The organism is Pseudomonas sp. USTB-Z, from assembly GCF_019691255.1.
Lineage (GTDB): Bacteria > Pseudomonadota > Gammaproteobacteria > Pseudomonadales > Pseudomonadaceae > Aquipseudomonas > Aquipseudomonas alloputida.
Map to the genome: position 1 here is coordinate 113,597 of NZ_JAECZP010000012.1, position 55,825 is coordinate 169,421.

A 55,825-nucleotide genomic window follows, 5' to 3' on the forward strand; every position below is an offset into this window, starting at 1 on the left:
GGTGATGGCGGCGGCCAGTGCACACAATCCCAGGTTCACGCGGACCTTGTAGGTATCAGAGATCATTGTCCGTCCCTCACAGGCCACGGGCCACGGCTTTGTCGATCAGCCAGTTCAGCGAGGGGCCACGGTCGCTGTTGACCGAGGCCGGGCGGCCGGCCAGTTCGGCGGGCAGGCCGCTGTCTGGCTTGATCTGCACGCGGATGTCGGAGGACAGGTCTTCGCTGTTGAGGCTGGCGCTGCTGACGATCTGACCGGTGCGCACTTCGTCTTCGCCGGCCACCTGGAAATTGACCCGGGTACCTGGCTTGACCTCGTCGAACTGGCGGTAGCTGAAGCGCGCCTCGACCATCGGGTTGGTGGTGCGTGGGATCAGCTGAAAGATCGGCTGGCCCTTGGCGGCGTACTGGCCGTCGTCCACCAACTGGCGCGCGACCACGCAATCGCAGGGGCTGGTGAGGGTGCCGGACAGTTGCTTGCCGAACAGCTCCTCGATCTTCGCCGGCTCCAGCTGTGCGTCTTCAAGGTTGCCCTTGAGCATGTCCAGCATGCTGGTGGTGAAGCTGGCCAGTGGCGCGCCCTTGGCGATCTGCCCACCGCTTTCGACCAGGCTGCTCACGGTACCGTCGCGCGGCATGGTGACGTTGGTGGTCGGCACTGCGACCACACCGGCTTCGGCATGGCTGACGAAATACATGCCATACAACGATTTGGCGACGAAGCCGAAGGCCGCAACGCCGACCACGAACACGCCCAGTGTGACGGTGACTGCCTTGAAACGGCCGAAGGCGCTCAGGCCCGACCCGCCGTCCTTCTGCTTGCGCGCCTTGGTGAAGTTGTCGCGCTGCAGGGTGCTGAGTACGTCGCCGATGCTGATCAGCTCACCCGACAGGTGGCTGGTGATGATGTGCCGCAACGTGGCGATGTCGCGAGGTTCAAGGTTCTGGAACTGCGCACCGATACGGCCATTGTCCGGGTTGTACGAGCGCACCTGGAACTCGATGTCCATCGACAGGCCCAGGTTGTCGACCACGAACTGCAGGCGCCCGCGCAGCACATCGCCCACCGACTGCGGTTGCTTGGTGTGGAAGCTCAGGCCGCCGGCAGAAAGGTCTTCGACCTTGACTTCGTGGACCTGGCGCTGGGCGTCCAGGAACCGCAGCTTGGCGGGAATGCGTACCCGGGCGTGTTGGCGCTGGGCTTCGGACTCATGCACGACATTGACGTTCACGGCGGTATTCATGGTGGTTTGTTCCTGTTAGATCCGATCCGGGTTGGGCTCACACGACCATGAACAGCACAGCAACGAAGATGCTGGCAGCCGAGAAGGTCATGGTCCGCGAGGACCAGGTGTTGAACCATTGTTGAAAGCTGGCGAGGTCACGCTTGAGGGCAGTGGGCTGACGCGTCCACGACTGCTTGTCGAGGCGGAAGAACACGTAGATCTTCATCAGCGCGCCGATGATCTGGTTGTAATAGAGAATCAGCGGGTAGGCTGGGCCTACGTTGTGGCCTGAGCACAGCAGCATGATGGTGAGGATCAGGCGCGTGATGCCGATCCACAGCAGGTACACCAGCAAGAAGGCCATGCCGAACTTGAGGCTGGCGATCACCGCCACGGTCAGGCCCAGCAGGCTGGTCCACATCGACACGCGCTGGTCGAACAACACGATGCTGGTGAACAGCCCCAGGCGGCGCAGGCCAAGGCCCAGTGCCCGTGAGTTCTGCCGCAGGTTGTTGCCGTACCAGCGGTACATCAGCTTGCGGCTGGCCTTGAGGAAGCTTTTTTCCGGCGGATGCTCGACCGTGTTGATGGCGGCGTCCGGCACGTAGAAGGTGTCGTAGCCCAGGCGCATCAGGCTGAACCAGCTGGACTTGTCGTCCCCGGTAAGGAACTTGAAGCGGCCCAGGCGCCAGTGCATCAGCGAGTCGCTTTCGACGTCGGCGATGAACTCGGGGTTGGTCACCACACTGGCGCGGAACATCGACATGCGCCCGGTCATGGTAAGCACGCGCTTGGACAGGGCCATCGAGCACATGTTGATGTGGCGCTGGGCGAAGCGCAGCTTGTGCCACTCGCTCATGATGTAGCCGCCACGCACTTCGCAGAATTCATTGGTGGTCAGGCCGCCCACATTGGGGAACAGCTTGAACCACGGCACGGTCTTGCGTACCACGCCGTCGGCCAGCACGGTGTCACCGTCGATTACCGCCACCACGGCGTTCTCGTCCGGCAGCATGCGCGAGATGGCGCGGAAGCCGTAGGCCAGGCCATCGCGCTTGCCGGTACCGGCGATACGCACGATGTCCAGCTTCACGTGGGCCGGCGGGTTGTACTTGGCCCACAGGCTCTTCACCAGCAGTTCATCGGACATTTCCACCAGCGAGCAGACCACGGTGGTGGGGAAGCCGCAGTTGATCGCCTCGCGGATCACCGAGCTGTACACCTGGGCGGTGGTCAGCGCTTCGATACGGAAGCTGGTGACCATCAGGTAGACATGCGACGGGTCGGTGGCGTTACCCATTTTCTGCACCTTGCGGCGCAGGTACGGGTACACGCCGTAGAGGAAGATCATGCCGCGGATGAAATGGGTGGCGCCCATGGAGTAGCGCCAGATGCCGACTGCGCCGACCAGGAAGATGAAGTGCTTCGACTGCGAGTCGAAGATATCAGCTGGCAGGGCCAGGGCGATCAGCATGAGCAGGCTCATGTAGAGCAGCCACCCGGCGCACTGCAACAGCACTGTCTGGAGCCTTTGCATGTTCAGCATCCGTCGAGAATTCGGGAAAGGGTGGGCAGCGAGGAGGCGGCTCTTGTCGAGTGCCTCATCGCTGCCCGGCCGGGCACTTACCAGCAGATGCCTTCGGTACGGGCGGTAGTGCTGGTCGGTTTGTTCATGAAGCCGACCAGGTCGATCACCTGCTTGCCGGCTGGCGCTTGCAAGGCCAGCGCACGGAACTGCTCGTCACGGTTGCCGAGGACGATGATGTCGGCGTTGTCGATCACCTGCTGCAAGTTGGCGTTGAGCAGCGACGACACGTGCGGGATCTTCGACTCGATGTAGTCCTTGTTGGCGCCGTGAACACGGGCGTACTGGACGTTCTCGTCGTAGATGTCCAGCTGGTAGCCCTTGCCGATCAGGCGCTCGGCCAGTTCCACCAGCGGGCTTTCGCGCAGGTCGTCGGTGCCGGCCTTGAAGCTCAGGCCCAGCAGGGCGACCTTGCGCTTGTCGTGGGCTTCGATCAGCTCGAAGGCGTTCTGCACCTGAGATTCGTTGCTGCGCATCAGCGAGTCGAGCAGCGGTGCACGGACATCGAGGCTGGCGGCGCGGTAGGTGAGGGCGCGTACGTCCTTGGGCAGGCAAGAGCCGCCGAAGGCAAAACCTGGGCGCATGTAGTACTGGGACAGGTTGAGGACCTTGTCCTGGCAGACCACGTCCATCACCTCGCGGCCATCGACGCCCACCGCCTTGGCGATGTTGCCGATTTCGTTGGCGAAGGTGACCTTGGTGGCGTGCCATACGTTGCAGGTGTACTTGATCATCTCGGCCACTTCGATCGGCTTGCGGATGACCGGGGCGTCGAGTTCTTCGTACAGGGCCTGGAGGATGTCACCGCTGGCGCTGTCCAGTTCGCCGATGACCGTCATCGGTGGCTGGTCGTAGTCCTTGATGGCGGTGCTTTCACGCAGGAATTCCGGGTTGACCGCCACACCGAAGTCGACACCGGCCTTCTTGCCCGAGCAATCTTCCAGGATCGGGATGACCACGTTCTTGACGGTGCCAGGCAGCACGGTGCTGCGCACCACGATGGTGTGACGGCGGGTGGTGTCACGCAGCACGTAGCCGATTTCGCGGCACACGGACTCGATGTACTCCAGGCCCAGGTCGCCGTTTTTCTTGCTGGGGGTGCCCACGCAGATCATCGACACATCGCTGGCACGGATGGCTTCGGCGAAGTCGGTAGTGCCGCGCAGGCGGCCATTGGCGATGCCCTGTTGCAGCAGTGCTTCCAGGCCAGGTTCGACGATGGGCGACTTGCCCTGGTTGATCAGGTCGATCTTGGTGCTGGACACGTCCACACCGATCACTTCATGGCCACGCGCCGTCAGGCAGCCTGCACAGACTGCACCCACATAACCCAAACCAAAGATGCTGATACGCATCGCTATCACCTCATGTGTTTATCACGCCGACGCCTCCGCAGAGAGCCGGGCTGGGTTGATTAACAACAGTTTTCGGGCGCACGGATCCATGGCGAATGCACACTTCGCCGAGCGCAGGCAAAATAAATCCGGAACGCAAAAAGTTATGCGCTCAAAGTTGGCACTCAATAGCCATTCATTAAAAAACGTGCCCTGAAATGCAGCCGTCTTTATTGCAATGCGCTACTTGGCGCGTTGCTGTGCTTGTTTTTTCAAGTGAATAAATCCTTTGAAATCAACCACTAGGACGATTTGTAAGGGACGCGTCTCTCCTGCATGGACAAGGTCTTCGGAGGGTTCCGTGATACCTGTCGAATTTCTTATGGCGGGCAGTGGATACCCGCCGTTGTCATCTGTAAGTCATCTCTCACAGCCCGTAGGCAGGACAATCGTTACGGCACTATGAGCGATTGGCTTTGGTAGAAGTTCCGGAGCCGGTTTCGCTCGAATGAAAGATTTCTAAATATTTATTCAGTTGCGGACAGTTTCAAATTGATAGCACGCGGGTGTTTCGCCCCCGTGTATCAAGGGCGTAACTGTTGCGAGATATTTTTATGCCAGCATCTGAAAAATTTTTTCAGAATTCGTCAAAAAAGGTATGAACGGTCTTATGTCGTTTGGCGATAAAGGTGGGTGTGCTGGATTTTTGGCGTCGGATTAATGGCGTTATGGCGGTTTGCAGCGTGCCCTGTTGCAGGGCGGAGAGGGGGTGTGGGCTGCTGGCCCCTTCGCGGGTGAACCCGCTCCTACGGGTAGCGCATTACCTGTAAGAGCGGGTTTGGCCGTGAAGGGGGTGTTACAGGGTCACTCCGAGGGGTGATCGCGCAGGAACACCAAATGGTCCGGCTTGGACTGCTCGGCACTGTAGTAGTACCCCTGAGCATCAAACTGCTTGAGCTGATCCGGGGTGCTGATGCGCTGCTGGATGACGAAGCGGCTCATCATGCCGCGGGCTTTCTTGGCGTAGAAGCTGATGATCTTGTACTGGCCGTTTTTCTGGTCCTTGAAGTCGACGTTGATCACCCGGGCCTTCAGTGCACTGCGTTTCACTGCACTGAAATACTCGTTACTGGCCAGGTTCAACAGCACGTCATCGCCTTGGTCGGCCAGGGCCTGGTTCAGCCATTCGCTGATGCGCGTGCCCCAGAAGGCGTACAGGTCCTTGCCGCGGGCGTTGGCCAGCTTGGTGCCCATCTCCAGGCGGTAGGGCTGCATCAGGTCGAGCGGGCGCAGCAGGCCATATAGGCCCGAGAGCATGCGCAGGTGGTCCTGAGCGTAGCTGAAGTCGTCTTCACTCAGGCTCTGGGCATCGAGGCCGGTGTACACGTCACCCTTGAACGCCAGCAACGCCTGCTTGGCATTGGCCGGGGTGAAGTCTGGGGTCCAGCTGCCAAAGCGCGCCGCATTCAGGCCGGCGAGCTTGTCGGACAGGTGCATCAGCTCGCTGATCTGCGCCGGCGACAGTTCGCGCAGTTGCTGGATCAGGGCCTGGGATTCATCCAGGTACTGGGGCAGGGTGAAACGCTCGGTCACTGGCGGGGTGTCGTAGTCGAGGGTCTTGGCGGGGGAAATCACCGTCAGCATCGGGTCGGCTCCTGGCATCGTTGGCCGAGGATTCTACGGGGTGGGCGGTACAAGTCCAAACTATGGCGACGATAGTCACAGCCCATGGTCGGTGCAGGCGCTATAGTTCGCGTTTTGCCGTTGCGGAGCCTTCCACTGTGCGCATTGCTTCTGCCTTGCTGGCCGGGCTGCTGAGCCTGGCCGTGCAAGCCGCCCCTTCACCTCAGGTCAGCCTGGACCGCAGCCTGTGGCCCGAACAGCTGGACAGCCCGGCGCTGTTCGATGTGGCCTCTCGGGCAGAAATCCTGTCGTTCGCCCAAGTGCTGCACGAAAGCGAGTTGCTGGATGACGCAAGCCTGGCGGCCCGGCTGGGGCTGCGGCAGATCAACCTGCAGAAGGTGCGCCAGGTTCGGGCGCGCATGTGGCAGCGGTTGTGGGAGGGTTATCAACAGGCGCAGCGCAGTTGTGAGCAGGATGCATCATTCTGCTACCCGGTTACGTCCATGGCGGAGTTGCGTACACAAGCGGCGACGTTCGCTGCCGATGTCGGTGCGTTCTATACCGGCTGGATCGAACCGAGCCACCAGTTCCATGTCCGCTACCTGGACGAGCAACTGCGCAAGGCGGCGTTGCTGCCGCAGACCAGCAGCGAAATCGAGCGGTTGTCTTCGCGTGAGCGCAAGGGTGACGAACTGAACGACCGCATGTTCCTGCTGACCTTTGTCGGCGGGCCTGGGCCCGAGGGGGGCAGTACGGATCTACTCACCGATTACCTGCGCCGGCAAAAGCTCGAAGGCACGTTCTTCACGCTCGGTAACCGTTTGCAGCAACGCCGTGATGGCGCGGCGGCAAATGCCTTGCGCCAGCTCTATGGCGGGCAGTGCGTGGGTATCCAGGGGTGGGAATACCGCTCCCATGCGCAGTGGACCGACTGGCAGGATTCGCTGCGGCGCAGCCAGGCGCGGGTGCAGGCTGATCTGCCCGAGCAGTATGTGCCGCTGTTCCGCCCTCCTTATGGCCAGCGCCGGGCTGACGGCGAAGCGTTCATGGCCCGCCAGCAGTTGCGGGTATCGTTGTGGGACATCGATGCCCAGGATGACGGTGCATTGAGCGCAGAGGCGTCCGCACAGCGCGTATTGACCCTGATGCTGTTGTGGCGCAAGGGCGTGATCCAGTTTCATGACAGCCTTCCCAAGGCGCAGCCGGCGGTGGAATGGTTGCTGCGCAATACCGCGCAAAGCGGCATCGGCTGGGAGGATTGCCGGGAATATGGATACCGCGAATAGAGGGTATGACTTTTGAGCGTAGTCCCCTCTGACGCTGGCGCCAAGGCCTCTTCGTCAATCGGAAAAATAAACTTCAAAAATGCGTAAAAATGCTTTTTACGGTCATGGTTTTTGCGGTATGAAGAAACCAGACAGCCGATTCCTGCAGCACAGGTGGCGTCATCCAGGCCCACCTAGCCAGGTTCGCTTCCCGCCCGTAACAACGCGGATACGGGAACAGCGGCAGTCACTCTGCGGCGTAACAGACCACGCCGTGTGGCTTCGACATAAGGTGACCGAGTATGGATGACCAAGGACGCAACCCTTCCTCCAGCAAGCCAATCCTGTATGTGCTCGATACCAACGTCCTGATTCACGACCCTAACGCGTTACTGAACTTCGAGGAGCACCATGTCGCCATCCCGATGACGGTGCTGGAGGAACTCGACAAGCTCAAGACCGGCAAACAGAGCATCGCCGCCGAATGCCGGCAAGCCATCCGCCTGATAGACCAGACCCTCGGTGACGCTTCGCCCAGCGATGTCGAGCAGGGCGTACCGATCCAGCGCAACAAGAGTGGCCCCAAGGGGTTCCTGTCCATCCTGATGACCCCGCGCAACGAGCCGAACAAGCTGCTGCCGGAAAACCTCAACGACAACATCATCATCAACCAGTTGCTCGAAGTCCGGGCCCGGCGCACCGACCTGGATGTCGTGCTGGTCACCAAAGACATCAACATGCGCCTGAAGGCGCGCGCTTGCGGTATAGCGGCTGAGGACTACAGCACCGACCAACTGGTCGATGACGTGTCCTTGTTGTCCAAGGGCTACCATTCGGTCACCGGCTCGTTCTGGGACCGCGTGAGCAAGGTCGATACCCGCCAGGAGCGCGGCCGCACCTGGCATCGGGTGCAGATGATCGACAACCTGCCAGCTGTGCACGTCAATGAGTTCATCATCGATGAGCAGGGCTTCGTCGGGTGGATCAAGGGCATTCGTGACGACGAACTGCTGCTGCTCGACCTGCACCAGGAGCCGTTGCTGCACCAGGAAGCCTGGGGCCTGAAACCACGCGACATTCACCAAAGCCTGGCGCTGTTTGCCCTGCTGGACCCGGATATCCACCTGGTGAACCTGACCGGCGCCGCCGGCTCCGGTAAAACCATCCTGGCACTGGCTGCGGCCATCGAGCAAACCATGGTCAGCAAGCGCTACCGGCGCATCATCGCCACCCGCAGCGTGCAGGGGCTGGACCAAGAGATTGGCTTCCTGCCGGGTACCGAAGCAGAGAAGATGGAGCCGTGGCTGGGCGCCATCACTGACAACCTCGAAGCTTTGCACATGGATGACGAAAGCACCCATGGCAGCGTCGAATACATCCTTGAGCGCGTGCCGCTGCAGTTCAAGTCGCTGAACTACATCCGTGGCCGCAGCTTCCAGCAGAGCCTGATCCTGATTGACGAGTGCCAGAACCTGACGCCGCACCAGATGAAAACCATCATCACCCGTGCCGGCTCCGGGTCCAAGGTGGTCTGCCTGGGCAACCTGGCGCAGATCGACACCCCCTACCTGTCCGCGACCAGCTCGGGCCTGACCTACCTGACCGAGCGCTTCAAGGACTTCCCCCACGGCGTGCACATCACCCTGCAGGGCGTGCCTCGCTCGGTGCTGGCCGAGTACGCCGAGTCGCATTTGTAAACCCTGGAGCCGGGCAGATTACTGCCCGGCCTCTTCGTGGACACGCCCGTTCACAGGATCTCCACTTGATTCGAGGCCGTGGAGCTCCTGTGGGAGTGGGCGTGCCCGCGAAGAGGCCAAACCTGCCGACACATACCTCTGCTCAAACCTGACCCACAGGTTTACACTGCGAAATCCCTTTACAGGAGCAGAGCAGTGCTGACACATCTTGATTCCCAGGGGCGGGCCAACATGGTCGACGTCACTGAAAAGGCCGTGACCGAGCGCGAGGCTACCGCCGAGGCGCGGGTGCGCATGTTGCCGCAGACCTTGCAGATGATCGTCGACGGTGAACACCCCAAGGGTGACGTGTTCGCCGTGGCGCGCATTGCCGGGATACAGGCGGCGAAAAAAACCAGCGACCTGATCCCGTTGTGCCACCCGCTGATGCTCACCAGCGTCAAGGTCGAGCTCAGCGCCGAGGGGCAGGATGCCGTGCGCATCGTCGCCCGCTGCAAGCTGGCCGGGCAGACCGGTGTGGAGATGGAGGCGCTGACCGCCGCCAGCGTGGCCGCGCTGACGATCTATGACATGTGCAAGGCTGTGGATAAAGGTATGGTCATCGAGCAGGTGCGCCTGCTGGAAAAACTCGGTGGCAAGAGTGGCCATTACAAGGTGGAGGCGTGATGAAGGTCAAGGTGATGTACTTCGCCCGTTACCGCGAACTGTTGGGCGTGGATGCCGAGCGGGTGGAGGGTGCGTTCAAGGTGCTCGATGATGTGCGCCAGGCCTTGGTTGCCAAGGGCGGGCAGTATGAAGTGCTGGCCGAGCAGAACCTGATGTGCGCACGCAACGAAGAGCTGTGCAAGCTCGATGAACCGCTGGAAGAGGGCGATGAAGTGGCGTTCTTCCCACCGGTGACCGGAGGCTGAACATGGCTGTACGAGTGCAGGAAGGCGCGTTCGACCCGGGGGCTGAGACCAATGCCATGCATGCAGCCAATGTGGGCGTGGGCGCGGTGGTCGGTTTTGTCGGCTATGTGCGGGATTTCAACGATGGCCGCGAAGTGGCGGGGATGCTCCTCGAACACTATCCGGGCATGACCGAAAAGGCCTTGGCGAAGATCGTGGTCGAGGCCGAGCAGCGTTGGCCGCTCTTGAAAGTGGAGGTGCTGCACCGCATCGGTGCGCTGGAACCGGGCGAACCGATTGTGTTCGTGGGGGTGGCCAGTGCCCATCGGCAGGCGGCGTTCGATGCCTGCAACTTCATCATGGACTACCTGAAGACCCGGGCGCCGTTCTGGAAGAAGGAGAATACCCAGGAAGGGCCAAAGTGGGTGGAGGGGAAGCAGAGTGACCAGGATGCGGCGGGGCGCTGGTAATCAAGGCGCCACCGGTCGCCTGTAGGAGCGGGTTTACCCGCGAAAGGGCCGGCCCTGCTGGCCAATCTCCACCCGCCGTTCACCGTTGCCGCCACTACCGTATTCGCGGGTAAACCCGCTCCTACAGGGGGCACCCTGTGTCGCGAAAGGGCCGCGTGGCGGCCCCCGACAATCTCCGCATTAAAGCCGAAATCCCGGGGCCGCTGCGCGGCCCAATCGCGACACAAGGCCGCCGCCACAGGGCGCATGTAGCCTGCTGAAGTCAGTGATGCTTGCGCGGCACCGGCTTGAGCAGTTCATCCGGCGGCATCTCGCACTTGATCTTGCGCCCCAGCAGCGCTTCGATCGCTGGCAGCTGATACGAGTCATCTTCACCGGCAAAGCTGATCGACACACCACTGGTGCCGGCACGGCCGGTACGGCCAATGCGGTGCACGTAGTCGTCAGGGTCTTCCGGCAGGGTGAAGTTGATCACGTGGCTGATGCCATCGATATGGATCCCGCGCCCGGCCACGTCGGTGGCCACCAGCACGGTGATGCGCCCTTCGCGGAAGCTCTCCAGGGTTCGGATGCGCTTGTGCTGCGGCACGTCGCCCGACAGCTGGGCGGCATTGATACCGTCGCGTACCAGCTTTTCCTCGATGCGCCGCACTTCGTCCTTGCGGTTGGCGAACACCATCACCCGTTCCCACTTGTTCTGGGTTACCAGGTTGTACAGCAGTTTGTACTTGTCGCTGCCGGCCACCGCATACACGTGCTGCTCCACCGTTTCGCTGGCCACGTTCTCCGGCTCGATCTCGACGATGGCAGGGTTGGTGGTCCACTGCTTGGCCAGGTTCATCACATCGTCGGTGAAGGTGGCGGAGAACAGCAGGGTCTGGCGCTCGCTTTTCGGCGGTGTCTGACGAATGATTTGGCGGACCTGGGGGATGAAGCCCATGTCGAGCATGCGGTCGGCTTCGTCAAGCACCATCACCTCGACCATGTCCAGGTGCACTTCGCCACGCTGGTTGAAGTCCAGCAGGCGGCCCGGGGTGGCCACCAGGATATCGCAGTGGCGCGCTTCCAGGGCTTTGAGCTGCTTGTCGAAGTCCATGCCACCGACGAAGCTCATCACGTTCAGGCCGGTGTACTTGGTCAGGGCAGCGGCGTCCTTGGCGATCTGCACCACCAGCTCGCGGGTGGGGGCGATGATCAGCGCGCGCGGCTCGCCCATGTAGCGCTCTTTAGGCGGTGGCGTCTGCTGCAACTGGGAAATGATCGAGATCAGGAAGGCGGCCGTCTTGCCGGTGCCCGTCTGGGCCCGGCCGATAGCGTCCTGGCCACGCAGGGTGTAACCCAGGACCTGCGCCTGGATTGGCGTGCAGTACGGGAAGCCCAGGTCGTGGATGGCGTGCATCAGCTCGTTGGACAGCTTGAAGTCGTGGAAGCGGGTTTTGCCTTCCTGTGGCTCGACCACGAAGTCCTCGGGCTTCCACAGGCTGGCCTGTGGCTTGGGCTTGCGTTCGCGGCGCGGTTTGTCCTTGGCCGGTTGTTCGGCAGGTGGCGTCGCGGCGGCAGGTTGCTCAGCCTTGGGGGCGGGGTTGGCATGGGGTGCGGCCGGTTTTGCCGCGGGCCGGGCTTCCGGCGTCACGCTGGCAGCAGGAGCGGCGGCTTGTGGTGCGGCCTCTCCCTTGCCGAATATTTTTCTGAGTGCTTTGAGCACGGTCGTCTCATCAACTGATTAAGGAATGTACGCCGGGCAGTGTAATGCAAGATCCGGGCGCGGCGTAGCGGAATACGCCCACAACTACAAGCGAGGTTGCCTATTGCAGCTGCTTGCTCAGCCAGTCGTGGATATCGTTCAGTTCTTCGACCACCACTTCGTGTTCCATCGGGTATTCGTACCAGCGGGCAGCGACGCCCCAGGTGTTCAGGTACTCGAAGGCGGTACGGCCCATGGACGGGATGACCACCGAGTCATGCACGCCATGCAGGCACAGGGCTGGTGTGCGCTGCTGGCAGGCACTCAACTGATGCTGGTCATTGAAAGTGGGGGCATAGGTGGACAGGGCGATCACCCCACCCAGTGCTTCCTGCCACTTTATATAGGCAGTGTGCAGCACCACCGCGCCGCCTTGGGAGAAGCCGGCCAGGAAGATCCGCGACAGGTTGATGCCTTTGGCCTGCTCGGCCTTGATCAGCGCAACCACCTGCTCGGCAGACGCTTCCAGCTGCGCTTCGTCGATGGCACGGGCCGGGGTCATGGCCTTGATGTCATACCAGCTGGGCATGGCATAGCCGCCGTTGATGGTCACGGGGCGGGTCGGTGCCTGGGGCATGATGAAGCGTGTGCTGAGCAAGCGCTCCTGCATGAATTCGGCCACAGGTAGGAAGTCGTAACGGTCGGCCCCCAGACCGTGCAACCAGATCACACAGGCGTCAGCGGTTTTCTGTGGTTCGAGAATCAGCGGGTTGGTCATGACTGCTCCGAAAGTGTGCGGGTCTTGTTATGGCGTGCGTGAAAAGAAAGCACCGGAAATGATTGTCGGAAAAAGAATGTCGCAACGATACAACTTTTCCTACTTGACGAGCGCTTAAACGCTACAGCCAGAAAATTTGGTACGCGGTTTGCAACTCAACCTGTGATGCAAAGGGCAGGCCGTGACGGTAACACCCTCTGCACGCGAAGGCTGTCACAGAACAGTCCATTGCGCCAATTGACCCAATAACAAGCCAATACGGGTCGGATACGCCTCAAAAGGGTGCGGTGCAATTCCGGCTCGATACAACAAGAGCGATTTGGAGGTTGTGAATGAAGATGTTGAAAACCACCCTGGCAGTCCTGACCGCTGCCGCCGCGCTGGGCGCCGTGAGCACTGCCCAGGCCGGCGCCACCCTCGATGCGGTAAAGAAGAAGGGCTTCGTCCAGTGTGGCGTGAGCGACGGTCTTCCAGGCTTCTCGGTACCTGATGCGCAGGGCAAGATCGTCGGCATCGATGCCGATGTCTGCCGCGCCGTGGCCGCCGCCGTGTTCGGTGATGCCACCAAGGTCAAGTTCAGCCAGCTCAACGCCAAGGAACGCTTCACTGCCCTGCAGTCGGGCGAGGTCGACGTGCTGTCGCGCAACACCACCTGGACCAGCTCGCGCGATGCCGGCATGGGCCTGGTGTTCGCGGGTGTTACCTACTATGACGGCGTCGGCTTCCTGGTCAACAAGAAGCTTGGCGTTTCCAGCGCCAAAGAGCTCGATGGCGCGACCATCTGCATCCAGGCCGGCACCACCACCGAGCTGAACGTGTCGGACTTCTTCCGTGCCAATGGCCTGAAGTACACCCCGATTACCTTCGACACATCTGACGAGAGCGCCAAATCGCTGGAGTCTGGCCGTTGCGACGTGCTGACTTCGGACAAATCGCAGCTGTTCGCCCAGCGCTCCAAGTTGGCTGCGCCGACCGACTACGTGGTGTTGCCGGAAACCATCTCCAAGGAGCCACTGGGCCCGGTAGTGCGTAAAGGCGACGAGGAGTGGTTCAGCATCGTCAAGTGGACCCTGTTCGCCATGCTCAATGCCGAAGAAGCGGGCATCACTTCCAAGAACGTCGAGGCCGAGGCCAAGGCCACCAAGAACCCGGATGTCGCCCGACTGCTGGGTGCGGATGGCGAGTATGGCAAGGACCTCAAGCTGCCCAAAGACTGGGTAGTGCAGATCGTCAAGCAAGTGGGTAACTATGGCGAAGTGTTCGAGAAGAACCTGGGCCAGAGCACTGACTTGAAGATCGACCGTGGCATGAACGCCCTGTGGAACAACGGCGGCATCCAGTACGCGCCTCCCGTGCGCTGATGGCTGCATCCTGCGGCGGCATCCCGCCGCCGCAGGCTGTTCGAATCCCTACTGTCCGGGGCACTTCATGCAAAATCAAATCGGCGCACCCAAGGGCTTGTCCCTTAACGATCCGCGTGTGCGCGCGTGGCTGTTCCAGATCCTCACGATCGTCTTCGTGGTCGGCCTGGGCTGGTACCTGTTTCACAACACGCAAACCAACCTGCAACACCGGGGCATTACCTCGGGCTTCGACTTCCTCGACCGCAGTGCCGGCTTCGGTATCGCCCAGCACCTGATCCCCTATGTGGAATCCGACAGTTATGCGCGGGTGTTCGTCATCGGCCTGCTCAATACGCTGTTGGTGACCTTCATCGGCGTCATCCTGGCAACGATTCTGGGCTTCATCATTGGTGTAGCGCGCCTGTCACCGAACTGGATGATCAGCAAACTGGCAACCGTGTATGTGGAAACCTTCCGCAACATTCCGCCGTTGCTGCAGATCCTGTTCTGGTACTTCGCCGTGTTCCTGACCCTGCCGGGACCACGGGGCAGCATCAACATCGATGACATGTTCTTCATCAGCAACCGCGGCCTGAACATGCCGGGTGCGTCGATGGCCGACGGTTTCTGGCCATTCGTGGTGGCCCTGGCAGTAGCGATTGTCGCGATCGTGCTGATGGTGCGCTTCGCCAACAAGCGCTTCGACGAGACCGGCGTGCCATTCCACAAGTTCTGGGTGGGCCTGGCGCTGTTCATCGCCATCCCAGGGCTGAGCGTGTTGCTGTTCGGCAGCCCGGTCAGCTGGGAGGTGCCGCAGCTCAAAGGCTTCAACTTTGTCGGTGGCTGGGTGCTGATCCCCGAGTTGCTGGCGCTGACCCTGGCGCTGACTATCTATACGGCAGCCTTCATCGCCGAGATCGTGCGCTCCGGTATCCGTTCGGTCAGCCATGGCCAGACCGAAGCCGCGCTCTCGCTGGGCCTGCGCGAGGGCCCGACCCTGCGTAAGGTGATCATTCCCCAGGCACTGCGGGTGATCATTCCGCCGCTGACCAGCCAATACCTGAACCTGGCGAAGAACTCTTCGCTGGCGGCCGGTATCGGCTACCCGGAGATGGTCTCGCTGTTCGCCGGCACCGTGCTCAATCAGACCGGCCAGGCCATCGAGGTGATCGCCATCACCATGAGTGTCTATCTCGCCATCAGCATCAGCATTTCGCTGCTGATGAACTGGTACAACAAGCGCATTGCGCTGATCGAGCGGTGAGGATACGCCCGTGAATGCCCATGTTTTCAAACCCGATATGCCGCCACCGGTGAAAACCGTCGGCGTGCTCGCATGGATGCGTGCCAATCTGTTCTCCAGCTGGCTCAACACGCTGTTGACCCTGTTCGCCCTCTACCTGGTGTGGCTGATCGTGCCGCCGTTGCTGCAGTGGGCGTTGATCGATGCCAACTGGGTCGGCACCACGCGCGCCGATTGCACCAAGGAAGGCGCCTGCTGGGTGTTCGTGCAGCAGCGCTTTGGCCAGTTCATGTACGGCTATTACCCGACTGAGCTGCGCTGGCGTGTGGACCTGACCGTGTGGCTTGCCGTGCTCGGCGCCGCGCCGTTGTTCATCAAGCGTTTCCCGCGCAAAGCCTTCTATGGCCTGGGCTTCCTGGTGCTGTACCCGGTACTGGCCTATACCCTGCTGCACGGGGGGTACCTGGGCCTGGAAAGCGTACCGACCAGCCAGTGGGGCGGGTTGATGCTGACCCTGGTGATCGCCACCGTGGGCATCGTCGGCGCCTTGCCGCTGGGCATCCTGCTGGCATTGGGCCGGCGTTCGAGGATGCCGGCCGTGAAAGTGGTGTGCGTGACCTTCATCGAGTTCTGGCGGGGCGTACCGCTGATCACCGTGCTGTTTATGTCGTCGGTGATGCTGCCGTTGTTCCTGCCAGAAGGCATGAGCTTCGACAAGCTGCTGCGGGCGATGATTGGTGTGATCCTGTTCCAATCGGCGTACATCGCCGAGGTGGTGCGCGGCGGCCTGCAGGCCATCCCCAAGGGCCAGTACGAAGCCGCCGCGGCCATGGGCCTTGGCTACTGGCGCTCGATGGGGCTGGTGATCTTGCCGCAGGCGCTGAAGCTTGTGATCCCCGGCATCGTCAACACCTTCATTGCCCTGTTCAAGGACACCAGCCTGGTGATCATCATCGGCCTGTTCGATCTGCTCAACAGCGTCAAGCAAGCAGCCGCAGACCCCGCCTGGTTGGGCATGGCCACCGAGGGCTACGTGTTCGCCGCCCTGGTGTTCTGGATTTTCTGTTTCGGTATGTCCCGCTACTCCATGCATCTGGAGCGCAAGCTGGACACTGGCCACAAGCGTTAGGAGTTTCGAAATGAGTGAAGCGATCAAGCAGCCTGCTGGCCCCGAAGGCATCATCCAGATGCAGGGTGTGAACAAGTGGTACGGCCAGTTCCATGTGCTCAAGGACATCAACCTGAACGTGCGCCAGGGCGAACGCATCGTGCTGTGCGGGCCGTCCGGCTCGGGCAAGTCCACCACCATCCGCTGCCTTAACCGCCTGGAAGAGCACCAGCAAGGGCGCATCGTGGTCGATGGCGTGGAGCTGACCAACGACCTCAAGCAGATCGAGGCCATTCGCCGCGAGGTGGGCATGGTGTTCCAGCATTTCAACCTGTTCCCGCACCTGAGCATCCTGGAGAACTGCACCCTGGCGCCAATGTGGGTGCGCAAGATGCCACGGCGCAAGGCCGAGGAAATTGCCATGCACTACCTGGAGCGTGTGCGGATTCCGGAGCAGGCACACAAGTACCCTGGTCAGTTGTCTGGCGGCCAGCAGCAGCGTGTGGCCATTGCCCGCGCGTTGTGCATGAAGCCCAAGATCATGCTGTTCGACGAACCGACCTCGGCACTGGACCCGGAAATGGTCAAGGAAGTGCTCGATACCATGGTGGGCCTGGCCGAGGATGGCATGACCATGCTCTGCGTGACCCACGAAATGGGCTTTGCCCGTACCGTGGCGAACCGGGTTATCTTCATGGACAAGGGCGAGATTGTGGAGCAGGCCGCGCCGGATGACTTCTTCGACCGGCCGCGCAGTGACCGGACCAAGTTGTTCCTCAGCCAGATCCTGCATTGATGCAGTAGCGGCTGCAGACTCGGCCAACTGTGGAGCGGCCTTGTGTCGCGATGGGCCGCAAAGCGGCCCCGGGCATATGCCCTGCGAAGCTGAAATTTTGGGGCCGCTAGGCGGCCCATCGCGACGCAAGGCCGCTCCCACAGGGTTGCGGAACGGCTTAAGGCCTCACCTTACTTTTCTTCTTGCGTTACAGCCGGCGCTGGCGGCGGCCGCAGCCCCACCTCGGCGATCAGCTTCAACTGCTGACCGTTGCGCATCACCTCGATGGTGATCTTCTCGTTAGGCTTGATCCGCGCTACCTGGTTCATCGACTTGCGCCCGTCGCCGGCCGGCTCGCCATTGATGCTCAGGATCACGTCACCCAGTTGCAGCCCGGCCTTGGCCGCTGGCCCTTCGCGGAAGATACCCGCCACCACGATGCCTGGGCGGTCCTTCATGCCGAACGACTCTGCCAGCTCCTGGCTCAGTGGCTGTACTTCGATACCCAGCCAGCCACGGATCACCTGGCCGTGTTCGACGATCGACTTCATCACCTCCAGTGCCAGTTTTACCGGGATGGCGAAGCCGATGCCCTGCGAGCCACCGGACTTGGAAAAGATCGCGGTATTGATGCCGATCAGGTTGCCATTGGCATCCACCAGCGCGCCACCGGAGTTGCCCGGGTTGATCGCCGCGTCGGTCTGGATGAAGTCTTCGTAGTTGTTCAGCCCCAGCTGGTTGCGGCCAGTGGCGCTGATGATGCCCATGGTCACCGTCTGGCCGACGCCGAACGGGTTGCCGATGGCCAGCGACACGTCGCCGATGTGAATGGTGTCGGAACGGCCGATGGTGATCGCCGGCAGGTTCTTCAAGTCGATCTTCAGCACCGCCAGGTCGGTTTCCGGGTCGCTGCCGATCACGCGGGCCAGGGTTTCGCGGCCATCCTTCAGCGCTACGACGATCTGGTCGGCGCCGCTGGTAACGTGGTTGTTGGTCAGCAGGTAGCCCTCTGGGCTCATGATTACCGCCGAGCCGAGGCTTGATTCCCAGCGGCGCTGTTTGGGCAGGTTATCGCCGAAGAAGCGGCGGAACTGCGGGTCTTCGAACAGCGGGTGGGCGCTTTTGTTCACCACCTTGGTGGTGTACAGGTTGGCCACCGCCGGGGCGGCCAGGGTCACGGCGTCGGCGTACGACACCGGGCCTTGCATGATCCGCGTGGTCTGTGGCGCTTGCTGCAGGTTGACGTCCTGGCTGGGCAGCCCGACCCATTGCGGAAAACGCTGGATGATCAGCATGGCGATCAGTATGCCGGTAAGCAGGGGCCAGCCGAAGTAACGCAAAGCCTTGAACATGAACGAATCCTGAAAAGAGCAGGGGCCAGCGGCCTGGCAGTGGGGCATGAGCGCGCGCGATCATACACCGGTTTCCCCAGTGACAGCGACGGCCCATAATGGCCGGCATTATACGGGCGTTCGTCAGGCGTTGTGCCCGAGAAAAGCGCAGTTTTCGAGGAGATTTTCATGGCCGTCGCTCTAAACACCCTGGTCGAGGAAGCCGAGCGTTACCTGGGCAGCGCGAAGATCCAGGATTATTGCCCAAATGGCCTGCAGGTCGAAGGCCGGCCGCAGGTCAGCCGCATTGTCAGTGGTGTTACCGCCAGCCAGGCATTGCTGGATGCCGCCGTCGAGGCCGAGGCCGATCTGGTGCTGGTGCACCATGGTTATTTCTGGAAGGGCGAGAACCCGTGCATCACCGGCATTCGCCAGCGTCGCCTGAAGACCTTGCTGAATAACGATATAAGCCTGTTGGCGTTTCACCTGCCCTTGGACGTGCACCTGGAAGTGGGCAACAACGTGCAGCTGGCGCGGCGACTGAAGATCACTGTCGAAGGGCCGCTTGACCCGGAAAACCCCAAGGTGGTCGGCCTGGTCGGTTCGTTGGCTGAGCCGATGACCGCGCGCGATTTTGCCCGCCGGGTGCAACAGGTGCTGGGGCGTGAGCCGTTGCTGGTCGAAGGCAATGAAATGATCCGCCGGGTGGGCTGGTGTACCGGCGGCGGCCAGGGCTATATCGACACGGCGATTGCTGCTGGGGTCGACCTGTACCTGACCGGCGAGGCGTCCGAGCAGACTTACCACAGTGCGCGCGAGAATGGCGTCAGCTTCATTGCGGCCGGGCACCATGCCACTGAACGCTACGGGGTGCAGGCACTGGGCGATTACCTGGCACGACGGTTTGCCGTGGAGCACCTGTTCATCGATTGCCCGAATCCTATCTGATAGCGGTGTCGCCCCCTTCGTGGGTGAACCCGCTCCTACGCGCGGGCCTCGTAGGAGCGGGTTCACCCGCGAAGAGGGCGGCCCTGGTAGCCCAAACCCCCAGTCATATCGTTAGACTTTTTCGATCTAGCCAGCCTCCTAAATAGAAGCAGCCGCTGTGATAAAGTGGCTCGCTCGAACACGGCCCGCAGGCCGTCCATAAGATCGTTTTTCGTGAGTAGCCATGGTCGACAAACTGACGCACTTGAAACAGCTGGAGGCGGAGAGCATCCACATCATCCGCGAGGTGGCCGCCGAGTTCGACAACCCGGTGATGCTGTACTCGATCGGCAAGGACTCCGCCGTGATGCTGCACCTGGCGCGCAAGGCCTTTTTCCCGGGCAAGCTGCCGTTCCCGGTGATGCACGTCGACACCCAGTGGAAATTCCAGGAGATGTACAGCTTCCGCGACAAGATGGTCGAGGAAATGGGCCTGGAGCTGATCACCCACGTCAACCCTGAGGGTGTGGCGCAAGGCATCAACCCGTTCACCCATGGCAGTTCCAAGCACACCGACATCATGAAGACCCAGGGCCTGAAGCAGGCGCTGGACAAGCATGGTTTCGACGCTGCCTTCGGTGGTGCGCGCCGCGACGAAGAGAAGTCGCGGGCCAAGGAGCGTGTGTACTCGTTCCGTGACAGCAAGCACCGCTGGGACCCGAAGAACCAGCGCCCCGAGCTGTGGAACGTGTACAATGGCAAGGTCAACAAGGGCGAGTCGATCCGCGTCTTCCCGCTGTCGAACTGGACCGAACTGGACATCTGGCAGTACATCTACCTTGAAGGCATCCCGATCGTGCCGCTGTACTTCGCCGCCGAGCGTGAAGTCATCGAGAAGAACGGCACCCTGATCATGATCGACGACGAACGCATCCTCGAGCACCTCTCTGAGGAAGAGAAAGCCCGCATCGTCAAGAAGAAGGTGCGTTTCCGTACCCTCGGCTGCTACCCGCTGACGGGCGCTGTCGAGTCGGAAGCCGAGACGCTCACCGACATCATTCAGGAAATGCTCCTGACGCGCACTTCCGAGCGCCAGGGCCGGGTCATCGACCACGATGGCGCCGGTTCCATGGAAGACAAAAAACGTCAGGGCTACTTCTAATTTTCAGGGTTACTCCATGTCGCACCAATCCGATTTGATCAGCGAAGATATCCTCGCTTATCTGGCTCAGCACGAGCGTAAAGAACTGCTGCGTTTCCTCACCTGCGGCAACGTGGATGACGGCAAGAGCACCCTGATCGGGCGCCTGCTGCACGACTCCAAGATGATCTACGAGGACCACCTCGAGGCCATCACCCGTGATTCGAAGAAAGTCGGCACCACCGGCGAAGAAGTCGACCTGGCGCTGCTGGTAGATGGCCTGCAGGCCGAGCGCGAGCAGGGCATCACCATCGATGTCGCCTACCGCTACTTCTCCACCGCCAAGCGCAAGTTCATCATCGCCGACACCCCGGGCCATGAGCAGTACACCCGCAACATGGCCACCGGTGCGTCCACCTGCGACCTGGCGATCATCCTGGTCGATGCCCGCTATGGCGTGCAGACCCAGACCCGCCGCCACAGCTACATCGCGTCGTTGCTGGGTATCAAGCACATCGTGGTCGCGGTCAACAAGATGGACCTGAAGGGCTTCGATGAAGGCGTCTTCGAGTCGATCAAGGCCGACTACCTGAAGTTCGCCGAAGCCATCAACCTGACCCCGAGCAGCCTGCACTTCGTACCGATGTCGGCGCTCAAGGGTGACAACGTGGTCAACCACAGCGAGCAATCGCCGTGGTACGCCGGCCCGACGCTGATGGAAATCCTCGAAACCGTCGAGGTTTCGGCCGACCGCAACTTCACCGACCTGCGTTTCCCGGTGCAGTACGTCAACCGTCCCAACCTGAACTTCCGCGGCTTCGCGGGCACCATCGCCAGTGGCGTGGTGCACAAAGGTGACGAGATTGTCGTGCTGCCGTCGGGCAAGAGCAGCCGGGTCAAGTCCATCGTCACCTACGAAGGTGAACTGGAAAACGCTGGCCCAGGCCAGGCCGTGACCCTGACCATGGAAGACGAGATCGACATCTCCCGTGGCGACCTGCTGGTACATGCCGACAACGTCCCGTCGGTCACCGACCAGTTCGACGCCATGCTGGTGTGGATGGCCGAGGAGCCGATGCTCCCGGGCAAGAAATACGACATCAAGCGTGCCACCAGCTACGTGCCAGGTTCGATTGCCAGCATCACCCACAAGGTCGATGTGAACACCCTGGAGCAGGGCGCTGCCAGCGCGCTGCAACTGAACGAGATCGGCCGCGTCAAGGTAGCCCTGGACACCTCGATCGCCCTCGACGGTTACGACAGCAACCGCACCACCGGTGCGTTCATCGTCATCGACCGCCTGACCAACGGCACCGTTGGCGCCGGCATGATCATCGCCCCGCCCGTGTTGCCACACGGCAGCACCGGCCATCATGGCAAGCAGGCCCACGTGTCCACCGAAGAGCGCGCCCTGCGCTTCGGTCAGCAGCCAGCCACCGTGCTGTTCAGCGGCCTGTCGGGTGCTGGCAAGAGCACCTTGGCCTATGCCGTGGAGCGCAAGCTGTTCGACATGGGCCGTGCGGTGTACGTGCTCGATGGCCAGAACCTGCGTCACGACCTGAACAAGGGCCTGCCACAGGACCGCGCTGGCCGTACCGAGAACTGGCGCCGCGCCGCCCATGTGGCGCGCCAGTTCAACGAAGCTGGCATGCTCACCCTGGCTGCGTTCGTGGCCCCGGATGCCGAAGGCCGCGAACAGGCCAAGGCGCTGATCGGCAAGGAACGCCTGGTGACCGTTTACGTTCAGGCCTCGCCGCTGGTTTGCCGCGAGCGTGACCCGCAAGGCCTGTACGCTGCCGGTGGCGACAACATCCCGGGTGAGAGCTTCCCGTTCGATGTGCCGCTGGATGCTGATCTTGTGATCGACACCCAGGCCACCAGCGTGGACGAAGGCGTTAAACAGGTGCTGGACGTGCTGCGTCAGCGTGGCGCGATCTAAGCGATAGCCTGTAAGAAAAAACCCGCTTCGGCGGGTTTTTTTATACGCGTAATCCTGGTTTGTGCGGTGCCTGTAAGAGCAACTGCATTGCTGACAATCTGAAAGTTTTCACAATCAGTGTAGGAGAGGCTTTAGCCGCGAACACCGGCAAGGCCGGTGCCTTGCACCGCCGTTCCCAAAGGTTCTTCGCTAGCCTCAGAGCTGTATCCAGACCCGGGCGGCTAGCTATCTTTAATTCTGAACACTGCAAGCCCCTTGGAGGCTCTCCATTCCATGATGCGCGCCATGACCTGCTCGGAGCATCTTCCCCGTCCCTTGTCGGGGCTATAGATAAGGTCGGCGCCATCAGGATGCTCAACCACATCGATAAAATGCTCCAGCAATCGGTCCTGCCAATCACGCGAGCCTGTCGCCTGAATCAACGCCCCAACAATCGACCGGAACTCACCGTGGGTGTAGTCGGTGAGGCTTTGCTTCAAGCTGATTACCATGTTGTCTCCGAAGAAAGCGCGTATTGCATAGCGCTCATGATCCGCAGGTTTTCAGCGTCGTACATCAGCCCACCCCACTCGGGCGGGTTCAGGTGGCATATCTGATACGAGCGCAGTCCCTTTGCCGTTTCATGGAATGGCGCGCGAGGGGGCCAGCCTTTCTTGAGGCGGTTGAGTTGGGCGGGGATGAATTGCTGGCTGTAGATCGGATCTTCTGCGATCGCCAGCCAGAAAGCTTGGGAGAAATGGTCGAAGCTGTGGAATGTTTGACCTGCGAGTTTACGGATGATGAATTCTGGAAGAAGGCTGGCCATGAAGTCGTCCCTGGGTGAAAGGCAGGGAAAGTGTGCCCTGGGACCAGCTTTATGTATGTCAGGGGTAGGTTGTATGCCAGTAGGATCGTTCCTGGTGATTTGTAGGAATAGTCTTGGAGCCTGTTTATCCTCCACCGCTTTGGATGAAAAACTGCCGGGTAAATTTGCCAAATGACTCCGGGTGCGGTGCCATCATTCTCAGCGGCGCGTCATGGCATCCGGATATGTTGAGATCCTGGGTGATCGAGATAATACGTGTTGTCCCGTGCCATGTAGGTTCTCCTGATCACTACATGGGCTAGGTTTACGTATATCGAATTTGCGGTATGTCAGCTGCAGCCTGTCAATCAGTAGGAAGCTTCGTGTTGCTCGGAAAGATCCGTCTCAGATATGTTTCTCCGACACCGGTATCACCCGTCTTTCCTTCACCGCTTTGTACGAAAAACTCGAATAGATCTCCTTCACCCCCGGCAACCGCTGCAGCACTTCCCGGGTAAATTCGCCAAACGACTCCAGGTCCCGTGCCAGGATCTCCAGCAGAAAGTCATAGCGGCCGGAGATGTTGTGGCAGGCGACGATCTCGGGGATTTCCATCAGGCGCTGTTCAAACGCCAGCGCCATGTCCTTGGTGTGCGAGTCCATCATGATGCTGACGAACGCGGTCACACCAAACCCCAGCGACTTGGGCGAGAGGATGGCCTGGTAGCCGGTGATGTAGCCGTTTTCCTCCAGTAACTTGACCCGTCGCCAGCAGGGCGAGGTGGTCAGTGCCACCTGGTCGGCGAGTTCGGCAACGGTGAGACGGGCATTGTCCTGCAAGGCGGCGAGCAGGGCGCGGTCGGTGCGGTCGAGGCTTGAAGGCATTTTTTGCCCTCCTGGTCCGTTGATTATTGTTTTTGTTCCAGCAAGCACGTGTATGCGTAGGCTATTTTGGAAAAAATCGGGCAGCTCGGTGGCATAAGCTTATAGCAAACCACAAGAGGCTGTTGCCATGCGCGACTCCCACCACAACACCGGTTTTTCCACGCGGGCCATTCATCATGGCTATGACCCGCTTTCCCATGGTGGCGCCCTGGTGCCACCGGTGTATCAAACGGCTACCTATGCCTTTCCCACTGTCGAGTACGGTGCTGCCTGCTTCGCCGGGGAGGAGCCTGGGCATTTCTACAGCCGCATTTCCAACCCCACGCTGGCCTTGCTGGAGCAGCGCATGGCTTCGCTGGAGGGCGGTGAAGCGGGGTTGGCGTTGGCCTCGGGGATGGGCGCGATTACCTCAACCCTCTGGACCCTGCTAAGGCCTGGCGATGAGCTGATTGTCGGGCGCACCTTGTATGGCTGTACCTTCGCTTTTCTGCACCACGGTATTGGTGAGTTCGGGGTGAAAGTTCGCCATGTCGATCTCAACGATGCCAAGGCCCTGAAAGCGGCGATCAGCAGTAAAACACGGATGATCTACTTCGAAACACCGGCCAACCCCAACATGCAGCTTGTGGATATTGCGGCGGTTGTGGAGGCAGTGCGGGGGCATGATGTGCATGTGGTGGTCGATAACACCTACTGTACGCCGTACCTGCAGCGGCCACTGGAGCTGGGGGCGGACCTGGTGGTGCACTCGGCAACCAAGTACCTCAGTGGGCATGGCGATATCACTGCCGGGTTGGTGGTGGGGTGCAAGGCGTTGGTAGACCGTATCCGCCTGGAAGGGCTGAAGGATATGACCGGCGCGGTGCTGTCACCGCATGACGCGGCGTTGCTGATGCGCGGTATCAAGACCCTGGCCCTGCGCATGGACCGGCATTGCGCCAATGCCCAGCAGGTGGCCGAGTTTCTCGCTCGGCAGCCGCAGGTGGAATTGATTCATTACCCGGGGCTACCGTCTTTTGCCCAATACGCGTTGGCCCAGCGACAGATGCGTTTGCCTGGCGGGATGATTGCGTTTGAGCTCAAGGGTGGCATTGAGGCGGGGCGGCGCTTCATGAATGCGCTGCAGCTCTTTGCCCGGGCGGTGAGCCTGGGGGATGCCGAGTCGCTGGCGCAGCATCCGGCGAGCATGACGCATTCCAGCTATACGCCGCAGGAGCGGGCGCATCACGGGATATCGGAGGGGTTGGTGCGTCTGTCGGTGGGGCTGGAGGATGTGGAGGACCTGCTGGCAGATGTCGAACAGGCATTGCAGGCCTGCTGTTAGGTTGCCTGCACTGGCCCTTTCGCGGGCCCGCCCGCTCCCACAGGTGTTTCACAGGTTTCAAATGCTGTGGTGTACCTGTGGGAGCGGGCGTGCCCGCGAAGGGGGCCAGTGAATCCAGCCCATAAAAAAGGCCTCTTGCGAGGCCTTTTGCATGTTCAGCAGATCAACGCTTGAGCCCGTAGCTCTCATCCAGCATGCCCGGCGAGTTAGGCACTTTCGGCGCATAGTCGCGCGGCACTTCGGCGGTGTCTTTAGGTGGGGTCAGGCGGTCACGCGGGCCTTGCGGTGCATCGGAGTGCAGCGCAGCCAGCAGGCGTTGGCGGGTGACGTCATCGAGGGCCAGGCTGTTGGCGCCTTCAGCCAGGTGATCCTGTACGTCCTGATAGCTCTGGGTCAGTTTCTTGACCAGCATGGCGGTGCTGTTGAAGTGGGTGACCACTTCGTTCTGGTAGCTGTCGAAGCGCTTCTGGATGTCATCCAGTTGACGCTGGGTGTTGCTCGGGGCCGCATTGGGCAGCAGGCGGGCAACAATGAAACCGACTGCCACACCGATGACCAGGGCCAGGGTTGGCAACAACCAAACAAGGAGCGAGAGTTCCACGAGTCCTTCCTCTATAAACGGCTTTGCTTTACGTTAACGGCTCAGACCTGCGCTGTATACCGCGAGCGATCGCAAATCAGAACAGAATTTCACACCTAGACGAATCGACCCTTCCCGAGGTCACGGAGTAGTGCCTTGCTTGTCCGCGAAACCCCCTTGTTCATCGATGGCCCCAGCGGCCAGCTGGAAGCGTTGTACCTGGACGTGGCGCAAGCCCGTGGCGCGGTGCTGATCTGCCACCCTAACCCGGTCCAGGGCGGCACCATGCTCAACAAGGTTGTCTCGACCCTGCAGCGCACTGCACGTGATGCCGGTTATGTGACCCTGCGTTTCAACTACCGTGGCGTCGGCCAGAGCGCCGGCAGCCACGACATGGGCGCTGGCGAAGTGGCCGATGCCGAGGCCGCTGCAGCATGGCTGCGCGCCAGGCACCCCGGGCTACCGCTGGTGCTGATGGGCTTTTCGTTCGGTGGTTTCGTTGCCACCAGCCTGGCCGGGCGCCTTGAAACGGCAGGCGTCGAGTTGCAGCACCTGTTCATGATCGCCCCGGCGGTCATGCGCCTGACCGCCGAATTCCCGCTGCCGCAGCGCTGCCCGCTCACCGTGGTGCAGCCGGACGCCGATGAAGTCGTCGCGCCGCAGCTGGTTTACGAATGGTCCGACAGCCTGTCGCGTCCCCATGAGCTGCTGAAAGTGGCAGAATGCGGACACTTCTTCCATGGCAAGCTGACCGATCTGAAGGATCTGCTGCTGCCGCGCCTTTCGAACTGAGCCAAGCCTGAATAAGCGAACACCCATGACCACGCGCATTCTTACCGGTATCACCACCACCGGCACTCCGCACCTGGGCAACTACGCCGGCGCCATCCGCCCGGCGATCCGTGCCAGCCAGCAGCCCGGTGTCGACTCGTTCTACTTCCTGGCCGACTACCACGCCCTGATCAAGTGCGACGACCCGCTGCGCATCCAGCGCTCGCGCCTGGAAATCGCCGCCACCTGGCTGGCCGGTGGCCTGGACCCGGACAAGGTGACCTTCTATCGCCAGTCCGACATCCCGGAAATCCCCGAGCTGACCTGGCTGCTGACCTGCGTTGCTGCCAAAGGCCTGCTGAACCGTGCGCATGCCTACAAGGCCTCGGTGGACAAGAACGTCGAGAACGGCGAAGACCCGGACGCCGGCGTGACGATGGGCCTGTTCAGCTACCCGGTGCTGATGGCCGCCGATATCCTGATGTTCAACGCCAACAAGGTGCCGGTCGGTCGTGACCAGATCCAGCACGTGGAAATGGCCCGCGATATCGGCCAGCGCTTCAACCACCTGTTCGGCCAGGGCAAGGACTTCTTCGCCTTGCCGGAGGCTGTGATCGAAGAAAGCGTGGCGACCCTGCCGGGCCTGGACGGGCGCAAGATGTCCAAGAGCTATGACAACACCATCCCGTTGTTCACCAGCGCCAAGGACATGAAAGACGCCATCTCGCGCATCGTCACCGATTCGCGCGCGCCCGGTGAGGCGAAAGACCCGGACAACGCGCACCTGTTCACCCTGTACCAGGCCTTCTCGACGCCTGAGCAGTGCGCCGGTTTCCGCGAAGAGCTGCTGCAGGGCCTGGGCTGGGGCGACGCCAAACAGCGCCTGTTCCAGCTGCTGGACGGCCAACTGGCCGAGAAGCGCGAGTACTATCACCAGCTGATCGCCCGGCCGGCGGACCTGGAAGACATCCTGCTGGCCGGCGCTGCCAAGGCCCGCAAGATCGCCACGCCGTTCCTCGAGCAGTTGCGCGAGGCCGTTGGCCTGCGTTCGTTCCGCAGCAGCGTGCAGGCCACCGCCGAAGTGAAGAAAAAAGCCACCAAGAGCGCGCGTTTTGTCAGCTTCCGTGATGAAGACGGCAGCTTCCGCTTCCGCCTGCTGGCCGCTGATGGCGAGCAACTGCTGTTGTCGCGCAGCTTCGCCGACGGCAAGAGTGCCGGCGCCGTGAGCAAGCAGCTGCAGCAAGGTGGCGAGGTTGATGTGCGCGTCGAAGGCCTGAGCTTCGGCCTGTGGCTCAATGGCGAGCAGGTTGCCGACGGGCCGCAGTTCGACAGCGTCGAAGCCCGTGATGCTGCCATTCAGAGCCTGAACGAAGCCTTGGCGCCTCAGCAGGACTGAGGCTGCCAAACGGTGGGAGCGGGCGTGCCCGCGAAACAGGCGCCGCGGTGCATGGCACCGGCTTTGCCGGTGTTCGCGGGCACGCCCGCTCCCACAGACTGATTGCCATTAAGCGGGCCTGTCGCTACAGTGACGGCCCGTTTTTTGTTGCCTCGCTAACGAATCATGACTCCCTTAGAACGCTATCAAGCAGATCTGAAACGTCCCGACTTCTTCCATGACGCGGCGCAGGAAACTGCGGTGCGTCACCTCCAGCGCCTGTACGACGACCTGGTGCACGCGCAGAACAACAAGCCGGGCGTGTTCGGCAAGCTGTTCGGCAAGAAGGAGCAGACCCCGGTCAAGGGCCTGTACTTCTGGGGTGGGGTGGGGCGAGGCAAGACCTACCTGGTTGATACCTTCTACGAAGCGCTGCCGTTCAAGCAGAAGATGCGTACGCACTTCCACCGCTTCATGAAGCGTGTGCACGAGGAGATGAAAACCCTCAAGGGCGAGAAGAACCCGCTGACCCTCATTGCCAAGCGCTTCAGCGAAGAAGCCAAGGTGATCTGCTTCGACGAATTCTTCGTGTCGGACATTACCGACGCCATGATCCTCGGCACCTTGATGGAAGAGCTGTTCAAGAATGGCGTGTCGCTGGTGGCCACCTCCAACATCGTGCCGGACGGCCTCTACAAGGACGGCCTGCAGCGTGCACGCTTCCTGCCGGCTATCGCCATGATCAAGCAGTACACCGACGTGGTGAACGTCGATAGCGGGGTCGACTACCGTCTGCGTCACCTGGAGCAGGCTGAACTGTTCCACTTCCCACTCGATGACGCGGCGCACCAGAGCATGCGCGCCAGCTTCAAGGCGCTCACCCCTGAGTGCACCCAGGCGATCGAAAACGACGTGCTGATGATCGAGAACCGCCCGATCAATGCCCTGCGTACCTGCGACGACGTCGCCTGGTTTGACTTCCGCGCCCTGTGCGACGGGCCGCGCAGCCAGAACGACTACATTGAGCTGGGCAAGATCTTCCACGCCGTATTGCTGAGCAACGTGGAGCAGATGGGCGTCACCACCGACGACATCGCCCGTCGTTTCATCAACATGGTGGACGAGTTCTACGATCGCAACGTCAAGCTGATCATCTCGGCCGAGGTGGAGTTGAAGGACCTGTATACCGGTGGGCGTCTGAGCTTCGAGTTCCAGCGTACCCTGAGCCGGTTGCTGGAGATGCAATCGCACGAATTCCTGGCGCGCGCACACAAGCCCTGACGGCAGCGGCAAGCGTCAGGCGACAAGGAAAGTTCAGGGCAATGCGCGATCCGCTCTGGTTTTTCCTTGTCGCTTCAAGCTCGAAACCTGCCGCTCTGGAAGCCTTTCAGGCTTCCTGCATGAACTGCTGCCGATACTGGTTCGGCGACAACTCGGTGTGTTGGCGGAACAGCCGCGCAAAGAAACTGGCATCGTCATACCCCACCTCGTAACTGATGGTCTTGATGCTCTTGCGCGTACTCGACAACAACCCCTTGGCTGTCTCGATGCGTAACCGTTGCAGGTAATGCAGCGGCTTGTCACCCGTTGCGCCCTGGAAGCGACGCATGAAGTTGCGGATGCTCATGCCGTGGTTGCGGGCCACATCCTCGAAGCGGAACTTGTCGGCGAAGTGTTCCTCCAGCCAGTGCTGGATCTGCAGGATGATCAGGTCCTGGTGCAGCTTCTGTCCGCCAAAGCCCATGCGCCCCGGGGTGTAGTTGCGTTGCACTTCGTAGAGGATATCGCGGGACACTGCACGGGCCACGTTGGCACCGCAGAAGCGTTCGATCAGGTAGATGTACAGGTCGCAGGCCGAGGTTGCACCGCCGGCGCAATAGATATTGTCGGCATCGGTCAGGTGCTTGTCCTGGTTCAGGCGAATCTTCGGGAAGCGTTCGGCAAAGCTGTTGAAGAAGCGCCAGTAGGTGGTCGCTTCCTTGCCATCGAGCAGGCCGGATTCGGCCAGCCAGAACACACCACTGGCCTCGGCGCACAGCACCGCGCCACGCGCGTGCTGTTCACGCAGCCACGGCAGCACCTGTGGGTAACGCTGCAGCAAGTTGTCGAAATCATCCCAGTAGGCCGGGAGGATGATCACATCGGCGTCGTCCAGGCCGCCGTCAACCGGTAACTGCACATTGCTGAAGCTGTCCACGGGCTGGCTGTCGGGGCTCACCAGGCGGATGTCGAACATGGGCTGCAAGCCCAGGCCCAGCTGCTTGCTATAGCGCAGGCTGGCGAGGTGGAAGAAGTCCTTGGCCTGCATCAAGGTCGAAGCGAACACCTTGTCAATGGCCAGGATGCTGACGCGCCGCAGCGACGCTGAGGGTTGGGTAAACATCATTGTCATTGTTCTTATAGGGTAGAGTGGTCAATCACCGGCTGGATCGTCTTATTTTTTGGCGATTGTGTCTACCCCATGTAACAGCGGCGCGAAGCGGGGCGCAGTGTTTGGCTCAAGGCGCAGGGTTGGGCTGCTCCTGATGAATGGCTTCGATCGCTGTCAGCAGATCGGCGCTCAGGTTCAGTTCAAGGCTGGCCAGGTTGCTGTCCAGCTGCTGCAGGCTGGTGGCACCTATGATGTTGCTGGTCACGAACGGCTGTCGGGTGACGAACGCCAGGGCCATTTGCGCCGGGTCCAGGCCGTGCTCGCGGGCCAGCTGCACGTAGCGGCTGCAGGCCGCCACGGTCTGTGGGTTGGAGTAACGGGCAAAGCGGCTGAACAGGGTCAGGCGTGCATTGTCCGGCCGTGCGCCGTTCTCGTACTTGCCCGAGAGCATGCCGAAGGCAAGCGGCGAATAGGCCAGCAGGCCACACTGCTCGCGTATGGCCACTTCTGCCAGGCCCACCTCGAAGCTGCGGTTGAGCAGGTTGTACGGGTTCTGGATCGATACCGCCCGCGGCCAGCCACGGCTCTCGGCCAGTTGCAGGAACTTCATGGTGCCCCACGGCGTTTCGTTGGACAGGCCGATGTGGCGGATCTTGCCCGCACGCACCTGCTCGTCGAGCACTTCGAGGGTTTCTTCCAGTGGGGTGAAGTGATCCTGCGGCAGGTGCTGGTAGCCCAGCTTGCCGAAGAAGTTGGTGCTGCGCTCTGGCCAGTGCAACTGGTACAGGTCGATGCGGTCGGTCTGCAGGCGCTTGAGGCTTTCGTCCAGCGCCGCGACGATGTGCTGACGGTTGTGCTTGAGCTGCCCGTCACGGATATGGCTGATGCCGTTGCCCGGGCCTGCAACCTTGCTGGCCAGGATCCACGCGTCGCGGTCGCCATGGTCACGGAACCAGTTGCCGATGATGCGCTCGGTGGCCGCGTAGGTCTCCGGGCGGGGAGGGACCGGGTACATCTCGGCGGTGTCGATGAAGTTGACCCCGGCGGCCTTGGCCCGGGCAATCTGTTCGTAGGCCTCGGCCTGGATGTTCTGCTCGCCCCAGGTCATGGTGCCCAGGCACAGGGCGCTGACGTTGAGGTCGGTACGGCCGAGCTGGCGGTATTCCATCGGTTAGTCACTCCTTGGCAATAGAAGCCAATCAAAGCAGGTTGAAATTTTTCGCGCAATCTGGATAATTCAGCCCCTCTCCGCGTGGCGGAAGTGATGCACCATCACGCAGGAAGAACCCCGTCGAACATTGGCGTGCCCGACCCGAGCCCCCAAAAGCGTCTGTGTTCGGCTGCGCGCTTGCCCTTGGCAAGCTGTGCACTATCCAGTAAGATTCGCCGTCTATTTTTCGCTGGGCGGCCTCTGAGGCTTTAGAGAATGAAAACTTTTACTGCTAAACCGGAAACAGTAAAGCGCGAGTGGTTCGTAGTCGACGCCGCTGGCCAGACCCTGGGTCGTCTGGCTACCGAAATCGCTACCCGTCTGCGTGGCAAACACAAACCAGAATACACCCCTCACGTTGACACCGGCGACTACATCGTCGTTATCAACGCCGAGCAGGTTCGTGTGACTGGTGCCAAGTCTTCCGACAAAATGTACTACTCCCACTCCGGTTTCCCAGGCGGTATCAAGGAAATCAACTTCGAGAAGTTGATCGCCAAGGCCCCTGAGCGTGTTATCGAAACTGCGGTCAAAGGCATGCTGCCTAAGAACCCGCTGGGTCGCGACATGTACCGCAAGCTGAAAGTGTACGCGGGTGCTGCTCACCCACACACTGCTCAGCAGCCTCAAGAACTGAAGATCTAACGGGATAGTTCATTATGTCGGCGACTCAAAATTACGGCACTGGCCGTCGCAAGACCGCAACCGCTCGCGTATTCCTGCGTCCGGGTACTGGTAACATTTCCATCAACAACCGTTCTCTGGACGTGTTCTTCGGTCGCGAAACCGCTCGCATGGTTGTTCGCCAGCCGCTCGAGCTGACTGAATCCGTTGAGAAATTCGACATCTACGTCACCGTTTCCGGTGGTGGTGTCAGCGGTCAGGCCGGTGCGATCCGTCACGGTATCACCCGCGCTCTGATGGAATACGACGAAACCCTGCGTGGCGCTCTGCGTCGTGCTGGCTACGTCACCCGCGACGCTCGTGAAGTTGAGCGTAAGAAAGTGGGTCTGCGTAAAGCGCGTAAGCGTCCTCAGTACTCCAAGCGTTAATACCGCTTCGGCAGTCGAAAAAAGCCCGGTTCCTTGGAACCGGGCTTTTTTTTTAGCCTTGAACTAACCTGTCAGCAGTCAGTGGCCGCTTGTCGCATAGACGTAGATCAAGCAAAGCGTGGGTTGTCGCCCTTGCCGGGGTAATCACCTTGTCAGTGTGTGGATTTGTTTCTTACCATGGCGGCCAATTTTTAGTGCCATTGACACAACCTAAGTACAGGCCAGGTCCAACTGGCCAAGCAAGCTGATGGGAGAGGACTGAATGAGCAATGACGGCGTCAACGCAGGCCGGCGCCGCTTCCTCGTAGCCGCGACATCCGTGGTCGGGGCGGCGGGGGCAGTGGGGGCTGCGGTACCGTTCGTGGGGTCATGGTTTCCCAGTGCCAAGGCGAAAGCCGCGGGTGCACCGGTGAAGGTCAACATCGCCAAGGTCGAGGCGGGGCAGCAGATGGTGGCCGAGTGGCGTGGCCAGCCCGTATTCATCGTGCGGCGAACGGAGGAAATCCTTGGCAATCTGAAAAAAATCACGGGTGACCTGTCCGACCCCGAGTCCAAGGCCTCGGTACAGCCAGCGTACGTCGACCCTGAGGTTCGCTCGATCAAGCCGGAAATTCTTATTCTCGTCGGCCTGTGCACGCACCTGGGCTGCTCGCCCACCTTCCGACCAGAGGTGGCGCCCGCCGACCTTGGGCCGAAGTGGGTAGGTGGTTACTTCTGCCCATGCCACGGCTCTCACTATGACCTGGCTGGCCGTGTCTACAAGTCCCAGCCAGCGCCTCTCAACCTGCCCGTGCCACCGCACTCTTATGAGTCGGACGAGATCATCGTCATTGGCGTCGACCAGGAGAACGCATGATGAGCAAGTTCATGGACTGGATTGATGCTCGCTTCCCCGCCACCAAGATGTGGGAAGACCACCTCAGCAAGTATTACGCACCCAAGAACTTCAACTTCCTGTACTTCTTCGGCTCCCTGGCATTGCTGGTGCTGGTCAACCAGATCGTGACCGGCGTGTGGCTGACCATGAGCTTCACGCCCTCGGCGGAAGAGGCGTTCGCCTCGGTCGAGTACATCATGCGTGACGTGGAATACGGCTGGATCCTGCGCTACCTGCACTCCACGGGGGCGTCAGCGTTCTTCATCGTGGTCTACCTGCATATGTTCCGTGGCTTGCTTTATGGCTCCTATCAAAAGCCACGCGAACTGGTCTGGCTGTTCGGCATGCTGATCTATCTGGCGCTGATGGCTGAAGCGTTCATGGGCTACCTGCTGCCATGGGGGCAGATGTCGTACTGGGGCGCCCAGGTGATCATCTCGCTGTTCGGTGCCATCCCGGTGATCGGTGATGACCTTACCCAGTGGATCCGTGGTGACTACCTGATCTCGGGCATCACCCTGAACCGCTTCTTCGCCCTGCATGTGGTTGCCCTGCCAATCGTGATTCTTGGCCTGGTGGTATTGCACATCCTCGCCCTGCACGAAGTGGGTTCGAACAACCCTGATGGCGTCGACATCAAGAAGAAAAAGGACGAAAACGGTATTCCGCTGGATGGTATTCCGTTCCACCCTTACTACACCGTCAAAGACATTGTCGGCGTGGTGGTGTTCCTGTTCGTGTTCTGCGCCGTGGTGTTCTTCTTCCCTGAAATGGGCGGTTACTTCCTGGAGAAACCTAACTTCGAGCAGGCCAACGCCTTCAAGACCCCAGAGCACATCGCGCCGGTGTGGTACTTCACACCGTTCTACGCAATCCTGCGTGCGGTGCCTGACAAACTGATGGGCGTCATTGCCATGGGGGCGGCCATCGCCGTGCTGTTCGTACTGCCCTGGCTCGACCGCAGCCCGGTGCGTTCCATGCGTTACAAGGGCTGGATCAGCAAGGTCTTCCTGCTGGTGTTCTGCGTGGCCTTCGTCATCCTCGGCGTGCTGGGCGTACTGGCACCGACACCTGGGCGTACTTTGCTGTCGCAGGTATGCACGGTGCTGTACTTCGCCTACTTCCTGCTGATGCCGTTCTACACAAGGCTTGAGAAGACCAAACCGGTTCCGGAAAGGGTGACTGGCTGATGAAAAAGTTGATTGCAGTATTTTTGCTGGCAGTGATGCCTGCCTTTTCCTTCGCTGCCGAAACTGGCCTGGAGCTGGACAAGGTCGATATCGACCTGACTGACAAGGCCGCCATGCAGGACGGTGCGCGTACTTTCGCCAACTATTGCATGGGGTGTCACAGTGCCAAGTTCCAGCGTTACGAGCGGGTGGCTGATGACCTGGGTATCCCGCATGAATTGATGCTCGAGAAGCTGGTGTTCACGGGCGCCAAGATTGGTGACCACATGCAGATCGGCATGAAGCCCAGCGACGCCAAGACCTGGTTTGGTGCCGCGCCGCCCGACCTGACTTTGGTCGCCCGCGTGCGCGGTACCGATTGGCTTTACACCTACCTGCGCAGCTTCTATGAGGACCCATCGCGCCCTTACGGGGTGAACAACAAGGTGTTCCCGAACGTCGGCATGCCTAACGTGCTGGTGGGTCTGCAAGGTAACCAGGTGGTGGGTTGCAAGCAGGTGCAGACGGTGGTCGAGGGCAAGAAGCAATTCGACCCGTTGACCGGCAGCCCGTTGACCCATGAAGCTTGCGATCAGCTGACCATTACGCCGAATTCCGGTACCCTGACGACCGAGCAGTTCGACGAGAAGGTCAAGAACCTTGTGACCTTCCTGGCCTATTCGGCCAACCCAGTCAAACTGGAAAGCCAGCGCATCGGCACCTATGTGTTACTGTACCTGGCTTTCTTCTTCGTATTCGCCTACTTGCTCAAGCGTGAATACTGGAAGGACGTGCACTGATCACGCAGTAGTTTCTGGTTGTTGAACGCGCCCGGGGTGGCCTAGCAGTATTGCCAGGCCACCCCGGGCGCGTTTTCATTTAAAGTTGCACAAGCATCCGTGCGAGGAGCCGCTACATGGGCGCAACCAACAGGTTAGCCTGCTATTCCGATCCCGCTGATCACTATTCTCATCGAGTGCGCCTGGTTCTGGCCGAGAAGGGCGTCAGCGTGCAGTTGATCGATGTCGATCCCGCCCGCCTGCCGCCGAAGCTGGCCGAGGTCAATCCTTATGGCAGCGTGCCGACCTTGGTCGACCGTGACCTGGCGTTGTATGAATCGACCGTGGTGATGGAATACCTCGAGGAGCGTTACCCGCACCCGCCGCTGATGCCGGTATACCCGGTTGCGCGTGGCAACAGCCGTTTGCTGATGCACCGCATCCAGCGCGACTGGTGTGCCTTGGCCGATACCGTGCTTGACCCGCGTAGCAGTGAAGCTGCCCGAACCGAAGCGCGCAAGGCCTTGCGCGAAAGCCTGACCGGGGTCTCGCCGTTGTTTGGCGAGTTCGCCTGCTTCATGAGTGATGAGCAAAGCCTGGTCGATTGCTGTCTATTGCCCATACTCTGGCGTTTGCCGGTGTTGGGTATCGAATTGCCGCGGCAAGCCAAGCCGCTGCTGGATTACATGGAGCGCCAGTTCGCCCGCGAGCCTTTTCAGGCGAGCCTGTCCTCCGTAGAACGTGAAATGCGCAAGCTTTAAGGAGCCGTTGATGAACTCCAGTCGCCCCTATCTGGTTCGAGCACTGTACGAGTGGATCGTCGACAACGATTGCACGCCCCATATGCTGGTCAATGCCGAATTCCCGAAAGTTCAGGTGCCGGATGGTTTCGCCAGTGATGGCCAGATCGTCTTGAATATCTCGCCAAGTGCCGTGCGTAGCCTGCACATGGACAATGACGCAGTCAGCTTCGAGGGCCGCTTCAGTGGCGTGGCTCACTCGCTGTTCGTGCCGGTTGGTGCAATCCTGGGTATCTACGCCCGCGAAAATGGCCAGGGTATGGTCTTCGAGCTGGAGCCGTCTTCGATGGATGGCGACGAGCTGGAAGACGATGATGTGCAGCCGGATGACGATGGCCCGCCAGACGATGGAGGGCAGCCGCCGCGTCCGACTGGCCGGCCAAGCCTGAAAGTGGTCAAGTAACAAAAAAGGCGATCCAGATGGATCGCCTTTTTGTTTGGCCTGTCCAGGCAATCACTGAGTCAATCGATGTACTCGAACAGCTTGACGATCTTCTGCACGCCCGACACGCCCTGTACCACGGCAGTGGCCGAGTTGGCTTCTTGGCGGGTGACCAGACCCAGCAGATAGACGATGCCGTTTTCGGTAATCACCTTGATGCGCGAGCTGGGCACGGCGTTGTCAGTCAGCATCTGGGTCTTGATCTTGGTGGTCAGCCAGGCGTCGTTGTTGCGCGCCAGAATGGAAGAGGGCTGCATCACCTGCAGCTCATTGTGTACTTTCTTGACCCGTTGGACCTGGCTGGCCGTTTGCTCCGCGAGGCTCTTGAGGTCGGCGCGTGGGGTCTGCCCGGCCAGCAGGACGATACCGTTGTAGCTGCTGACAACGATGTGCGAGCCCTTGTCCAGGTCTGGATTGGCTTTGGAAATGTTCACGGCAGCCTTGGTCTCGATCAGCGAGTCGTCGATCTTGCTGCCGATGGTGCGCGTGCCGCGATCGTCCTCGATCGGCGAATTGCGGGTAGAGGTGAGTACCGAGCTGCAACCAGTGACGCTCAGGCACAGGGTCAGGGCCATCAGGCCGAGGCGCATAGGGGTCATTCTTCACTCCCGAACAGTTGGCTGTCGATCAGATCGCACAGGCAGTGGATCGCCAGCAGGTGGACTTCCTGGATACGCGCGGTAACTGTCGAAGGCACGCGGATTTCCACGTCCTCGGGCAGCAGCAGCGAAGCCATGCCGCCGCCATCGCGACCCGTCAATGCTACGACAATCATTTCACGGTCATGTGCGGCCTGGATTGCCTGGATTACGTTGGCCGAATTGCCGCTGGTGGAAATCGCCAGCAGAACGTCACCGGGCTGGCCCAGGGCGCGGATCTGCTTGGAAAAGACTTCGTTGTAGCTGTAGTCGTTGGCGATCGAGGTCAGGGTCGAGCTGTCGGTGGTCAGCGCGATGGCTGGCAGGCTGGGACGCTCGCGCTCGAAGCGGTTGAGCAGCTCCGATGAAAAGTGCTGGGCATCGCCGGCCGAGCCGCCGTTGCCGCAGGCGAGCATCTTGCCCTCGTTGAGCAACGCATTGACCATGACCAGGCTGGCCTGCTCGATGTGCGGTGCCAGGATGTCCATTGCCTGTTGCTTGGTTTCGATGCTGGCCTCGAACAGCCGGCGAATTCGGGATTGCATGTCCATCTGGTGACCTTAAATGGGGCGGTGGCCTTTGCTACGCGCAACAACGACCAGCCCGCGATACATAGAGCAAAAAAAACGAAGTGGGTTCAGCATTCGAAGGCGTTTTTCAGCCATTGAAGCGGTCTGCCTGCATGGTGGCTACCCTGCAGGGCGACTACGTCGAAGCGGCAGGGGTAGTTGCCCCAGTGGGCCTCCTTCTGCAGGAACAGGCTGGCGGCAAGCACCAACCGTTTCTGCTTGCGCCCGTCGATACTGTCGAGGGCGCCTCCGAAGCCCGCGTGCAACCGGTAGCGGACTTCGACGAATACTACTGTATCGGCGTCGAGCATGACCAGATCAAGCTCGCCGCCTTTGCATCGCCAGTTGCGCGCCAGCAACTGCAGCCCTTGCCCCTGAAGGTACTCAAGGGCTTGGGTTTCTGCCGCTTGCCCGGCACGGGTAGGCGATGCTGCGGCCATCAGCGCGCGGTGTCAGGCAGGCGCTTGACCTGGCCGCCGCTAAACTCGGCCCATGGCAGCTGGCGCTCGACGCGCTGGTTGGCATTGATGCTCAGGCTGCCCGAAAGGCCCAGGATGCGGTTGTCTGGTAGCGCTTTCAGTTGGCCCAGGCGCGGCGCCAGGCTGTAGGCGTCGACGCCCATGGCATACAGGCGGCCGAGGCTGCCAGCGGCTTGCGGCCACTGCTGTACAACCTGTTGACGCAGGCTGTTGCTGGTGTCGAGCAGCCACGGTGTTTCGCAGAAGCGGATGCCGTTCATGTCATTGTACTGGTTGATGTCACCGCTGGCGCTGTACAGGTTCGAGGTGGCATAGACCGGCACATCACCGGCGTACTGGAAGTTCAGGGTCGGCTTGATCTGCTGCGCCTGTTGTGGGGTCGAGGCGAGGAAGATGAAGTCGATGTCCTGGCGGCGCGACGGTTGTGCAGCGATGCTGCCGCCCACCGTGCTTTGCAGGCTCTTGGCGCGGCCTTCGCTCTGGCGCAGCTGGAACAGGTCGGCAATCTGCTGGGCGAGGGCGACCGGTTGGGCGATGCGCTGGGCGGCGAGCAGGGTTCCGCCATTGCCTTCCCAGTCCTGGCGGAAGGCGGCCAGGACACGGTCACCCCATTCGCCGCTCGGCACCAGGGCTACGGCGCGGACCATGCCATCGGCGCGGGCGCGGCGGGCCACTTCACGGGCTTCGTCTTCGGCCGCCAGGCCGAACTGGAACAGTTGTGGCGGCGCCTTCTGGCCAGCGTCGGCGTAGTTCAGGGCCAGCGTGGTGATCGGCAGCTGTGGTTTGGCGGCCAGTTGTTTGACCAATGGTTTTTCAAGCGGGCCGATGACCAGTTGCACGCCGGCGGCTTGCGCCTGGCGATAGAAGTCGTCCAGCGAGCCGATACGCGAGCTGTCGAACACCTGCACCGCAGGCGCTGGCTGGCCGCTTTGCTGGGCCTGGAAGTGGGCGGCCATGAAGCCATCGCGCAGGGCGCGGGCTACGCCGGCCAGCGGGCCTTCCTGAGGCAGCAGCAGGGCGATCTTGGTCAGCGGCTGGCTGGCCAGTTCCTTGAGTTTGGTCAGGGCCAGCGGCAGTTGCTGGGCGGCAGGGTGGTCCGGGTGCTGTTTGACCCAGGCTTCGATGGCCGCTTGCTGCTGCTCCAGGGTGCCAGCGCTTTTCACGGCGAAGGCCAGGCTGGTCCAGCCAGCCAGGGTCTGATCGTTGGTTGGCTGCTGCAGTTGCTCTGCAGGCAGCGAGGCGACCAAGGCCCAGATGGCGTCATTGTTGGTGCTGGCGGCCTGGCCACCAAGCAGCGGGGCCAGGAGAGTGCGCTGCTGTGCGGCAGCCAGGGCCTGGCCGTCGGCTTCGAGCGCGGCGGCGTGCACGCTGTAGGTGCGCACTTGCTGTTCTGTCGGCAGCTCGGCAAGGCGCTGCAGGCTCGGGTGGGCCAGGGCGGTCAGCGCTGCTTTGGGCTGGTTGCGGCTCATGGCCAGTTCCGCCGCGAGGGTGCTGGCGAACACTTGCTGGGCCGGCTTGAGCGTGTCCAGCGGGACCTGCTCGAGAATGCGTGCGGCGCGTGGGAAGTCCTTCTGCTTGTAGGCCAGGTCGGCCGCGCTCAGGCGCAGCAGGGCGGCGTCTTCTGCAGACTTGCTGGAAGCGGCCTTTTCGAGCAGTTGCTCGATGCTGGCATCCGGGGTGCGTGGCAGTTCGCCCAGGCTGGATGAGGGCGAGCTGGCGCAGGCTGCCAGCAGGGCGGCGAGGCAGAGGGCTGTGAGCAGCCGCAGGCAAGCGATCATGTAAAGGTCCTGTTACTCGATCAAGTTGGCCGGCAATTGTACCCAAGCACTGGCCGGGGCGCGATGTTGCTGTGTCGATCCTTCACTATAGGTGGCGTGTTCCTGATCGCCGGCGAGTTTCTTTGCGCCCTGTTGCAGGCGCTCGGGCTACAATGGCGCCTTTGATCCGAATGACAGGTGTGCGCAGTGACTGATGTGGCAGGGGCTTCGAAATCCGCGGTGGGGACGCTGTATGTGGTGGCAACCCCCATCGGCAACCTCGACGACATGAGCGCCCGGGCGCTGAAGGTGCTGGCGGACGTGGCGCTGATCGCCGCCGAAGACACCCGTCATTCGATCCGTCTGCTGCAACACTTTGGCATTGATACGCCGTTGGCCGCTTGTCATGAGCACAACGAGCGTGACGAGGGCGGGCGTTTTCTCTCCAAGCTGCTGGCGGGTGAAAATGTGGCGCTCGTCTCTGATGCCGGCACGCCTCTGATTTCCGACCCGGGCTACCACTTGGTGCGTCAGGCGCGGGCCGCAGGGGTGAGCGTGGTGCCGGTGCCGGGCGCCTGTGCCTTGATCGCCGCGCTATCGGCGGCAGGCCTGCCATCGGACCGCTTCATCTTCGAAGGCTTCCTGCCGGCCAAGCAGGCAGGGCGCCGGGCGCGCCTGGAGCAGGTGAGGGAAGAACCGCGCACGTTGATCTTCTATGAAGCCCCGCATCGCATCCTGGAGTGTCTTGAAGACATGGAGGCGGTATTTGGTGGCGATCGTCCTGCGTTGCTGGCGCGCGAACTGACCAAGACCTTCGAGACCCTCAAGGGCTTGCCGCTGGCTGAGTTGCGTGCGTTCGTAGCCGGCGACAGCAATCAGCAGCGCGGTGAGTGCGTGGTGCTGGTCGGCGGTTGGAGTGCGCCGGAGGGCGAGCAGGCCATCAGTGCCGAAGCACAGCGCGTGCTCGACCTGCTGTTGGCTGAGTTGCCACTGAAGCGGGCGGCGGCGCTTGCAGCGGAAATTACCGGGGTGCGCAAGAACCTCTTGTATCAACTTGCCCTGGAAAAGCAGAAAGCCGAGTAGTGGCATTTTGATATAAATGTCGGTGGCGCTTGTTCTTGCGCGCGCGTGCCGGTAACCTTGGCGGCGGAGAGTCGATCGGACAGTCGCTGCCTGTTTTTGTTCCGCAACTTTTTGTTGTGTGAGCAGCAGGGGGAGGAAAGTCCGGGCTCCATAGGGCAGAGTGCCAGGTAACGCCTGGGAGGCGTGAGCCTACGGAAAGTGCCACAGAAAATAACCGCCTAAGCACTTCGGTGCCGGTAAGGGTGAAAAGGTGCGGTAAGAGCGCACCGCACGGCTGGCAACAGTTCGTGGCTAGGTAAACCCCACTCGGAGCAAGACCAAATAGGGTTCCATCAGGCGTGGCCCGCGTCGGAACCGGGTAGGTTGCTAGAGGCGTCCAGTGATGGCCGTCGTAGAGGAATGACTGTCCTCGACAAAACCCGGCTTACAGATCGACTCTCCACCTTTCTTTCCCTGCTTGAATCGATAGCAGATCCTCTCTGGTAATACCGAAAAAATCTTACTCTTAATAAATTACTTTAACTTCGAACTCCATTCGTTTGCGTGGGTTTGATTTTTCTCGTGTTTTTCTCTCGCTGGCAGTCCTTCCACATTCCGTTGTTGCGCTAAATCTCGGTCCTGTAAGGCTTTTCCTTATGAACGTGCCTTGACGGTGCTGCGGGCGGATTCCTATAGTGTGCGCAAGTGGCAGAAAGTGGGATGAAGTGGGTTTTCTGACACAAAAAAGCTAACATTGTGGGGAATCACAGCCGTGTTCCGCGGAGCCAACGCCGTCAGCCTCGATGCAAAGGGCCGTCTCGCCATGCCGAGCCGGTACCGTGACGAGCTCGACTCACGTTGCAATGGTCAACTGATCGTGACCATTGACGCCGTAGACCCCTGCTTGTGTGTTTATCCCCTCGATGAGTGGGAACAGATAGAAGCCAAGTTGCGTGCCTTGCCATCGTTGCGTGAGGAAAACCGCCGCCTGCAGCGTTTGCTGATCGGTAATGCGGTTGACCTGGAGCTCGATGGCAGCGGGCGTTTCCTGGTGCCGCCCCGCCTGCGTGAGTACGCCAAGCTCGACAAGAAGGCGATGCTGGTGGGGCAACTGAACAAATTCCAGCTGTGGGATGAAGATGCCTGGAACGCGGTTTCGGCAGCTGACCTTGCAGCTATTCAACAACCGGGCGCCATGCCCGACGAATTGCGTGACCTGATCCTGTGACCATAGATAGCGGCTTCAACCACATTACCGTCCTGCTCGACGAAGCTGTCGAGGCATTGGCCCTGCGCGCCGACGGTTGCTATCTGGACGGCACTTTCGGCCGTGGCGGACACAGCCGTCTGATTCTCAGCAAGCTCGGGCCGCAAGGGCGGCTCTTGGGCTTCGACAAAGATCCACAGGCGATTGCCACGGGGCAAGCGCTGGCGGCCGAAGACGGCCGCTTTGTCATTGTGCAGCGCAGTTTTGCCGAGCTGGGTGCGGAAGTCGCAGCGCGCGGCCTGCACGGCAAGGTCAGTGGTGTGTTGCTGGACCTGGGCGTGTCCTCGCCGCAGCTGGATGACCCAGAGCGTGGCTTCAGCTTCCTCAATGATGGCCCGCTGGACATGCGCATGAACCCGGACCAGGGCATCAGTGCCGCCGAGTTCATCGCCACTGCGCCCGTGGAAGAAATCGCCCGCGTCTTCAAGGAGTACGGCGAAGAACGCTTTGCCGGGCGCATGGCGCGTGCAGTGGTCGAGCGCCGTGAAAAACAGCCCTTCACCCGTACCGCCGACCTGGCGGAGGTGCTCAAAGTGGCCAACCCGGCATGGGAAAAGGGCAAGAACCCGGCTACCCGTGCCTTCCAGGGCCTTCGCATTCACGTCAACAACGAACTGGGCGACCTGGAGGCCGGCCTTGAGGCTGCGCTCGATGCGCTCGAAGTCGGTGGTCGCTTGGCGGTGATCAGTTTCCACTCGCTGGAAGATCGTATCGTCAAACTGTTCATGCGCAAGCTGGTGAAGGGTGAGGCTGACAATCTGCCGCGCAACCTGCCGGTTCAGCACAAGGTCTTCGAGCCGAAAATCAAGCTCATTGGCAAGGCTCAGTTCGCCTCCGAGGCTGAGCTCAAGGCCAACCCGCGGTCGCGTAGCGCCGTGATGCGCGTGGCGGAGAAGCTGCGGTGAGCAGGCTACTTGCCAAACCCTTGCCAGGCGGAAGCTTCCTGATGCTTCTGCTGTTTGTCGGCGTGCTGGTTTCGGCCATTGCCGTGTCCTACAGTGCGCACTGGAACCGTCAACTGCTCAACACCTTGTACGGTGAATTGAACGAGCGCGACAAGGCTCAGGCCGAATGGGGCCGGCTGATTCTTGAGCAGAGTACCTGGACTGCTGCCAGCCGCATCGAGAGCCTGGCCTCCGAGCAGTTGAAGATGCGCGTGCCATCAGCTGACGAAGTCCGGATGGTGGCGCCATGATGAAGCTCGAAGGCGCACTCTACCCGTGGCGCTTCCGCGTAGTGATCGGCTTGCTGGCGATCATGGTCGGCGCCATTTGCTGGCGCATCATCGACCTCCAGGTGGTTGACCGTGACTTCCTCAAGGGCCAGGGCGATGCACGCAGCCTGCGTCACATCCCCATCCCGGCGCACCGCGGCTTGATTACCGACCGCAACGGTGAGCCGTTGGCCGTGAGTACCCCGGTCACCACGTTGTGGGCCAACCCCAAAGAGATGCAGGCCTCTAAGGAGCGCTGGCCGCAATTGGCCGCTGCGCTGGGGCAAAACCCGCAGCAGTTGATCGAGCGCCTGACCCAGCAGGCCAACAAAGAGTTCATCTACCTGGTCCGGGGGCTGACCCCCGAGCAGGGCCAGCACGTGCTCGACCTCAAAGTGCCTGGTGTGTACGGCCTGGAAGAATTCCGCCGCTTCTATCCGGCCGGTGATGTGACTGCACACATGGTCGGCTTTACCGACCTCGACGACCACGGTCGTGAAGGGGTGGAGCTGGCCTATGACGAGTGGCTGGCCGGTGTGCCCGGCAAGCGCCAGGTGATCAAGGACCGGCGCGGCCGGCTGATCAAGGACATTCAGGTAACCAAGAACGCCAAGGCCGGGAAGACCTTGGCGTTGTCGATAGACCTGCGCCTGCAGTACCTGGCTACCCGCGAGCTGCGCAATGCCATTGCCGAACAGGACGCCAAGGCCGGCAGCCTGGTGATCATGGACGTCAAGACCGGTGAGGTCCTGGCCATGGTCAACCAGCCGACCTACAACCCCAACAACCGCCGTAGCATGTTCCCGGCGGCCATGCGTAACCGGGCGATCATCGACGTGTTCGAGCCAGGCTCCACGGTCAAGCCGATCTCCATGAGTGCGGCGTTGCAGAGCGGCCGCTGGAAGCCTACCGACAAGGTCGAGGTGTACCCTGGCAGCCTGCAGATCGGGCGCTACACCATCAAGGACGTGTCGCGCAGCGAGGGCCCGATTCTTGATTTGACCGGCATCCTGATCAACTCCAGTAACGTTGGCATGAGCAAGATCGCCTTCGACATCGGCGGCGAGGCCATCTATCGGGTCATGTCCCAGGTCGGCCTGGGCCAGTACACCGGCCTTGGCTTCCCGGGTGAGCGTGTCGGCAACCTGCCCAACCACCGTGAGTGGCGCAAGGCCGAGACCGCAACCCTGTCCTATGGCTACGGCGTATCGGTGACTGCCCTGCAGCTGGTGCATGCCTACGCGGCGCTGGCCAACGACGGCAAGATGGTGCCGCTGTCGATCATCAAGGTCGACAAGGCGCCGGAAGCCGTGCAGGCCATTCCGAAGGATGTCGCCGAAACCGTTCAAGGCATGCTGCAGCAGGTGATCGAAGCGCCGCGCGGCGTCTTCCGTGCCCAGGTGCCGTTCTATCACGTGGCCGGCAAGTCCGGCACCGCGCGTAAGGCCACCGTGGGTGCCAAGGGATACACCGAAAACGCCTACCGCTCGCTGTTCGCCGGCTTCGGGCCAATGAGCGACCCGCGCTACGCCATCGTTGTGGTCATCGACGAGCCGGGCAAGGGCGGCTACTTCGGTGGTCTGGTATCGGCGCCTGTATTCAGCAAGGTCATGTCCGGCACCCTGCGCCTGATGAACGTGCCGCCAGACAACCTGCCGCCACCTGCACCTGCACCCGCCGTGCAATCGCAAGTCAATGCAGCAGCCGCCAAGGGAGGGCGTGGATGATGACAATGCCATTAAGCAAACTTTTCGCCCACGCCAGCCGTGATCCATTGATTCGTGAGCTGACCCTGGACAGCCGTAATGTGCGCCCGGGTGACTTGTTCCTGGCGGTGCCGGGTGCCAAGGTCGATGGCCGCGAGCATATCGCCGATGCCCTGGCCCGTGGCGCTGCCGCCGTGGCCTACGAAGAGCAGGGCGCTAACGTGCTGCCGCTGACCGATGCGCCCCTGATTCCGGTCAAAGGCCTGATCGCTCAGCTGTCAGATATCGCCGGGCGCTTCTACGGTGAACCGAGCCGCCAGTTGAATCTGGTCGGCGTGACCGGCACCAACGGCAAGACAAGCGTGACCCAACTGGTAGCCCAGGCGCTCGACCTGCTTGGCCAGCGCTGCGGTCTGATTGGCACCCTGGGGACCGGTTTCTACGGCGAGTTGCAGAGCGGCCGCCTGACCACGCCCGACCCGATTGCCGTGCAATCGACCCTCAACGACCTCAAGAAAGGCGGCGCCAAGGCCGTGGCCATGGAAGTGTCTTCCCATGCCCTGGAGCAAGGCCGGGTTGCCGCACTGGAATTCGACATCGCGGTGATGACCAACCTGTCCCGCGACCACCTCGACTATCACGGCAGCATGGAAGCCTATGAGGCCGCCAAGGCCAAGCTGTTCGCCTGGACGAGCCTGCGTTGCCAGGTGGTCAACCTGGATGACGACTTTGGTCGTCGTCTGGCGGCCGACTTCGAGCGTCGCCCGAGTGTCGACCATATCGAAACCCGGCTGCTGAGCTACAGCCTGGAAAACCCGGAAGCCTCGCTGTTCTGCCGCGAAGCCGTATTCAGTGACGATGGCGTGCGCGCCACCCTCGTCACCGCCCAAGGTGAGCGTATCTTGCGCAGCCAACTGCTGGGTCGCTTCAACCTGAGCAACATGCTTGCCGCTGTGGCGACCCTGCTGGCGCTGGACTATGCGCTGGACGAGATCCTCAAGGTCACGCCGCAACTGCAGGGGCCGGTAGGCCGCATGCAGCGCCTGGGTGGCGGCGACAAGCCGCTGGTGGTGGTCGACTATGCACACACGCCGGATGCACTTGAAAAAGTACTCGAGGCCCTGCGCCCGCACGCTCATGGCAAGCTGTTGTGCCTGTTCGGCTGCGGCGGGGACCGTGATCGCGGCAAGCGCCCGCTGATGGCCGAAGTGGCCGAGCGCCTGGCCGACCGCGTACTGGTCACCGACGACAACCCGCGTACTGAAGATCCGTCGCGCATCTTCGATGACATTCGCCCCGGTTTCACCAGGCCTGACGACGTCGAGTTCGTCGCCGGGCGTGGCGAAGCCATTGCGCACCTGATTGCCACCGCCGCAGCCAACGATGTGATCGTGCTGGCCGGCAAGGGGCACGAGGATTACCAGGAGATCAATGGCGAGCGCCATGATTTCTCCGATTTGACCGAAGCCGAAAAGGCACTTGCAGCCTGGGAGGCTCCACATGCTTAAGCCGTTGTCACTCAGCCAGCTGACCACAGCACTGAAGGGTCAGCACATCGGTGGCGACGCCACGTTCACCGGCGTCAGCATCGATAGCCGCAGTGTCAGCGCCGGGCAACTGTTCGTCGCCCTGGCCGGCCCGCGTTTCGATGGTCATGACTACCTGGCGGATGTGAAAGCCAAAGGCGCAGTGGCTGCCCTGGTCGAGCGTGAAGTGGCCGGTGTCGACCTGCCGCAGTTGCTGGTCAAGGATTGCCGGGTAGCACTGGGTCAGCTCGGCGCCCTGAACCGCGCGGCTTTCGACAAACCTGTAGTGGCCATTACCGGTTCCAGCGGCAAGACCACGGTCAAGGAAATGCTCGCCAGCATCCTGCGTACCCGTGGCCTGGTGCACGCTACCCGCGGCAACTTGAACAATGACCTCGGTGCGCCGCTGACACTGCTGGAGATCGCACCGGAGCACAGCGCAGCAGTGATCGAGCTGGGCGCTTCGCGCATTGGCGAAATCCGCTACACCGTGGGCCTGACGCAACCGCAGGTGGTCATTATCAACAATGCCGGTACTGCCCACGTTGGTGAATTCGGCGGCCCGGAAAAGATCGTCGAAGCCAAGGGCGAGATTCTCGAGGGCCTGGGCGAAGGCGGTATTGCCATTCTCAACCTGGACGACAAAGCCTTTGATATCTGGAAGGCGCGTGCCGGTGCGCACAAGGTTGTCAGTTTCGCACGCAGCAACCCGAAGGCCGATTTCCACGCGTCAGACATTGGTCGCGATGCCCGTGGCTGCCCGTCCTTCACCCTGCATGGCGCCGGTGAAACGGTAGACGTGCAACTCAATGTGCTGGGTGAACACAACGTCAGCAATGCCTTGGCCGCCGCCGCCGCTGCACATGCCGTTGGTCTGAGCCTGAGCGGTATCGCCGCCGGCCTGGCTGCGGTGCAACCGGTTAAGGGGCGGACCGTGGCGCAGATCGCGCCGAACGGGGTACGGGTAATCGACGACAGTTACAACGCAAATCCCACCTCTATGTGCGCAGCCATTGATATACTCGCCGGCTTTTCCGGACGCACCGTTCTGGTGCTTGGGGATATCGGCGAATTGGGGCAATGGGCGGAAGAAGGCCACCGTCAGGTGGGTGACTACGCGCGTGGCAAGGTCGACGCCCTGTACGCAGTGGGTTCCAACATGACACATGCGGTCAAGGCGTTCGGCGCCAATGGCCGCCATTTCGCGACTCAAGCTGAGCTGATCGATGCAGTTAGCGCCGAGAATGCCAGTGACACCACTATCTTGATCAAGGGCTCGCGCAGCGCTGCGATGGAAAACGTCGTGGCGGCATTGTGCGGTGCCAGCGGGGAGAAACATTAATGCTGCTGCTGTTGGCCGAGTATCTGCAACAGTTCCACAAAGGCTTTGCGGTCTTTCAGTACCTGTCCCTGCGCGGGATTCTTGGCGTACTGACCGCATTGTCCCTGGCGCTGTGGCTGGGCCCCTGGATGATCCGTACCCTGCAAATTCGCCAAATCGGCCAGGCCGTGCGTAACGACGGCCCGCAATCGCACCTGTCCAAGTCCGGCACCCCGACCATGGGTGGTGCGCTGATCCTGTCGGCCATCGCCGTCAGCACCTTGCTGTGGGCCGACCTGAGCAACCGCTATGTTTGGGTTGTGCTGATCGTCACCCTGGCGTTCGGTGCCATTGGCTGGGTCGATGACTACCGCAAGGTGATCGAAAAGAACTCGCGTGGCCTTCCGAGCCGCTGGAAGTACTTCTGGCAGTCGGTGTTCGGCCTGGCGGCGGCGGTGTTCCTGTACAAAACGGCGCCAACCAGCGTCGAGACCACGCTGATCCTGCCGTTCATCAAGGATGTCACCATTCCGCTGGGCGTCGGCTTCGTCGTACTGACCTACTTCGTCATTGTCGGCTCGAGCAACGCGGTCAACCTCACCGATGGCCTTGACGGCCTGGCAATCATGCCGACGGTGATGGTCGGCGGCGCGCTGGGCATCTTCTGCTACCTGTCGGGTAACGTGAAGTTCGCCGAGTACCTGCTGATCCCCTACGTGCCGGGCTCGGGCGAGCTGATCGTGTTCTGCGGCGCGCTGATCGGTGCCGGCCTGGGCTTCCTGTGGTTCAACACATACCCGGCGCAAGTGTTCATGGGTGACGTCGGCGCGCTGGCGCTGGGCGCCGCGCTGGGCACCATCGCCGTCATCGTGCGCCAGGAAATCGTGCTGTTCATCATGGGCGGCATCTTCGTGGTGGAAACCCTGTCGGTGGTCATCCAGGTCGCTTCCTTCAAGCTGACCGGCAAGCGCGTGTTCCGCATGGCGCCGATCCACCACCACTTTGAACTCAAGGGCTGGCCAGAGCCCCGGGTGATCGTCCGATTCTGGATCATCACCGTGATCCTGGTACTGATTGGCCTTGCAACCCTGAAACTGAGGTAGATGAGCGTGTCTTTGATCGCTTCCGACCAATTCCGCATCGTTGTCGGCCTCGGCAAGAGCGGCATGTCCCTGGTTCGCTTCCTGGCGAGCCGGGGCATTGCCTTTGCGGTCGCCGATACCCGCGAGCAACCGCCGGAACTGGAAACCCTGCGCCGTGATTACCCGCAGGTGGAAGTGCGCTGTGGTGAACTGGATGTGGACTTCCTGTGCCGCGCCAACGAGTTGTACGTGAGCCCCGGTCTGGCCTTGGCCACGCCGGCCTTGCAGCAGGCGGCCGCGCGTGGCGTGAAGCTGTCTGGCGACATAGAGCTGTTTGCTCGCCATGCCAAGGCGCCGATCATTGCCATCAGCGGTTCCAACGCCAAGAGCACCGTCACGACGCTGGTCGGTGAAATGGCCGCCAAGGCCGGCAAACGCGTGGCCGTGGGCGGTAACCTCGGTACCCCGGCGCTCGACCTGCTGGCCGATGACATCGAGCTGTACGTGCTGGAGCTTTCCAGCTTCCAGCTGGAAACCACTGACCAGCTCAACGCCGAAGTGGCGACTGTTCTGAACATCAGCGAAGACCACATGGACCGCTATAGCGGCCTTCCGGCCTACCACCTGGCCAAGCACCGGATTTTCCGCGGTGCCCGCCAGGTTGTGGTCAACCGCCAGGACGCCCTGAGCCGGCCGCTGCCGGTGGAAGGCCGACCATGCTGGACCTTCGGCCTCAACTCGCCCGACTTCAAAGCGTTTGGCCTGCGTGAAGTGGACGGTGAAAAATACCTGGCGTTCGAGTTCCAGACGCTGATGCCGGCGCGTGAACTGAAGGTTCGCGGTGCTCACAACCAGAGCAACGCCCTGGCGGCGCTGGCCCTGGGGCATGCTGCCGGCCTGCCGTTCGAGCCCATGCTCGCGGCCCTGCGCGAGTTCGGTGGCCTGGCCCACCGGTGCCAGTGGGTACGCGAGCGTAATGGCGTGAACTGGTACGACGATTCCAAGGCCACCAACGTCGGTGCTGCCCTGGCCGCCATTGAAGGCCTGGGCGCCGATATCGAAGGCAAGTTGGTGCTGATCGCCGGTGGTGACGGCAAAGGAGCTGAATTCACTGCGCTGCGCGAGCCGGTCAAGCGTTTCTGCCGCGCCGTGGTATTGCTCGGCCGTGATGCCGAGCGCCTGGCCGAGGCCTTGGGCGATGCCGTGCCACTGGTTCGGGTCAAGACGCTTGACGATGCCGTACAGCAGTGTGCCGAGCTGGCCCAGGCCGGCGATGCCGTGCTGCTGTCGCCAGCATGCGCCAGCCTCGACATGTTCAAGAACTTCGAGGAACGGGGGCGTCTGTTCGCCCAGGCAGCGGGAGGTCTTGCATGATCTTCGGCATCTTCAAACCCTACCCGTCGCCGCTGATCAGCGGCCGTGGCGTCGACCTGGACTTCCCGATGCTTGCCGGTTGCCTGGCCTTGCTGGGTCTGGGCCTGGTGATGATCACTTCGGCCTCTTCGGAAGTGGCTGCTGTACAGTCCGGCAACCCGCTGTATCACATGTTCCGCCACCTGGTGTACGTGTTTCTCGGCCTGGTGGCCTGCGGTGCAACCATGCTGGTGCCGATCGCCACCTGGCAGCGCATGGGCTTCATGATGCTGCTTGGCGCCTTCGGCCTGCTGGTACTGGTGCTGGTGCCAGGTATCGGCCGTGAGGTTAACGGCTCCATGCGCTGGATCGGTTTCAGCTTCTTCAACGTGCAGCCTTCGGAAATCGCCAAGGTGTTCGTGGTTATTTACCTGGCCGGCTACCTGGTACGCCGACAGACCGAGGTGCGCGAAACCTGGATGGGCTTCTTCAAACCGTTCATCGTACTGCTGCCCATGGCCGCCTTGCTGCTGATGGAACCGGACTTCGGCGCCACGGTGGTGATGATGGGGGCGGCGGCGGCCATGTTGTTTCTGGGTGGGGTGGGGCTGTTCCGCTTCAGCCTGATGGTGGTGCTGGCGGTGCTGGCGGTATTTGTCCTGGTCCAGGCGCAGCCCTACCGGATGGCGCGCCTTATTACGTTCACCGACCCCTGGGCCGATCAGTTCGGCTCCGGCTACCAGCTGACCCAGGCACTGATCGCCTTCGGCCGTGGCGAGTGGCTGGGCGTTGGCCTGGGCAACAGCGTGCAGAAGCAGTTCTACCTGCCTGAAGCGCACACCGACTTCGTGTTCTCGGTTCTGGCGGAAGAACTGGGCGTGGTCGGCTCGCTGCTGACCGTCGCGCTGTTTGTGTTCGTCACCGTGCGCGCCCTGTACATCGGCCTGTGGGCCGAGAAGGCCAAACAGTTCTTTGCCGCCTACATGGCGTTCGGCCTGGCTTTCCTGTGGATTGGCCAGTTCCTGATCAACATCGGTGTGAACGTCGGCCTGCTGCCGACCAAGGGCCTGACCCTGCCGTTTCTCAGTTACGGGGGGAGCTCGCTGGTGATCTGCTGCGCCTGCGTAGGCCTGTTGCTGCGCATCGAGTGGGAAAGTCGCACGCATCTGGGCAGTGAGGAGCACGAATTCAGCGAAAGCGATTTTGCCGAGGAGACCAGTCATGGCCGCTGAAGGCAAAAATGTATTGATCATGGCCGGCGGCACCGGGGGGCACGTATTCCCGGCGCTGGCCTGCGCCCGTGAGTTCCAGAAGCGCGGTTACAGCGTGCACTGGTTGGGCACCCCGCGTGGCATCGAGAACGAGTTGGTGCCACAGGCGGGTTTGCCATTGCACCTGATTCAGGTCAGCGGCTTGCGCGGCAAGGGCAAGCTGTCGTTGCTCAAGGCGCCTTTCACGTTGGTCAAGGCCGTGCTGCAGGCACGGCGCATCATTCGCCAGCTCAAGCCCGTATGTGTCCTGGGCTTTGGCGGCTATGTGACCGGCCCCGGCGGCGTGGCCGCGCGGCTGTGCGGCGTGCCACTGGTGATCCATGAGCAGAACGCCAGGGCCGGTACCGCCAATCGGTTGCTGGTGCCACTCTCGGCGCGGGTCTGCGAAGCTTTCCCGAACACCTTCGAGGCCAGCGACAAGCGTCGCACCACCGGCAACCCGGTGCGCCCGGAACTCTTCATGGACGCGCAACGCGTGCCCTTGGGCGAGCGCCGCGCACGCCTGTTGGTGCTCGGTGGCAGCCTGGGTGCGGAACCATTGAACAAATTGTTGCCTAAGGCCCTGTCTGAAGTGCCCGCGGCGCTGCGGCCAGAGGTGTTCCACCAGGCAGGCAAGCAGCACGCACCGATCACCGCCGAGCGTTATCACGAGGTGGGCGTCGAGGCTCAGGTAGAGCCCTTCATCAACGACATGGCTCAAGCCTATGGCTGGGCCGACCTGGTGGTGTGCCGAGCCGGTGCCCTGACTGTCAGCGAGCTGGCGGCAGCAGGCCTGCCTTCGATGCTGGTGCCTTTGCCCCACGCGATCGACGATCACCAGACCCACAACGCCCAATATCTGGCCCGCGAAGGCGCTGCCTTCCTGATGCCACAAGCGACAACTGGCGCAGCGCAACTCGCTGAACGCCTGAACGAGGTGCTGATGCAACCCGAGAAACTCAACGTCATGGCTGGCACCGCACGGCGCCTGGCCAAACCTGCTGCAACCAGCACCGTGGTCGATATCTGCCTGGAGGTGGCCCATGGTTGAGAGCCAGAAAGCCATGCCCCAGCCGAAGATGGGCCGTATTCGCCGCATTCACTTCGTCGGCATCGGCGGCGTGGGCATGTGCGGTATTGCCGAAGTGTTGCTGAACCTGGGCTATGAAGTGTCCGGTTCGGACCTTAAAGCCTCGCCGGTGACCGAGCGCCTGGAGTCCTTTGGCGCTGAGATCTTCGTCGGCCACCGCGCCGAGAACGCTGCCACCGCCGATGTGTTGGTGGTGTCCAGCGCCATCAACCCGGCCAACCCGGAAGTTGCCACCGCACTGGAGCGGCGCATTCCGGTGGTGCCGCGTGCCGAGATGCTCGCCGAGCTGATGCGTTACCGCCATGGCGTGGCCGTTGCCGGTACTCACGGCAAGACCACCACGACCAGCCTGCTGGCTTCAGTGTTCGCCGCCGGTGGCCTGGACCCAACCTTCGTTATCGGTGGCCGTCTTACCGCTGCCGGTACCAATGCGCAGCTGGGCACCAGCCGCTACCTGATCGCTGAAGCAGACGAAAGCGATGCCAGCTTCCTGCACCTGCAGCCGATGGTCGCGGTTGTCACCAACATCGACGCCGACCACATGGCGACCTACGAAGGTGACTTCAACAAGCTGAAGAAAACCTTCGTCGAGTTCCTGCACAACCTGCCGTTCTATGGGCTGGCGGTGATGTGCCTGGACGACCCGGTGGTTCGCGAGATCCTGCCGCAGGTGAAGCGCCCGACCGTGACCTACGGCTTCAGCGAAGAGGCCGACATCCGCGCCATCAATGTGCGTCAGCAGGGCATGCAGACCCACTTCACCGTGCTGCGCCGTGATCGCGAGCCGTTGGAGGTTTCGGTGAACATGCCCGGCAACCACAACGTGCTCAACGCCCTGGCGACCATCGCCATCGCCACTGACGAAGGCATTACTGACGAGGCCATCGTCCAGGGCCTGTCCGGCTTCCAGGGTGTCGGTCGTCGCTTCCAGGTATACGGCGAGCTGCCGGTCGAAGGCGGCAGTGTGATGCTGGTTGACGACTACGGTCATCACCCCACCGAAGTGGCGGCGGTGATCAAGGCTGTGCGCGGTGGCTGGCCAAGCCGCCGCCTGGTGATCGTCTACCAGCCGCACCGCTACAGCCGCACCCGCGACCTGTACGACGATTTCGTCCAGGTGCTGGGCGATGCCAACGTGCTGCTGCTGATGGAGGTCTACCCGGCCGGCGAAGAGCCGATCCCCGGTGCCGACAGCCGTCAGCTGTGCCACAGCATCCGCCAGCGCGGCAAGCTGGACCCGATCTACATCGAGCGCGGCGTCGAGCTGGCACCGCTGGTCAAGCCACTGCTGCGCGCTGGCGACATTTTGATCTGTCAGGGTGCCGGTGATGTCGGCGGCCTGGCCCCGCAGTTGATGAAAAGCCCGCTGTTCGCAGGCGCCAAGCAGGAGAAGTCGAAATGACCAGCGCCTACGACAAGCTGCAGTCGACCCTGGACGTCAAGGCGTTCGGCCGCGTCGCCGTGCTGTACGGTGGCAAGAGCGCCGAGCGTGAGGTGTCGCTGAAATCTGGCGCCGCAGTGATCGATGCGCTGAGCACTGCCGGCGTCGACGTGGTTGGCATCGACGTCGGTGACGACCTGCTCGCACGCCTGCAGAGCGAGAAGATTGACCGCGCCTTCATCATCCTCCACGGCCGTGGCGGTGAAGACGGGAGCATGCAAGGTTTGCTGGAGTGCCTGGGCATCCCCTACACCGGCAGCGGCATCCTGGCTTCGGCGCTGGCGATGGACAAGCTGCGCACCAAGCAGGTGTGGCAGAGCCTGGGCATTCCCACGCCACGCCACGCGGTGCTGGCGAGCGAAAGCGATTGTTTGCAGGCCAGTACGGAACTGGGCTTCCCGCTTATCGTCAAACCCGCCCATGAAGGCTCTAGCATCGGCATGGCCAAGGTGAACAGCGCCCAGGAACTGGTCGCCGCCTGGCAGGACGCCGCCAAATACGATTCCCAGGTACTGGTGGAGCAGTGGATCCACGGTCCGGAGTTCACCATCGCGGTACTGCGCGGCCAGGTGCTGCCGCCGATCGCCCTGGGTACGCCGCACGTGTTCTACGACTACGACGCCAAGTACATCGCCAACGATACCCAGTACCGCATCCCGTGCGGGCTGGATAGCGTCAAGGAACAGGAACTGATCGACCTGACTGCGCGCGCCTGCGATGCCATTGGCATCGAAGGCTGGGGGCGGTTGGACGTGATGCAGGACGAGCAGGGCCAGTTCTGGCTGCTCGAAGTCAACACCGCACCAGGCATGACAGATCATAGCCTGGTGCCCATGGCGGCCCGCGCGGCTGGCCTGGACTTCCAGCAACTGGTGCTGGCAATCCTGGCCGAAAGCGTGGCGACGCGAGGTTAATAACCATGCAAGGCGCGATGATACGTCAGCAGCAACCCGTTACCGGCCGTAGCAAGCCGGTGCCGCGTGGTGCCAGCCGGCTGGTGGCCGACGAGCCCGTATCGGCGCGCCTGCCCCGGCCAAGCCTGGGCGGCCTCAAGCGCTTGCTGTGGCCGGTGTTGCTGGTGGCGGCCGGCTTTGGTGCCTACGAGGGCGCCATTCGCCTGATGCCGTACGCCGACCGCCCGATCACCAAGATCGATGTGCAGGGCGACCTCAGCTACATCAGCCAGCAGTCGGTGCAGCAGCGTATCGCGCCCTACGTGGCGGCGAGCTTCTTCAGCGTCGACCTGCCGGCGATGCGCGCCGAGCTCGAGCAGATGCCGTGGATCGCACACGCC

Annotated in this window: 55 protein-coding genes and 1 other RNA gene (2 of these 56 cut by a window edge); 38 read left to right on the forward strand and 18 right to left on the reverse strand. The window is 61.6% G+C overall.

The window, feature by feature from the left end:
• The 5 genes from algK to yaaA form a co-directional block, all read right to left on the reverse strand.
• Nucleotides 1–66, reverse strand: partial view of an alginate biosynthesis TPR repeat lipoprotein AlgK gene (gene algK, locus I8746_RS15715; RefSeq protein ID WP_003251758.1) — the 5' end (the start) only. It extends 1,368 nt beyond the left edge of the window; 66 of the gene's 1,434 nt are visible here — the first part of the coding sequence; it begins with the start codon at nucleotides 64–66; its stop codon lies off the left edge, out of view.
• A gap of 10 nt (nucleotides 67–76) precedes the next feature.
• On the reverse strand, nucleotides 77–1,243 hold the full coding sequence (locus tag I8746_RS15720; protein ID WP_088513323.1) for a PilZ domain-containing protein: 1,167 nt from the start codon (nucleotides 1,241–1,243) through the stop codon (nucleotides 77–79).
• 37 nt (nucleotides 1,244–1,280) lie between these two features.
• Complete coding sequence (locus I8746_RS15725) at nucleotides 1,281–2,762, reverse strand: glycosyltransferase family 2 protein (RefSeq protein ID WP_003251762.1); 1,482 nt, start codon at nucleotides 2,760–2,762, stop codon at nucleotides 1,281–1,283.
• 86 nt (nucleotides 2,763–2,848) lie between these two features.
• Nucleotides 2,849–4,165, reverse strand: a complete 1,317-nt coding sequence (locus tag I8746_RS15730) for a nucleotide sugar dehydrogenase (RefSeq protein WP_004577139.1) — start codon at nucleotides 4,163–4,165, stop codon at nucleotides 2,849–2,851.
• 843 nt (nucleotides 4,166–5,008) lie between these two features.
• Nucleotides 5,009–5,788 carry a peroxide stress protein YaaA gene (gene yaaA, locus I8746_RS15735; RefSeq protein WP_221100816.1) on the reverse strand — a complete coding sequence of 260 codons (780 nt, stop codon included), beginning with the start codon at nucleotides 5,786–5,788 and terminating at the stop codon, nucleotides 5,009–5,011.
• Nucleotides 5,789–5,925: 137 nt separating this feature from the next.
• Here yaaA and I8746_RS15740 point away from each other — a divergent pair, with 137 nt between their 5' ends.
• From I8746_RS15740 to moaE, 5 genes are all read left to right on the forward strand, one after another.
• The gene (locus tag I8746_RS15740) at nucleotides 5,926–7,053 is read left to right on the forward strand and encodes a polysaccharide deacetylase family protein (RefSeq protein WP_014860717.1); all 1,128 of its coding nucleotides are present in this window, start codon (nucleotides 5,926–5,928) and stop codon (nucleotides 7,051–7,053) included.
• Between the two features lie 281 nt (nucleotides 7,054–7,334).
• A complete protein-coding gene (locus tag I8746_RS15745; RefSeq protein WP_003251772.1) occupies nucleotides 7,335–8,729 on the forward strand; it encodes a PhoH family protein in 1,395 nt (464 codons plus the stop codon).
• A 195-nt stretch (nucleotides 8,730–8,924) separates the two neighbouring features.
• Entirely contained in the window at nucleotides 8,925–9,395 is a 471-nt protein-coding gene (moaC, locus tag I8746_RS15750) for a cyclic pyranopterin monophosphate synthase MoaC (protein WP_003251775.1), read from the forward strand.
• The gene (gene moaD / locus I8746_RS15755; RefSeq protein ID WP_003251777.1) at nucleotides 9,395–9,640 is read left to right on the forward strand and encodes a molybdopterin converting factor subunit 1; all 246 of its coding nucleotides are present in this window, start codon (nucleotides 9,395–9,397) and stop codon (nucleotides 9,638–9,640) included. Before moaC ends, moaD begins: the two co-directional genes overlap by 1 nt.
• Before the next feature lie 2 nt (nucleotides 9,641–9,642).
• Complete coding sequence (moaE, locus tag I8746_RS15760; RefSeq protein ID WP_221100817.1) at nucleotides 9,643–10,089, forward strand: molybdopterin synthase catalytic subunit MoaE; 447 nt, start codon at nucleotides 9,643–9,645, stop codon at nucleotides 10,087–10,089.
• 262 nt (nucleotides 10,090–10,351) lie between these two features.
• On the opposite strand, the gene rhlB is transcribed toward moaE, so the two are convergent.
• Nucleotides 10,352–11,794, reverse strand: coding sequence for an ATP-dependent RNA helicase RhlB (gene rhlB / locus I8746_RS15765; RefSeq protein WP_003251780.1), 1,443 nt, complete (start codon nucleotides 11,792–11,794; stop codon nucleotides 10,352–10,354).
• A gap of 100 nt (nucleotides 11,795–11,894) precedes the next feature.
• Nucleotides 11,895–12,551, reverse strand: coding sequence for an alpha/beta hydrolase (locus tag I8746_RS15770; RefSeq protein ID WP_014754396.1), 657 nt, complete (start codon nucleotides 12,549–12,551; stop codon nucleotides 11,895–11,897).
• 332 nt (nucleotides 12,552–12,883) lie between these two features.
• On the opposite strand from I8746_RS15770, the gene I8746_RS15775 reads away from it, so the two are divergent.
• The 4 genes from I8746_RS15775 to I8746_RS15790 all read left to right on the forward strand — a co-directional run bounded on the left by I8746_RS15775 (nucleotide 12,884) and on the right by I8746_RS15790 (nucleotide 17,041).
• Nucleotides 12,884–13,912, forward strand: coding sequence for an amino acid ABC transporter substrate-binding protein (locus I8746_RS15775; protein ID WP_003251785.1), 1,029 nt, complete (start codon nucleotides 12,884–12,886; stop codon nucleotides 13,910–13,912).
• 67 nt (nucleotides 13,913–13,979) lie between these two features.
• Entirely contained in the window at nucleotides 13,980–15,158 is a 1,179-nt protein-coding gene (locus I8746_RS15780; protein ID WP_221100818.1) for an amino acid ABC transporter permease, read from the forward strand.
• Between the two features lie 10 nt (nucleotides 15,159–15,168).
• Complete coding sequence (locus I8746_RS15785; RefSeq protein WP_014754392.1) at nucleotides 15,169–16,266, forward strand: amino acid ABC transporter permease; 1,098 nt, start codon at nucleotides 15,169–15,171, stop codon at nucleotides 16,264–16,266.
• Nucleotides 16,267–16,276: 10 nt separating this feature from the next.
• On the forward strand, nucleotides 16,277–17,041 hold the full coding sequence (locus I8746_RS15790; RefSeq protein WP_003251792.1) for an amino acid ABC transporter ATP-binding protein: 765 nt from the start codon (nucleotides 16,277–16,279) through the stop codon (nucleotides 17,039–17,041).
• Nucleotides 17,042–17,211: 170 nt separating this feature from the next.
• Here the strand turns inward: I8746_RS15790 and algW are convergent, their stop codons facing one another.
• The gene (algW, locus tag I8746_RS15795; protein ID WP_003251794.1) at nucleotides 17,212–18,372 is read right to left on the reverse strand and encodes a Do family serine endopeptidase AlgW; all 1,161 of its coding nucleotides are present in this window, start codon (nucleotides 18,370–18,372) and stop codon (nucleotides 17,212–17,214) included.
• Between the two features lie 168 nt (nucleotides 18,373–18,540).
• On the opposite strand from algW, the gene I8746_RS15800 reads away from it, so the two are divergent.
• The 3 genes from I8746_RS15800 (at nucleotide 18,541) to cysN (ending at nucleotide 22,358) form a co-directional block, all read left to right on the forward strand.
• Nucleotides 18,541–19,299, forward strand: coding sequence for a Nif3-like dinuclear metal center hexameric protein (locus tag I8746_RS15800; protein WP_012053662.1), 759 nt, complete (start codon nucleotides 18,541–18,543; stop codon nucleotides 19,297–19,299).
• Nucleotides 19,300–19,522: 223 nt separating this feature from the next.
• Nucleotides 19,523–20,440 (forward strand): sulfate adenylyltransferase subunit CysD, encoded by a 918-nt coding sequence (cysD, locus tag I8746_RS15805; protein WP_003251799.1) that lies wholly within the window; start codon nucleotides 19,523–19,525, stop codon nucleotides 20,438–20,440.
• A 16-nt stretch (nucleotides 20,441–20,456) separates the two neighbouring features.
• A complete protein-coding gene (gene cysN, locus I8746_RS15810) occupies nucleotides 20,457–22,358 on the forward strand; it encodes a sulfate adenylyltransferase subunit CysN (RefSeq protein ID WP_221100819.1) in 1,902 nt (633 codons plus the stop codon).
• A 221-nt stretch (nucleotides 22,359–22,579) separates the two neighbouring features.
• Here cysN and I8746_RS15815 read toward each other — a convergent pair whose 3' ends face one another.
• The 3 genes from I8746_RS15815 to I8746_RS15825 form a co-directional block, all read right to left on the reverse strand.
• Complete coding sequence (locus I8746_RS15815) at nucleotides 22,580–22,849, reverse strand: bacteriocin immunity protein (protein ID WP_221100820.1); 270 nt, start codon at nucleotides 22,847–22,849, stop codon at nucleotides 22,580–22,582.
• Nucleotides 22,843–23,163 carry an S-type pyocin gene (locus tag I8746_RS15820; protein WP_108190990.1) on the reverse strand — a complete coding sequence of 107 codons (321 nt, stop codon included), beginning with the start codon at nucleotides 23,161–23,163 and terminating at the stop codon, nucleotides 22,843–22,845. Before I8746_RS15820 ends, I8746_RS15815 begins: the two co-directional genes overlap by 7 nt.
• Nucleotides 23,164–23,547: 384 nt before the next feature.
• Nucleotides 23,548–24,027, reverse strand: coding sequence for an Lrp/AsnC family transcriptional regulator (locus I8746_RS15825; protein WP_003251803.1), 480 nt, complete (start codon nucleotides 24,025–24,027; stop codon nucleotides 23,548–23,550).
• Nucleotides 24,028–24,154: 127 nt separating this feature from the next.
• On the opposite strand from I8746_RS15825, the gene I8746_RS15830 reads away from it, so the two are divergent.
• Entirely contained in the window at nucleotides 24,155–25,351 is a 1,197-nt protein-coding gene (locus tag I8746_RS15830) for a methionine gamma-lyase (protein ID WP_014859327.1), read from the forward strand.
• 163 nt (nucleotides 25,352–25,514) lie between these two features.
• Here the strand turns inward: I8746_RS15830 and I8746_RS15835 are convergent, their stop codons facing one another.
• Entirely contained in the window at nucleotides 25,515–25,952 is a 438-nt protein-coding gene (locus I8746_RS15835) for a YhcB family protein (protein WP_003251807.1), read from the reverse strand.
• Between the two features lie 135 nt (nucleotides 25,953–26,087).
• On the opposite strand from I8746_RS15835, the gene I8746_RS15840 reads away from it, so the two are divergent.
• The 3 genes from I8746_RS15840 to zapE all read left to right on the forward strand — a co-directional run bounded on the left by I8746_RS15840 (nucleotide 26,088) and on the right by zapE (nucleotide 29,358).
• Complete coding sequence (locus I8746_RS15840) at nucleotides 26,088–26,723, forward strand: alpha/beta hydrolase (RefSeq protein WP_004575116.1); 636 nt, start codon at nucleotides 26,088–26,090, stop codon at nucleotides 26,721–26,723.
• 25 nt (nucleotides 26,724–26,748) lie between these two features.
• Entirely contained in the window at nucleotides 26,749–28,098 is a 1,350-nt protein-coding gene (locus tag I8746_RS15845; protein WP_221100821.1) for a tryptophan--tRNA ligase, read from the forward strand.
• 165 nt (nucleotides 28,099–28,263) lie between these two features.
• A complete protein-coding gene (gene zapE / locus I8746_RS15850; protein WP_003251813.1) occupies nucleotides 28,264–29,358 on the forward strand; it encodes a cell division protein ZapE in 1,095 nt (364 codons plus the stop codon).
• A gap of 106 nt (nucleotides 29,359–29,464) precedes the next feature.
• Here zapE and I8746_RS15855 read toward each other — a convergent pair whose 3' ends face one another.
• Both I8746_RS15855 and I8746_RS15860 read right to left on the reverse strand, forming a co-directional pair.
• On the reverse strand, nucleotides 29,465–30,385 hold the full coding sequence (locus I8746_RS15855; protein ID WP_173881439.1) for a GlxA family transcriptional regulator: 921 nt from the start codon (nucleotides 30,383–30,385) through the stop codon (nucleotides 29,465–29,467).
• Between the two features lie 190 nt (nucleotides 30,386–30,575).
• Nucleotides 30,576–31,616 carry an NADP(H)-dependent aldo-keto reductase gene (locus I8746_RS15860; protein WP_003251817.1) on the reverse strand — a complete coding sequence of 347 codons (1,041 nt, stop codon included), beginning with the start codon at nucleotides 31,614–31,616 and terminating at the stop codon, nucleotides 30,576–30,578.
• A 258-nt stretch (nucleotides 31,617–31,874) separates the two neighbouring features.
• Between I8746_RS15860 and rplM the strand changes: the two genes are divergently transcribed.
• From rplM to I8746_RS15895, 7 genes are all read left to right on the forward strand, one after another.
• Nucleotides 31,875–32,303 (forward strand): 50S ribosomal protein L13, encoded by a 429-nt coding sequence (gene rplM, locus I8746_RS15865; protein ID WP_003251819.1) that lies wholly within the window; start codon nucleotides 31,875–31,877, stop codon nucleotides 32,301–32,303.
• A gap of 14 nt (nucleotides 32,304–32,317) precedes the next feature.
• Nucleotides 32,318–32,710 (forward strand): 30S ribosomal protein S9, encoded by a 393-nt coding sequence (rpsI, locus tag I8746_RS15870; RefSeq protein WP_003251821.1) that lies wholly within the window; start codon nucleotides 32,318–32,320, stop codon nucleotides 32,708–32,710.
• Between the two features lie 262 nt (nucleotides 32,711–32,972).
• Entirely contained in the window at nucleotides 32,973–33,566 is a 594-nt protein-coding gene (gene petA / locus I8746_RS15875) for a ubiquinol-cytochrome c reductase iron-sulfur subunit (protein WP_003251823.1), read from the forward strand.
• Nucleotides 33,566–34,777 carry a cytochrome bc complex cytochrome b subunit gene (locus tag I8746_RS15880; protein WP_003251825.1) on the forward strand — a complete coding sequence of 404 codons (1,212 nt, stop codon included), beginning with the start codon at nucleotides 33,566–33,568 and terminating at the stop codon, nucleotides 34,775–34,777. The genes petA and I8746_RS15880 overlap by 1 nt, the downstream gene beginning before the upstream one ends.
• Nucleotides 34,777–35,556: a cytochrome c1 gene (locus I8746_RS15885; RefSeq protein ID WP_003251826.1), complete on the forward strand. Its 780-nt coding sequence runs from the start codon at nucleotides 34,777–34,779 to the stop codon at nucleotides 35,554–35,556. The genes I8746_RS15880 and I8746_RS15885 overlap by 1 nt, the downstream gene beginning before the upstream one ends.
• A 116-nt stretch (nucleotides 35,557–35,672) precedes the next feature.
• Complete coding sequence (locus tag I8746_RS15890) at nucleotides 35,673–36,296, forward strand: glutathione S-transferase N-terminal domain-containing protein (protein WP_003251828.1); 624 nt, start codon at nucleotides 35,673–35,675, stop codon at nucleotides 36,294–36,296.
• Between the two features lie 10 nt (nucleotides 36,297–36,306).
• Entirely contained in the window at nucleotides 36,307–36,738 is a 432-nt protein-coding gene (locus I8746_RS15895) for a ClpXP protease specificity-enhancing factor (RefSeq protein WP_003251830.1), read from the forward strand.
• Between the two features lie 59 nt (nucleotides 36,739–36,797).
• Here the strand turns inward: I8746_RS15895 and I8746_RS15900 are convergent, their stop codons facing one another.
• The 4 genes from I8746_RS15900 to I8746_RS15915 form a co-directional block, all read right to left on the reverse strand.
• Nucleotides 36,798–37,376 (reverse strand): BON domain-containing protein, encoded by a 579-nt coding sequence (locus I8746_RS15900; protein WP_003251832.1) that lies wholly within the window; start codon nucleotides 37,374–37,376, stop codon nucleotides 36,798–36,800.
• Entirely contained in the window at nucleotides 37,373–37,966 is a 594-nt protein-coding gene (locus tag I8746_RS15905) for a phosphoheptose isomerase (RefSeq protein ID WP_012053657.1), read from the reverse strand. Before I8746_RS15905 ends, I8746_RS15900 begins: the two co-directional genes overlap by 4 nt.
• Nucleotides 37,967–38,052: 86 nt before the next feature.
• Nucleotides 38,053–38,424 carry a YraN family protein gene (locus tag I8746_RS15910; protein WP_003251836.1) on the reverse strand — a complete coding sequence of 124 codons (372 nt, stop codon included), beginning with the start codon at nucleotides 38,422–38,424 and terminating at the stop codon, nucleotides 38,053–38,055.
• Entirely contained in the window at nucleotides 38,424–40,241 is a 1,818-nt protein-coding gene (locus I8746_RS15915; protein ID WP_221100822.1) for a penicillin-binding protein activator, read from the reverse strand. The genes I8746_RS15910 and I8746_RS15915 overlap by 1 nt, the downstream gene beginning before the upstream one ends.
• Nucleotides 40,242–40,427: 186 nt before the next feature.
• On the opposite strand from I8746_RS15915, the gene rsmI reads away from it, so the two are divergent.
• The 15 genes from rsmI to I8746_RS15990 all read left to right on the forward strand — a co-directional run.
• The gene (rsmI, locus tag I8746_RS15920) at nucleotides 40,428–41,303 is read left to right on the forward strand and encodes a 16S rRNA (cytidine(1402)-2'-O)-methyltransferase (RefSeq protein ID WP_003251840.1); all 876 of its coding nucleotides are present in this window, start codon (nucleotides 40,428–40,430) and stop codon (nucleotides 41,301–41,303) included.
• Nucleotides 41,304–41,370: 67 nt separating this feature from the next.
• Nucleotides 41,371–41,746: RNase P RNA component class A (gene rnpB, locus I8746_RS15925), an RNA gene on the forward strand.
• Between the two features lie 308 nt (nucleotides 41,747–42,054).
• Nucleotides 42,055–42,510, forward strand: coding sequence for a division/cell wall cluster transcriptional repressor MraZ (mraZ, locus tag I8746_RS15930; protein ID WP_004575120.1), 456 nt, complete (start codon nucleotides 42,055–42,057; stop codon nucleotides 42,508–42,510).
• Nucleotides 42,507–43,454 (forward strand): 16S rRNA (cytosine(1402)-N(4))-methyltransferase RsmH, encoded by a 948-nt coding sequence (gene rsmH, locus I8746_RS15935; protein ID WP_003251843.1) that lies wholly within the window; start codon nucleotides 42,507–42,509, stop codon nucleotides 43,452–43,454. Before mraZ ends, rsmH begins: the two co-directional genes overlap by 4 nt.
• Nucleotides 43,451–43,744 carry a cell division protein FtsL gene (gene ftsL, locus I8746_RS15940; protein WP_003251845.1) on the forward strand — a complete coding sequence of 98 codons (294 nt, stop codon included), beginning with the start codon at nucleotides 43,451–43,453 and terminating at the stop codon, nucleotides 43,742–43,744. The genes rsmH and ftsL overlap by 4 nt, the downstream gene beginning before the upstream one ends.
• The gene (locus I8746_RS15945; protein WP_161775025.1) at nucleotides 43,744–45,489 is read left to right on the forward strand and encodes a penicillin-binding protein 2; all 1,746 of its coding nucleotides are present in this window, start codon (nucleotides 43,744–43,746) and stop codon (nucleotides 45,487–45,489) included. Before ftsL ends, I8746_RS15945 begins: the two co-directional genes overlap by 1 nt.
• Nucleotides 45,486–46,976, forward strand: a complete 1,491-nt coding sequence (locus I8746_RS15950) for a UDP-N-acetylmuramoyl-L-alanyl-D-glutamate--2,6-diaminopimelate ligase (RefSeq protein WP_221100823.1) — start codon at nucleotides 45,486–45,488, stop codon at nucleotides 46,974–46,976. Before I8746_RS15945 ends, I8746_RS15950 begins: the two co-directional genes overlap by 4 nt.
• Nucleotides 46,969–48,336: a UDP-N-acetylmuramoyl-tripeptide--D-alanyl-D-alanine ligase gene (gene murF, locus I8746_RS15955; protein WP_088513328.1), complete on the forward strand. Its 1,368-nt coding sequence runs from the start codon at nucleotides 46,969–46,971 to the stop codon at nucleotides 48,334–48,336. The genes I8746_RS15950 and murF overlap by 8 nt, the downstream gene beginning before the upstream one ends.
• Nucleotides 48,336–49,418 (forward strand): phospho-N-acetylmuramoyl-pentapeptide-transferase, encoded by a 1,083-nt coding sequence (mraY, locus tag I8746_RS15960; RefSeq protein ID WP_003251852.1) that lies wholly within the window; start codon nucleotides 48,336–48,338, stop codon nucleotides 49,416–49,418. The genes murF and mraY overlap by 1 nt, the downstream gene beginning before the upstream one ends.
• A 6-nt stretch (nucleotides 49,419–49,424) precedes the next feature.
• Entirely contained in the window at nucleotides 49,425–50,771 is a 1,347-nt protein-coding gene (gene murD / locus I8746_RS15965) for a UDP-N-acetylmuramoyl-L-alanine--D-glutamate ligase (RefSeq protein WP_003251854.1), read from the forward strand.
• Complete coding sequence (gene ftsW, locus I8746_RS15970) at nucleotides 50,768–51,982, forward strand: putative lipid II flippase FtsW (RefSeq protein ID WP_003251856.1); 1,215 nt, start codon at nucleotides 50,768–50,770, stop codon at nucleotides 51,980–51,982. The genes murD and ftsW overlap by 4 nt, the downstream gene beginning before the upstream one ends.
• A complete protein-coding gene (murG, locus tag I8746_RS15975) occupies nucleotides 51,972–53,051 on the forward strand; it encodes an undecaprenyldiphospho-muramoylpentapeptide beta-N-acetylglucosaminyltransferase (protein ID WP_003251858.1) in 1,080 nt (359 codons plus the stop codon). The genes ftsW and murG overlap by 11 nt, the downstream gene beginning before the upstream one ends.
• A complete protein-coding gene (murC, locus tag I8746_RS15980; protein ID WP_003251860.1) occupies nucleotides 53,044–54,492 on the forward strand; it encodes a UDP-N-acetylmuramate--L-alanine ligase in 1,449 nt (482 codons plus the stop codon). The genes murG and murC overlap by 8 nt, the downstream gene beginning before the upstream one ends.
• Nucleotides 54,489–55,445, forward strand: coding sequence for a D-alanine--D-alanine ligase (locus I8746_RS15985; protein ID WP_003251863.1), 957 nt, complete (start codon nucleotides 54,489–54,491; stop codon nucleotides 55,443–55,445). Before murC ends, I8746_RS15985 begins: the two co-directional genes overlap by 4 nt.
• A gap of 5 nt (nucleotides 55,446–55,450) precedes the next feature.
• A protein-coding gene (locus I8746_RS15990; protein WP_003251865.1) for a cell division protein FtsQ/DivIB crosses the window boundary here: on the forward strand, nucleotides 55,451–55,825 show its start. It continues 495 nt past the right edge of the window; 375 of the gene's 870 nt are visible here — the first part of the coding sequence; its start codon is at nucleotides 55,451–55,453; its stop codon lies beyond the right edge, outside the window.

What these genes read in the sequence shown, in the direction of transcription:
- I8746_RS15895 (WP_003251830.1), top strand. Translation starts at nt 36,307, where the DNA reads ATGAACTCCAGTCGCCCCTATCTGGTTCGAGCACTGTACGAGTGGATC.
- I8746_RS15905 (WP_012053657.1), bottom strand. Translation starts at nt 37,966, where the DNA reads ATGGACATGCAATCCCGAATTCGCCGGCTGTTCGAGGCCAGCATCGAA.
- zapE (WP_003251813.1), top strand. Translation starts at nt 28,264, where the DNA reads ATGACTCCCTTAGAACGCTATCAAGCAGATCTGAAACGTCCCGACTTC.
- I8746_RS15950 (WP_221100823.1), top strand. Translation starts at nt 45,486, where the DNA reads ATGATGACAATGCCATTAAGCAAACTTTTCGCCCACGCCAGCCGTGAT.
- I8746_RS15720 (WP_088513323.1), bottom strand. Translation starts at nt 1,243, where the DNA reads ATGAATACCGCCGTGAACGTCAATGTCGTGCATGAGTCCGAAGCCCAG.
- I8746_RS15985 (WP_003251863.1), top strand. Translation starts at nt 54,489, where the DNA reads ATGACCAGCGCCTACGACAAGCTGCAGTCGACCCTGGACGTCAAGGCG.
- cysD (WP_003251799.1), top strand. Translation starts at nt 19,523, where the DNA reads ATGGTCGACAAACTGACGCACTTGAAACAGCTGGAGGCGGAGAGCATC.
- moaE (WP_221100817.1), top strand. Translation starts at nt 9,643, where the DNA reads ATGGCTGTACGAGTGCAGGAAGGCGCGTTCGACCCGGGGGCTGAGACC.
- mraY (WP_003251852.1), top strand. Translation starts at nt 48,336, where the DNA reads ATGCTGCTGCTGTTGGCCGAGTATCTGCAACAGTTCCACAAAGGCTTT.
- I8746_RS15815 (WP_221100820.1), bottom strand. Translation starts at nt 22,849, where the DNA reads ATGGTAATCAGCTTGAAGCAAAGCCTCACCGACTACACCCACGGTGAG.
- I8746_RS15910 (WP_003251836.1), bottom strand. Translation starts at nt 38,424, where the DNA reads ATGGCCGCAGCATCGCCTACCCGTGCCGGGCAAGCGGCAGAAACCCAA.
- I8746_RS15770 (WP_014754396.1), bottom strand. Translation starts at nt 12,551, where the DNA reads ATGACCAACCCGCTGATTCTCGAACCACAGAAAACCGCTGACGCCTGT.
- I8746_RS15800 (WP_012053662.1), top strand. Translation starts at nt 18,541, where the DNA reads ATGGCCGTCGCTCTAAACACCCTGGTCGAGGAAGCCGAGCGTTACCTG.
- yaaA (WP_221100816.1), bottom strand. Translation starts at nt 5,788, where the DNA reads ATGCTGACGGTGATTTCCCCCGCCAAGACCCTCGACTACGACACCCCG.
- I8746_RS15830 (WP_014859327.1), top strand. Translation starts at nt 24,155, where the DNA reads ATGCGCGACTCCCACCACAACACCGGTTTTTCCACGCGGGCCATTCAT.
- I8746_RS15725 (WP_003251762.1), bottom strand. Translation starts at nt 2,762, where the DNA reads ATGCAAAGGCTCCAGACAGTGCTGTTGCAGTGCGCCGGGTGGCTGCTC.
- I8746_RS15775 (WP_003251785.1), top strand. Translation starts at nt 12,884, where the DNA reads ATGAAGATGTTGAAAACCACCCTGGCAGTCCTGACCGCTGCCGCCGCG.
- moaD (WP_003251777.1), top strand. Translation starts at nt 9,395, where the DNA reads ATGAAGGTCAAGGTGATGTACTTCGCCCGTTACCGCGAACTGTTGGGC.
- I8746_RS15745 (WP_003251772.1), top strand. Translation starts at nt 7,335, where the DNA reads ATGGATGACCAAGGACGCAACCCTTCCTCCAGCAAGCCAATCCTGTAT.
- I8746_RS15880 (WP_003251825.1), top strand. Translation starts at nt 33,566, where the DNA reads ATGAGCAAGTTCATGGACTGGATTGATGCTCGCTTCCCCGCCACCAAG.
- murF (WP_088513328.1), top strand. Translation starts at nt 46,969, where the DNA reads ATGCTTAAGCCGTTGTCACTCAGCCAGCTGACCACAGCACTGAAGGGT.
- I8746_RS15780 (WP_221100818.1), top strand. Translation starts at nt 13,980, where the DNA reads ATGCAAAATCAAATCGGCGCACCCAAGGGCTTGTCCCTTAACGATCCG.
- I8746_RS15915 (WP_221100822.1), bottom strand. Translation starts at nt 40,241, where the DNA reads ATGATCGCTTGCCTGCGGCTGCTCACAGCCCTCTGCCTCGCCGCCCTG.
- I8746_RS15845 (WP_221100821.1), top strand. Translation starts at nt 26,749, where the DNA reads ATGACCACGCGCATTCTTACCGGTATCACCACCACCGGCACTCCGCAC.
- I8746_RS15945 (WP_161775025.1), top strand. Translation starts at nt 43,744, where the DNA reads ATGAAGCTCGAAGGCGCACTCTACCCGTGGCGCTTCCGCGTAGTGATC.
- rplM (WP_003251819.1), top strand. Translation starts at nt 31,875, where the DNA reads ATGAAAACTTTTACTGCTAAACCGGAAACAGTAAAGCGCGAGTGGTTC.
- ftsW (WP_003251856.1), top strand. Translation starts at nt 50,768, where the DNA reads ATGATCTTCGGCATCTTCAAACCCTACCCGTCGCCGCTGATCAGCGGC.
- I8746_RS15900 (WP_003251832.1), bottom strand. Translation starts at nt 37,376, where the DNA reads ATGACCCCTATGCGCCTCGGCCTGATGGCCCTGACCCTGTGCCTGAGC.
- I8746_RS15890 (WP_003251828.1), top strand. Translation starts at nt 35,673, where the DNA reads ATGGGCGCAACCAACAGGTTAGCCTGCTATTCCGATCCCGCTGATCAC.
- I8746_RS15885 (WP_003251826.1), top strand. Translation starts at nt 34,777, where the DNA reads ATGAAAAAGTTGATTGCAGTATTTTTGCTGGCAGTGATGCCTGCCTTT.
- I8746_RS15825 (WP_003251803.1), bottom strand. Translation starts at nt 24,027, where the DNA reads ATGCCTTCAAGCCTCGACCGCACCGACCGCGCCCTGCTCGCCGCCTTG.
- I8746_RS15820 (WP_108190990.1), bottom strand. Translation starts at nt 23,163, where the DNA reads ATGGCCAGCCTTCTTCCAGAATTCATCATCCGTAAACTCGCAGGTCAA.
- cysN (WP_221100819.1), top strand. Translation starts at nt 20,457, where the DNA reads ATGTCGCACCAATCCGATTTGATCAGCGAAGATATCCTCGCTTATCTG.
- murG (WP_003251858.1), top strand. Translation starts at nt 51,972, where the DNA reads ATGGCCGCTGAAGGCAAAAATGTATTGATCATGGCCGGCGGCACCGGG.
- petA (WP_003251823.1), top strand. Translation starts at nt 32,973, where the DNA reads ATGAGCAATGACGGCGTCAACGCAGGCCGGCGCCGCTTCCTCGTAGCC.
- I8746_RS15860 (WP_003251817.1), bottom strand. Translation starts at nt 31,616, where the DNA reads ATGGAATACCGCCAGCTCGGCCGTACCGACCTCAACGTCAGCGCCCTG.
- I8746_RS15855 (WP_173881439.1), bottom strand. Translation starts at nt 30,385, where the DNA reads ATGCAGGCCAAGGACTTCTTCCACCTCGCCAGCCTGCGCTATAGCAAG.
- rpsI (WP_003251821.1), top strand. Translation starts at nt 32,318, where the DNA reads ATGTCGGCGACTCAAAATTACGGCACTGGCCGTCGCAAGACCGCAACC.
- algW (WP_003251794.1), bottom strand. Translation starts at nt 18,372, where the DNA reads ATGTTCAAGGCTTTGCGTTACTTCGGCTGGCCCCTGCTTACCGGCATA.
- I8746_RS15790 (WP_003251792.1), top strand. Translation starts at nt 16,277, where the DNA reads ATGAGTGAAGCGATCAAGCAGCCTGCTGGCCCCGAAGGCATCATCCAG.
- murC (WP_003251860.1), top strand. Translation starts at nt 53,044, where the DNA reads ATGGTTGAGAGCCAGAAAGCCATGCCCCAGCCGAAGATGGGCCGTATT.
- I8746_RS15730 (WP_004577139.1), bottom strand. Translation starts at nt 4,165, where the DNA reads ATGCGTATCAGCATCTTTGGTTTGGGTTATGTGGGTGCAGTCTGTGCA.